Source organism: Dietzia aurantiaca (assembly GCF_021033825.1).
Lineage (GTDB): Bacteria > Actinomycetota > Actinomycetes > Mycobacteriales > Mycobacteriaceae > Dietzia > Dietzia aurantiaca.
Window position 1 is genome coordinate 341,294 of sequence record NZ_JAIFXZ010000001.1, and the last position, 56,724, is coordinate 398,017.

The following is a 56,724-nucleotide window of genomic DNA, read 5'->3' on the forward strand; positions in this document are numbered from 1 at the left end:
GCTTGGCGGCGGCCGGGGTCGACTTGGTCGCAGCCGGCTTGGCGGCGGTCGACTTCGCGGCAGCCTTCTTGGCCGGGGCCTTCTTGGCTGGCGCCTTCTTGGCCGGGGCCTTCTTGGCGGGCGCCTTCTTGGCCGGGGCGGTACGGGCCTCGACCTTGCCGGCACCGCTCTGGATCTCGTCCGAGGCGGCGTAGGCTGCGGCATCGACCCTGTCGGCGGCCTTGTCGGCGGCGTCACCGGCGGTCTCGGCGGCCTGACGGGCCGACTTGGAGACGCGGCCGGCGGCCTTCACGCCGATCGAGCGGGTCTGGCGGGCCACGGTGCCGAGGGCCTCTTCGCCGAGCTCGACCTGGTCCTCCACGGCGCCGGCGGCGCGGGAAACCTGCTCGTTGACGCGCGCGAGACCGGCCTCGAGCTGCGGGTTCTCCTCGCGGAGACGGGAGACGACGTCCTCACCGCGGGCGGCGAGACCGCCGTAGATACCCGCCGCGACCTGCACGTAGGCGTCCGCGACCTTGCGCAGCTCCTCCGGACGGAAGCGACTGACGAGCTCCTCGACCTCGGTCGGCAGCGTCTGGACGCGCTCGGGGACCTCGCTGACGCGGCTCTGCACCTCGTTGAAGCGCTCGGTGGCCCTGGCCTGGGCACCGGTGACACGCTCGGTGATCTGCGACTGGGCGTCGGTGACCTTGGCCTGGGCGTCGGCGACGGCCTCCTCGGCACGACGACGCAGGTCGGAGACCAGACCGGACACGGCCTGGATCGCCAGATCGTTGGCGCCGACATAGGCGTACACCGGGGTTCGCACGGCGGCGAAAGCCTGGCCGAGCGGACCGTCGAAGGCCGGGTCCTTCTCCACGGACTTGGCCGGGGCGGTCTTGGCGGTGCCGGACGTCTTCTTGGCGGCAGTGGTCTTCTTGGCGGGCTTCTTGTCGGTCATGTCGACTCCTTACAGGTTGTGGTCTCGTTCGGGTGTTCTCGTCTGCGGTGTTCTCGTGGCCCCGCGGGCCGCCGTGCGACGTTCCTCAGGGGACGTCGACGACCTGGTCGGCTGCGGTCGCGTTGTTCACTCGGAACGACTCGTAGATCTCCACGAGCACCTCCCTCTGGCGTTCGGTGAGGTCCGGGGCGGTGAGGATCGCGTCCCTCACCGGGCTCCCCTGCTTGAGTTCGAGGATCCCCGCCTGTGCGTACAGCACCTCGGCGGACAACCTCAGCCCTCGGGCGATCTGTCCCAGCACCTCGGCGGACGGCTTGCGCAGCCCACGTTCGATCTGACTCAGATACGGGTTGGAGACGCCGGCACGCTCTGCGAGCTGCCGGATGGACACCTGAGCGGCCTCCCGCTGTGCACGGATGAACGACCCGATGTCCTGCGAATCGGACGTGCGCTTTCCCCCCTCGCCCCTGGGGCCGGCACCGTCACGCGGCAACTCCCCCGTGGGCTTGGCGGACCTGCGGGCGAGGGCGCCGGAGACGGCGTCCTCCACCTGCCCGGAAGAGGATCCGATCGCCTTCTCGTGCTTACGACCACGCTGTGCGGCCATCGGATACACCCCCTTCATGCGCGTCGTCTGTCATCGACTGGAGCCAACGCTAACAACGAGTGCTAACTGCAGCAAGCGCTATGTGATCGGGGGAACCGTGTGCTTGCTCACATCAGGCCACCCCCGGCCCGCCCGGCCCCTGGGCCCCTGCAGCCGGCGACACCCCACGTCAGGGGCGGGATCGCGCGGCGACGAGCCGGTACGTACAGGTGGCGACAGCGAGAAGAACGAGGTCCGTGGAGCCGGGCGGGGGTGGGCCCGAAAGTGAAAAGCCGTATCTCTAGAAGAGGAGTTCGGTGGCGGTGTGGATCGCCAGCCCTGCCAGCGCTCCCACAACGGTGCCGTTGATACGGATGAACTGCAGGTCCTTACCGGCGAGCAGTTCGATCTTGTCGGAGGCCTCGTCGGCATCCCAGCGCTCGACCGTCTCGGAGATGATCGAGGTGACCTCGCCGGCGTAGTTCTCCGCCACGTAGCGGGCGGTGCGGGTCATGTAGTCGTCGAGACGGTCGCGCACCTTGACGTCGTTGACCAGCATGTCGGCGAGGCGGCCCAGCAGGTCGTCGATCTTGAGGCGCAGGGTGGAGTCGGCGTCCTCGGTGGCCTCGATGATCATCCGCTTGGCTGCCGCCCACGCGGATCCCGCGGCGCGGCGGACCTCGTCGCGGTTCATGACCTCCTGCTTGAAGGTCTCGAGCTTGGCCATGGTGGCCGGATCGTGCTGCAGGTCGCGGGCGAACTCCTCCACGAACCCGATCAGCGCCACCCGCACGGGGTGCTGCTTGTCGACCTTGATCTGCCAGGTCCACTCGCTCAGCTCGCGGTAGGCACGGTCCGAGAGCAGCTCGTTGACGAACTGGGGAGCCCACGTGGGGGCCTTCTCGCGCACCCAGCGGTCGATCGTCTCGGGGTGGGCCTCCACCCAGCCGTGCGCCCGGTCCGCCATGAGATCCATGAGCGGTAGGTGCCGCCCCTCATCGAGGAGTTCGGCGAGGATCCTGCCGGCGGGCGGGCCCCACTCCGGCTCCGCGATACGCGCGACGATCGTGCGCTCGATGATCGCCACCGCGTCCTCGTCACGCAGCACCGCCAGCACCGAACGGATGGCCTTGGCGGCCTGGTCGGAGGCCATGGCGCGGTGCTCGGGTTCCTGCAACCATTCGCCGGCCCGCTCGGGGATGTGGGCGCTGCGGACCTTCTCGCTCACCATCTCGGGATCGAGGAAGTTCTCGCCGACGAACTCTCCCAGCGAACTGCCGAGCTGATCCTTCTTCCGGCGGATCAGCGCGGTGTGCGGGATGGGGATGCGCAGCGGGTGGCGGAACAGCGCGGTGACGGCGAACCAGTCGGCCAACCCGCCGACCATTCCGGCCTCGGCGGCCGCGCGTACATAACCGACCCAGGGGTCGGCGCCGTTGTGCAGCGCGTACTCGGCGGCCAGATAGACGATGCCGGCCACGACGAGGAAGCCCGTCGCGACCATCTTCATCCGACGGAGGGCGGACCTCCGCTCGGCGTCAGCCGCCGGGTCACCCGCCTTGAAGGCGGACGGTCCGGCGGCGACGGACTGCTCGAGCGTCAGTGCGCGTCCTCGCGCCCGTACTTACGGAAGCCGACCATGCAGGTCCCGAGCCCGATGAGGAACACGACGGTGGTGGCCACGACCGCGGCGATCACCAGGCCGAGCCCGACGTCCATGTTGTCCTGGTAGTACCCGAACGCGGTGAGCGGCAGGCCCAGCATGACCATGCTCAGCAGGAGGATGGTCGATCCGAGGTAGATCTCGGTGGAGTACAGCGGGAAGGTGGGGGCGACGGTCGTCGCGTACTCCGGGTAGTACTCCTCGACGATGGCGGCACCAGTGTGCTCGAGGGTCTGACCGGCCATGATGTCGTCCTCTTTCGTCAACTACCGATCCCACGCACGTCAGGCGCGGGACTTGTATCAGTGATCCTATTAGAACCTCGGGCGTCCCGGGCAACCGCCCGCCGGATTCGCCTCGCGGCGGCCACCAGATTCCGCAGACTCGGCTCCAGTTGCCAGGTGTACCGGCTCTTCAGGCCCCCGTCGGGCACGGCCCACAGTCGCTCGAGCCCCACCGCGGCCACCCCCTCGAGGAGCCGCTCGTGCAGCAGGTCGATGTCCGGTACGAAGCCCGAGCGCGACTCGTAGACGCCCGGCGCCACCTGTCGTGTCAGGGTGTGGTCCTGCAGGGCGTCGAGCACCCAGTCGATAGACCGGGTCGCCACGATGTTGGTCACATCGGCGTCCAGCTCCTCGATCGCCTCGGTCATCACGCGCAACGACGAGTAGCTCAGGTGCGTGTGGATCTGCGTCTCCGGCTTCGCCCCGGCGGTCGCCAGCCGGAACGTGCCCACCGCCCAGTCGAGATAGGCACGCCGGTCCGCGCCGCGCCGCGGCAGCAACTCGCGGATCGCCGGCTCGTCCACCTGGATGATCGCCGTGCCCGCCGCCTCCAGGTCCGCTACCTCGTCACGGATCACCAACGCGAGCTGCGTCGCCACCTCTGGCAACGCGAGGTCGGTGCGGCAGAACGACCGGGCCAGCATCGTCACCGGGCCCGTCAGGACCCCCTTGACCGGACGCTCGGTGAGCGACTGTGCGTAGCCGGTCCACTCCACTGTCATCGGGGCCGGCCGGGCCACGTCCCCGTACAGCACGGGCGGGCGCACGCAACGCGACCCGTATGACTGCACCCACCCGTTCCGGGTCGCAGCGAACCCGTCGAGGAGCTCGGCGAAGTACTGCACCATGTCGTTGCGCTCGACCTCCCCGTGCACCAGCACGTCGAGTCCGATGTCCTCCTGCAGTCGGATCACCGAGGCGACCTCCTCGCGCAGGTACTCGCGGTAGCGCTCGAAATCGATGCGTCCCTCCGCCAGATCGCGCCGCGCCCGCCGGATCTGGACCGTCTGGGGAAACGAGCCCAACGTCGCTGTCGGGAGTGTCGGCAGCTGCAGCCGCTGCGCCTGCCGGGCCGCCCGCTCCGCATACGGGAGGCGGGCCTTGTCGTCGTCGTCGACCCCGGCGGTCCTCGCGCGCACATCCTCGCGGCGCGCGCTGGGCAGCACCGGGAGCGGACGCCAGCGTGGCGTGGGGCCGTCCTCGAGCGCGGCGGCGAGCGAGACCACCTCGGCGACCTTCTGGTCGGCGAAGGCCAGCGAATCGGCCAACTCGGCCGGCAGCTCCGACTCCGCGCGCACGTCGTACGGCACGTGCAGGAGCGTGCACGAGGCCGTCACCACCAGGTCGGTGAACACGGTCTTGAGCTCGCGCAGGTAGTCGAGCGTCGCGAACTTGTCCGTGCGCCACACGTTCTGGCCGTCGACCACCCCGGCGTAGAGGCGCTTGTCGCGCAGTCCGGGGATCGCCGCGAGTTCGGCGGTCGACCGCCGTCCGCGGACCAGGTCCAGCCCGATCGCCTCTACATCGGTTGAGGCCAGCGCCGGCAGCGCGTCCCCCAGGTCGCCGTAGGCGCCGGTCACCAGGATCCGCGGGCGCGTGAGCACCGCGGCGAGCCGGTCGTACGCGCGGCGCAGGCGGTCGATCTCGACGTCGGTGCGCTCCATCGTCATGCACGGCTCGTCGAACTGCACGCACGTCACGCCCGCGCCGGCCAGCACTCCCAGCAGCGCCTCGTACTGCTCCAGCAACCGGTCCAGCACGTCGAGCGGCTCGAACCCCACGGCGGCGCCCGGCTCGGCCTTGCTGAGCAGCAACAACGACACCGGCCCGGTCACCACGGGACGGATCTCGTACCCCAGCTCGCGCGCGTGGCCGATCTCCGCGAGCAACTCGTCGGGCCGCAGCCCGAGCGCGATGTCAGCGGAGACCTCGGGCTGGCGGTAGTGGTAGCCGGTGCCCTGCAGCGCGACGAGCTCGAGCGGCGGGACGTCGGCGCGACCGCGGGCGAGCGCGAACACCGTGTCGACCGGGGCCAGTCCGTCGATCAGGTCCCGGAACCGCGCCGGGATGGCGCCGAACAGCAGCGCGTCGTCGAGGACGTGGTCGTAGAAGGAGAAAGTGTTGCCGGGCAGTTGGGTGAGGCCGGCGTCGTGCAGGTCGTGCCAGGTGGTGTCGCGGATCCGGCGCCCCACGGCGAGCAGTTCGGAACGGGTGTCGTCACCGTGCCAGTACCGCTCGAGGGCGCGCTTGAGCTCCCGGCGACGACCGATGCGTGGGTAACCCGGGATGCTCGAGGCGCGGGTCGGCTCGAGGTGCCGGGAGGATGACGACGACGACACCAGCTCAGCGCGCCACGGCTGCGGTCACCCGCGAGGAGTCGTAGCGGTAGAAGCCGTGTCCGGCCTTCTTGCCGAGCCGGCCCGCCTCGACCATCCGAAGCAGCAGCGACGGCGGCGAGTACAGGGGCTCCTTGAACTCGGCGTACATCGAGTCGGCGATCGCCTTGACTGTGTCCAGGCCCACGTGGTCGGCCAGGGACAACGGGCCCATCGGGTGGGCGCAGCCCAGGACCATGGCGCGATCGATGTCCTCGGGCGTGGCGAACCCCGACTCGGCCATGCGGATGGCGGAGAGCAGGTAGGGCACGAGCAGCGCGTTGACCACGGCTCCGGAGCGGTCGGCGGAGTGGACGACCTGCTTACCCAGGACCTGCTGGGCGAACGCCTCGGCGCGGGCGCGGACAGCGTCCCCGGTCTCGAGGGTGCTCACCAGCTCGACGAGCGGGAGCACGGGCACCGGGTTGAAGAAGTGCATTCCGATCACCCGCTCGGGACGGGTGGTGCACGTCCCGAGCTTCATGATGGGGATGGAGGAGGTGTTGGAGGCCAGGACGGCCCGCGGGTCCGTGATGACGCGGTCGAGTTCGCGGAACACGGCGGTCTTGGCGGTCTCGTCCTCGACGACGGCCTCGATCACCAGCTGGCGGTCCTCGAAGTCACCGAGGTCGGTGGTGAGGCGCAGCCGCAGCGCGGCTCGGTCGCGTTCGCGCTCGGTGATCTTGCCCGACGAGACACCGCGGTCCAGCGAGTCCAGGATCCGGGCGCGGCCCTCCGCGGCCAGCTCCCTGGTCGACTCCCACACCAGGACGTCGACGTGCGCCCGGGCGCACACCTCGGCGATGCCGGCCCCCATGAGCCCGGCGCCCACCACCCCGACGCGGGTGATCCGCCCGTTGTCGGTGGTCGCGTCGCGGGGACTGCTCATCGGTTCTGCGTCCTTCTCGAGGGCGTGTGGCCGGCCTCCGGGCGTGCGGCGGAGAACGGATGGTGCGCTGACGCCACCGGGGGCCGTGGCCGCCTCGTCGAGACGGCCACGGCCCCCGGTGATATCTACATCATGGTGAGCGTCGACCTGCTGCGGTCGGGCGCTCGCCGACCCGTGCGGGTCGACCAGGGGTCAGTGGAACTGCCCCTCCTCGGTGGAGCCCTTCAGCGCCGCGGTGGACGTGTTGGGGTCGACCGTGGTGGCGATGCGGTCGAAGTAGCCGGCGCCGACCTCGCGCTGGTGCTTGACGGCGGTGAAGCCACGCTCCTCGGCGGCCTTGAACTCGCGCTGCTGCAGTTCGACGAACGAGGTCATCTGGTTGCGGGCGTAGCCGTAGGCCAGATCGAACATGCCGTAGTTGAGCGAGTGGAAGCCGGCCAGGGTGATGAACTGGAACTTGAAGCCCATCGCGCCGAGCTCCTTCTGGAACTTGGCGATGGTCTCGTCGTCCAGGTTCGCCTTCCAGTTGAAGGAGGGCGAGCAGTTGTAGGCCAGGAGCTGGTCCGGGTACTCGGACTTGACGGCCTCGGCGAACTGCTTGGCGTACTCGAGATCCGGGGTACCGGTCTCCATCCAGATGAGGTCGGCGAACGGCGCGTAGGCCTTGGCACGCGCGATGCAGGGCTCGATGCCGTTCTTGACGTTGTAGAAGCCCTCGGCGGTGCGCTCACCGGTGATGAAGGGACGGTCACGCTCGTCCACATCGGAGGTGATGAGCGTGGCGGCCTCGGCGTCGGTGCGCGCGATGATGACCGACGGGACGTTGGCGACGTCGGCCGCGAGACGGGCCGAGGTCAGGGTCCGGATGTGCTGGTTGGTCGGGATGAGCACCTTGCCACCGAGGTGGCCGCACTTCTTCTCCGACGCGAGCTGGTCCTCCCAGTGCACACCGGCGGCGCCGGCGGCGATCATGGCCTTCTGCAGCTCGTAGGCGTTCAGGGCGCCACCGAAGCCGGCCTCGGCGTCGGCCACGATCGGGGCGAGCCAGTTCTCGACCGAGGTGTCACCCTCGATGCGGGCGATCTCGTCGGCACGCAGCAGCGCGTTGTTGATGCGGCGGACGACGGTCGGGACCGAGTTGGCCGGGTACAGCGACTGGTCCGGGTACGTGTGGCCCGAGAGGTTGGCGTCGCCGGCGACCTGCCAGCCCGAGAGGTACACGGCCTCGAGGCCCGCACGGATCTGCTGCACGGCCTGGTTACCGGTCAGCGCGCCGAGGGAGTTGACGAAGTCCTTGTTGTTGACCTTGTCCCAGAGGATCTCCGCGCCGCGGCGGGCGAGGGTGTGCTCCTCGACGACGGTGCCCTGCAGATCGGCGACCTGCTGAGCGGTGTAGTTGCGGGTGATGCCCTTCCAGCGGGGGTTGGTGTCCCAGTCCTTCTGGATCTCTTCAGCGGTACGTGCCTTGCCGATGTTCGACATCGCGACTCTTTTCTGTCTCGGGGGCGGACTCGAGTTCGCATATCTGCGAGTTGCGAGGTCCTGTACGACACAAGAGTGCCACACCCGCCGCACCCCGTCTACCTGCGACTTGTGCAAATTCCGCGAGTTTCCTTGCCTCTGTTGCAAACTTTGCGAAGAATGTGGGGCGCACCACGAACTGGAAGGGGAAAGCCGATGACGGCCTCACATATGGGCGCGCGACTCCGCCGACTACGTGAGGAACACAACCTCACCCAGGCCGCATTCGCCGGGACGCTGGGCCTGTCGGCGAGCTATCTCAACCAGCTCGAGAAGGACGCGAGGCCGATCACCTCTCGTGTCCTGGCGCAGCTGTCGGAGGTGTACGGCGTCGATTCGACGTTCTTCGCCTCGGACGCGGACACGCGCCTGATCGCCGAGCTGACCGAGGCGCTCACCGACCCCCAGGTCTCCTCGGGCATCCCCGCCTCGGAGGTGATCGACCTCGTCCAGGCGCACCCCGCCCTGGCGCGGGCCTTCGCCGTCCTCAACCAGCGCTACCGCAACTCGGCCGATCTCCTCGCGGCCCTGACCGAGGCCCGGAACCTGCCCGCGGGCGAGCTGGACAACTCGGCGCTGGCGATGCCGCACGAGGAGGTGCGCGACTACTTCTACCAGCGGCAGAACTACATCGACTCCCTCGACACCGCGGCCGAGGAGCTCACCAACAGGATCCGCATGAACCGCGGCGATGTGCGTACCGAGCTCGAGAACCGGCTGTCGGAGACACACGGCGTGCGGGTGGTCCGTCGCGTCGATCTGCCGGACGGCCTGTGGCATCGGTATTCCGCCGAGGAGCGGCGCCTCGACCTGTCAGCGCATCTGACCGCCGGCCAGCAGGCATTCCGCGTGGCCTCGGAGCTGGCGTTCCTGGAGCACGGGGATCTGCTCGACCAGCTGGTCGCCGACGGCGCGTTCAGCTCCCCGGCCGCACACGCCATGGGCCTCCGCGGCCTGGCCAACTATTTCGCCGCCGCCGTCCTCATGCCGTACGAGCGCTTTCTCGATACGGCGGAGGACTTCCGCTACGACGTCGAGCGCCTCATGACCTTCCACGCCACCGGGTACGAGACGGTCTGCCACCGCCTGTCCACGCTCCAGCGGCCGGGGGCGTCGGGCGTGCCGTTCAGTTTCGTCCGCGTCGACCGCGCGGGGAACATGTCGAAGCGCCAATCCGCGTCCGGCGTGCACTTCACCACGTCGGGTGGCACGTGCCCGCTGTGGAACATCTACGAGACGTTCTCGTTCCCGGGCAAGATCATGCGGCAGGTCGCCGAGACCACCGACGGCCGCATGCACCTGTGGGTGTCGCGCACGGTCACCACCCGGCCGATGCGCTTCGGCCAGTCGCGCAAGACGTTCGCGATAGGCCTGGGCTGCGAAGCCCGCCACGCGCACCGCACCGTGTATTCGCAGGGTCTGGACCTGGACGACGCCGAGGCCGCCACCAAGATCGGCGCCGGCTGCCGGATGTGTGAGCGCCCGGCCTGCCCGCAGCGCGCCTTCCCGCCGCTCAACCGCACGCTGTCCGTGGACGCCCACCGCTCGGCGCTCTCGCCGTACCTCCTCGACGAACCCGGCTCCCCCGCCCCGGCGACTGCCCTACCCTTGCGGCCATGAGCCAGCCGAGCGACACCCCTGACACCAGCGCCGCCACGCCCCGCCCCACCGGCACGTCCGCCGCCGCTGGCACGACCCCGCGCATCCGCCCCGGCGGCTTCCGCGAACTCGGCCCGATCGGCTGGGCGGTCAACCGCCTGGGCGCGCGCGTCACGGGCAAGCGCGACGTCCACCTGTTCGCCACGCTTGGCCACGCGCGCCGCCTCTTCCCCGCCTGGCTCGCGTACTCGGGGATGATGATGCCGTTCGGGATCCTCGACCGCCGCACCACCGAACTGGTGATCCTGCGCATCGCGCATCTGCGGAGCAGCGCGTACGAGCGGGCTCACCACGAGCGGATCGGGGCGGGTGTCGGACTCGACGACGACGAGATCGCCCGTACCACCGAGGATCCGTCCACCGCCCCGTGGTCCGACCGCCTGCGGACCATGTTGATCGGCGTCGACGAGCTGGTGCGGACAAAGGACATCGCCGACGACACGTGGTCCCGTCTGTCCTCGCATCTCAATTCGTCGGAGCTGGTGGGGCTGGTGCAGTTGGTGGCGCAGTACGACGGGCTCGCCACCTCCCTGCACGTCCTGCGCATCCAGCCCGACGAGCCCCGCTGAGCTGCCGAGCCCGCTGGTTCAGCTGCCCGGAGAGGGTCCGCCGCCGCAGTCCACGCTCCGATATGGACTGTTTCCACAGCCTTCAGCCTCTCCACAGCAGACTGATCATCACGCCGCTATTCGGACGGTATCGTGCTCAGTGCCCGGCATCATCACGGCCATGACCAACAACACTCATGACGAACATCCCGTACTGTCTCTCGCTCGACTGACTCACGAGATCTCACACATTCCGCGACGCCGCCGTGAGCGGGACTTCGTCAAGGTCGTCGACGGGCTCTGGCTCCCATCCGGCGTCACCCGCGATCTCGAAACACTCTCGGTGGCGTATTCCCGCCTCTACCCAGGCGCCGTGTTGACCGGTTGGTCGGCAGCCGTCATCCAGGGAGTCGCCCCTCTGCGCCATGACACGGTACCGGAACTGTCCGTCGGGCCTCATGGCCGGGAACGACGAGGCCTTCGCATCAGGCGGTATTCGGTTCCGGAACAGGCGGTGATCACGCTACGTGGGGTCCGCGTGACCGCACACCGCTGGACAGCCTTCGATCTGGCGAGATTCAGCGATCACGTGCAGGGCGTGCAGGCGATTGAGGAGCTGTACCGTCATGGCTTGTCCCGGGCCGCTTTCGCCGAAACCGTGACGTACATGGCTGGCACCTGGGGCGTCGCCCGTGCCCGGAAGGTTCTCGAGGATGCGGATCCCCGCAGTGAGTCCCCGCGGGAAACCGAGACGCGCCTGTTCCTCAAAGAGGCAGGGTTCACTGATTTCGTTCCCCAGGTCGAGGTAGCCGAACTCGGCTATCGCCTCGACCTGGCGGACCCGGAACACAAGATCGCCGTCGAGTACGACGGCCCCCACCACGACGACCCGGTCCAACAGTCCAAGGACCGCCACCGACGAAACCGCCTGCAGGCCGCGGGGTGGATCATCATCGTGGTCGACCGCAGGATCTTCCGCCATCAGCAAGACGACGTTCTCGAGCAGGTCCGCGCGGCATACCTTCTTCGGAGAGCAGCGGCGGCATAGGTCGTTCGACGTGAGTTCGGCGCCCACTCGCCAAACCACGCACCCCGCAACCGCGCACCGCGCAACCGCGCAGCGCAACGGTCGCCGGATGCGCTGGCTCGGTCACAAGTGAGCGGACACCCAGCGCAAGCGAGGCTGCATGTACTGGCTCTGTGCCCAGCTCCGCCATGTGCGCTGGCTCTGTGTTCGCGGCCGTGAGGAGAAGCGTCCTCATCGAGACGCTCCGGACGCCGAATGAGCACGACAGCAGCGCAAATGCCCCTACTGGCGCTGGCTACTCGCCTTACGCTGGCTGGTTGGTCGAAGCCGCCAGCGCAAGCCCCCGGAATCCGTACAACGAGTCAGCGCAGGTCACAGAGCCAGCGCAAACCACGTCAGATGCGCTGGTCACGCGCACAAGCGTCGGATGGCGACAGCAACGCGCCCACAACGCAGGCTTCGCCCGCGCCGACTCCGGGAAGCAGCTGCCCTGGCCGCGGCCGCGCCGACTCCGGGTGCGCAAGCCTGCGGGGGCCGGGGCCGTGCCCGAGCCGGATTGAGCGAGCCGGCGGAGGCGCCGGGCCCGGGCAGGGTCGGGGCCGAGTCAGGGCAGCGGCGCCTGCTCGCCCGCCGGCTCGGCGTGGGACAGGCAGACGCGGGCCCGGTCATCCAGATCCAGGTCCACCGTCTCGCCAGCCAGCACCTGCACGGGGCTGCCCTGCACGGTGCATTCGAACGCGCCGCCCTCGAGGTTGGTGATCGAGATCTCGGTGTGCGTGACCCGGACCTTCACGAGCGTCCCGAGCACGGTCAACCGAAATGTCAGCGCGCCCCACTCGGCGGGCACCCGCGGGTCGAACGAGATGTCCCCGCCGTAGTCGCGCATCCCGCCGAATCCGCTCACCAGCGCGGACCACACGCCGCCGGTGGAGGCCACGTGGATGCCGTCGGCGGCGTTGCCGTGCACGTCCGCCAGGTCCACCACGAGCGCCTTGGAGAAATGCTCGAACGCCTCGTCGCAGTAGCCGATCTCCGCGGCGATGATCGACTGCACGACCGCCGACAGGGTCGAGTCACCGGTGGTCAACGGGTCGTAGTACTCGAAGTTCGCGCGTTTCTGTTCCTCGGTGAACTCGTCCCCGCGCAGGAACATCGCCAGCACCACGTCGGCCTGCTTGAGCACCTGGTGCCGGTAGATGACCAGCGGGTGGAAGTGCAGGAGAAGCGGCCGGCGCGGGTCCTCGAGATCCTGGTCCCACACCTCCTTGGCCAGGAAGTCCTGGTCCTGCGGATGCACCCCCAGCACCTCGTCGTACGCGATCACCATGTTGCGGGCGGCGCGCTTCCATTCGCTGATCTCGTCGTCGTCGAGCTTCAGGCGCTGACAGATCGCCTTCCACCGGCCGTCCCCCAGCTCGGCGATGCGCTTGCACGCGATCGTCGCGGCCAGCAGGTTGAACCGGGCCATGGCGTTGGTGAACAGGTTGTTGTCCACCACGGTGGTGTACTCGTCGGGCCCGGTGACGCCGTGGATGTGGAACATGCCGTCGCCGTCGAAGAACCCGAGTGAGACCCACATGCGGGCTGTCTCGACCAGCACGTCCACGCCCTCGCGGATCATGAAGTCCTGGTCCTCGGTCGCCCACAGGTACTTGACCATGGCGTGCGCGATGTCGGCGTTGATGTGGTACTGCGCGGTGCCGGCCTCGTAGTAGGCGGAGGCCTCCTCGCCGTTGATGGTGCGCCACGGGTAGAGCGCGCCCTTGACGGACAGGAACTTGGCCCGCGCTCGCGCCTTGTCCAGCATCGAGTAGCGGAAGCGCAGGGCGTTCCGCGCGAACTGGGGCATCGTGTACGTCAGGAACGGCAGGACGTAGGTCTCGGTGTCCCAGAAGTAGTGGCCGGAGTAGCCGCTGCCGGTGACGCCCTTGGCGGCGATGCCGTTGTACTCCGCGCGCGCGGAGGCCTGGGCCAGCTGGAAGAGGTTGAAGCGGATGGCCTGCTGGGTCTCGACCGGCCCGTCGACCTCGACGTCCGCGCGGGCCCAGAAGTGGTCGTACCAGTCGCGCTGGGTGCGGTGCAGGTCCTCGACGCCGCGGACGCGGGCCCGGGCCAGGGTGCGCGAGCAGCGGTCGGCCAGCTCCTGGGCGGGGACGATCTCGGAGGTGTGGTACGCGGCGAGTTTGGTGAGCGTGAGTGTGCGGCCCGGGGTGACGTGGGCGTGGTAGACGATCTTGGAGGAGTCGTCGCCGATCTCGTGGCTCATGGCCACGTCGTCCTCGGACTCGAGCTGGTGGTCCACGCCCACGGCGACCGTCATGCCCGAGTTGGCGCAGCGGTAGCCGTGCACCTGGTAGCCGCGCTGACCCTCCGTGAGCTGCGGCTCGAGCACGCGGTGGTCGAGGCCGTCGGCGCGGCGCGGGTCGAAGCTCTCCTCGGGATCGGCACGGGGCGAGCGGTACTCGTCCTCGCCGTCCTGCCGGTTGATCACCTGGGAGGAGATCACGACGGGCGCGGGCTCGTCGGGCAGTTCGATCTCATAGGTCATCACGGCGAGGTGCTTCTCGACCATCGATACCATGCGGCTGGTGCGGATGATCACCTTCTTGCCGGCGGGCGTGCGCCACACGAGCTCGCGGCGCATGATGCCGTCGCGGAAGTCGATGCTGCGTTCGTAGTGTTCGAGGTCGGACACGCCCACCCGCAGCGGCTCGTCGTCGACGTAGATGCGGATGGTCTTGGTGTCGGGGACCTGGACCATGGTCTGGCCCTCGCGGGCGAGCCCGTAGGCGTCCTCGGCGTGCTGGATGTGCCACGTCTCGTGGAAGCCGTTGACGAAGGTGCCGTGCTGGGCGGAATCGCGCCCCTCGTCGGGGTTACCGCGCATGCCCAGGTACCCGTTGGCCACGGCGAACTGCGTCTCGGAGACCCCCAGCGGGGACGCCTTGGGGTTGGTCTCGACCCACCGCCACGGGTCCGCGGGGTGGCTGGTCCGGTTGATCTCCGGCACCTCGAGGTGGCTGCGCAGGTTCACGCCGTAGGTGGTGCGGATGTTGCCGGGGACCGACTGCCCGACGGTGTCGTGGACAGGTCCGCGGGCGATGTGGGAGCGGGTCACGCGCGCGCCTCCGTGGGATCGGGGATGAGTTCGGCGAGGTCGACGACGACGACGTCGGCACCGGCATCCAGCAGGACCTGTTTCCCGGCCCCGCGGTCCACGCCGACCACACGGGCGAACCCGCCGGCGGCGCCGGCCTGCACACCGGAGACGGCGTCCTCGACCACCACGCAGCGGTCGGCCGGTACGCCCAGGAGCTCCGCACCCCGCAGGTACGTGTCGGGCCGGGGCTTGCCGGGGATGCCCTCGGCTGCGGCGACCTCGCCGTCGACGATGACCTCGAAGCGATCCCGCAGGCCCGCGGCGGTCAGGACGGCCACCGCGTTCTTGGAACTGGACACGACGCACTTGGCGATCCCGGCCGCATCCAGCGCGTCGAGGTAGGCCACCGACCCCGGGTAGGCCTCGATGCCCTCGTCCAGCAACTGGCGGAAGACCGCGTTCTTGCGCTCACCGAGACCGGTGACGGTGTCGGTGAGCGCGAGGTCGGCGGCGGCCTTGTCGTCGTCGTCCTTCTTCTCGTCGCCCATCGGCAGGGTGAGGTCCCGCGCGGCGAGCATCGACACGATGCCCTCGTCGCGCGGCTTGCCGTCGATGTATCGGAAGTAGTCCTCGTCCGAGTAGGGCTCGAGGCCGCGCTCGGCGAAGTAGCCGGTGAACATGCGATTCCAGGCCTGCATGTGCTTTTCGGCGGTCGGGGTGATCACGCCGTCGAGGTCGAGGAGCACTGCCTCGATACCGTCGTGGTCCATCTCGCTGTCCTGCTTCCGGGATCGGGGTCGGATTCGGGTGCGGTTCAGGTTCGGCTCGCCGGTCAGCCGGTGCCGCACCAAGGGTAGCCACACCCACCCGGTTTCACCGATAACCCGGCAACGCCGATCCCCCCTGATCGGGCGCGACGGCCGCCTCTCGCCGTGGCCCGGGCCGGGTGGGCCGCGGTCGCGGGGCACCTCGTAACCGGGGCGGGTCACCCGCCGACCGGGTCTCCGGTGGCACTATGTGAGCAACCCTGAATCAAAGGAGAGAGATGCGACTCCGCACCCGCACCCCCCGACGCGTTGCGATCGCCGGCCTCGCCTTGGTCACGGCGGCCGGCCTCGCGGCCTGTTCGTCCGACTCGGAGAGCGACGAGGACGCCGCCGGCGCCGACACCCCGTCGTCGGAGTCCACAGACGAGGGGTCAGCGCCCCAGACCCCGGTCGAGGGGCGCGTGCTGACGGAGGGCGAGGCGCCGGGCGGCGGTGTCGTGCAGGTGATCGACAAGCCCATGCTGCAGGAGTCGGTCGACAAGCTGGTCGCCGACCAGGGCCGGCAGCTCATGGAGGATCCGGCCTGTGACAAGGTCTCGCGACTGGAGACCGTCTCCAACCACGCCACCGGCGACGGTGTGACCACGATGGTGCGCTACAAGCAGTCGGAGGCGGACGAGACCGAGCACCGCTTCGGCATCGGCATGGTGGGCTGGCGGCTCGACGAGTTCCTGGACCGCTCGCTGTACGAGGCCTGCCACACCTCGCGGAGCGTGGCCAATCCAAATGTGGAGCTCGTCATGACGGTGCAGGATGCGCCGGTCGTCGAGGGCACCGAGGGCTTCCGCGTGATCAGCGACTTCATCACCACCCAGCCGGACGGCACGCAGCAGATCAGCCGGGCCATCGCGCTGCACGGGTTCGCCCGCGACACCACCGTGAGCGTCGAGTACGCGGCCCGCGGCGACGACCCGGCGGCGGACCCGGTGCTGCCGACCGCCGCGGGCGCGCTCGACGCGATCTACACGGCGCAGATGGACAAGATCGCCAACGCCGAGTAGTCACGGGCCGGACCGCCGCCGGCCCCACCCGACCATCGACGCAGCCGCCCGTCGACCCACCCGCCCAACGCGAAGAGCGTTCCGAACGCATTCCCCGAGTAGGGGGTGCGCGGAACGCTCTTCGCGTTGAACGGGGTGGCGGGCGGGGCCCGTCAGAGGTTGATCATGTGGCCGGCGATGCCGTGCACGGCTTCCTTCATGGCCTCGGACAGCGTCGGGTGCGTGTGCACGTTGCGGCCGATGTCCTCGGCGGTGAGGTCCCACATCTGCGCCAGGGTCAGCTCGGGTAGCAGCTCCGAGACGTCCGGGCCGATGAGGTGGGCGCCCAGCAGCTCGCCGTACGTGGAGTCCGCGATGACCTTGACGAAGCCGACCGCGTGGCCGAGCCCGTGGGCCTTGCCGTTCGCCGAGAACGGGAACTTGGCGACCTTCACGTCGTAGCCCTCGTCCTTGGCCTGCGCCTCGGTCAGCCCGAAGGAGGCGACCTGCGGCTGGCAGAAGGTGGCGCGCGGCATCATCCGGTAGTCGCCGAGGGTCTGGGTGTCCGCACCGGCCATGGTCTCGGCCGCCACGACGCCCTGCGCCTCCGCGACGTGCGCGAGCTGCAGCTTCGCGGTGACGTCGCCGATCGCGTAGATGCCGTCCACGTTGGTGCGCATGTGGTCGTCGATATCGATCGCGCCGCGGTCGGTGAGCTCGACCCCGGTGTTCTCGAGCCCGAAGCCCTCGACGCGGGGCGCGAAGCCGATGGCCATGAGGACCTTGTCGACGGTCAGGGTCTGGGTGTCCCCGCCGTCGTTCTTCTCGATCTGCACCTCGACCGAGTCGCCGTTGTCGGTGACCTTGGTGGTCTTGTGGCCGGTCAGGAGCTTCACGCCGAGCTTCTTGTAGTGCTTGACCATCTCCTTGGAGACGTCCTCGTCCTCGTTCGGCAGGACGCGGTCCATGAACTCGACGATCGTGACATCCACGTCGTAGTTGGCCATGACGTAGGCGAACTCCATGCCGATCGCCCCGGCGCCGACGATCACGATCGACTTGGGCAGCTCGCGGCTGAGGATCTGCTCCTCGTAGCTGACTACGTTCTCGCTGAGCTCGATCCCGGGCAGCGTCTTGACGACCGAACCGGAGGCGATGATGCAGTTGTCGAACGTGTACTTCGTGCCGTCGACCTCGACCGTCTTGGCGTCGACGAACGTGCCGTAGCCGTCGATCTCCGTGACCTTGTTCTTCTTCATGAGGAAGTGGACGCCCTTGACGATGCCGTCGGAGACCTTGCGGCTGCGATCGAACGCCGCACCGAAGTCGAAGGAGACGTCCCCGGAGATGCCGAACGTCTTGCCGTCCTTGAGAACGGTGTGCGCAAGCTCGGCATTGCGCAGCAGGGCCTTGGAGGGGATACAGCCCACGTTGAGGCACACGCCGCCCCAGTATTTCTCCTCGACCACGGCCACCTTGAGGCCGAGCTGCGAGGCACGGATGGCGGCGACGTAGCCACCGGGGCCCGCGCCGAGGACGATGAGATCGAAATGAGTGTCAGCCACGACACACAGGGTATGCGTATCCGGCGGGCGAGGCACCTCATGCGGCCGGGAAGACACCCGAAAGTGGAGACCTGCGGCGAGCGGAGGCTGCAGAAAATAGACTGACGCCGCCCGCTCCGAGGGAGGAGGGGCGGCGTCAGTGCCTCAGTGGCAGATCAGGACATGTTGCCCAGGATCGACTTGACGACGTTGGCGACCACGTCGCCGATGGTCTCCGCGATCTGGTCCGTGATGTTGTCGGCGGAGCTGCCGCTGCCCTCGCCGGCGGAGCCGCTGAAGATGTCGGTGATGGAACCCATTTGTGTGTCTCCGTTTATCGAATGCATTCCCGAGTGCAGTCGAGAATGGCCGGGTCAGGCGACCCACGCTCATCGAACAGGGTACTTAGCGATTGTCCAGGTAACAAGACCCTGAGCGAATTAGTTGTGGGGCTCACCCCTCCCCTTTCTCGCCGCTTCCCGCGGCCACGGCATCATCGAGATCATGAGCACCTCCACACCCTCTGATCCGTACCTCCACCTGGAGGACATCGACAGCGCCGCCTCCCTCGCCTGGGTCGCTGAGCGCAGTGATCGCACCCTGGCCGACCTGGCCGTCGGCGAGCACGCGGAGGCCTCCTACACCCGCGCGAAGGGGATCCTGGACGCCACGGACCGTATCGCGTGGCCGGTGTTGCGGGGCCGTTATGCGTACACGGTGTGGAAGGACCGCGAGCACCCCCGCGGGTTGTGGCGCCGGGTGCCGTGGTCGGTGTTGGAGCAGGGCGCGCCGGCGTCGGATCATCCGGCGTGGGAGACGCTTGTGGACGTGGATGCGCTCGCCCGCGAGGAGGACGTCAACTGGGTGTACGCGGGGACCGTCGTGCGCCGCCCCGAGAACGACCGGGCGTTGATCCGCCTGTCGCGGGGCGGAGCCGACGCGGTGGAGGTCCGCGAGTTCGATCTTCTCGAGCGTCGGTTCGTGCCGGCGTCGGAGGGTGGGTTCCATCTGCCGGAGGCCAAGTGCTCGGTGTCGTGGGTGGATCGGGACACGCTGGTGCTGGCGGCGCCGTTGGATCCGGCCGGGACCGACGCGACGAGCTCGGGGTACGCGCGGGTGGTGCGCCTGTGGCGCCGCGGTTCCGATCCGGCAGGGGCGCCGGTGATCTTCGAGGGGTACGACGACGACGTCGCCGTCGGCGCCGGATATGACATCGACACCGGGCGTCTCGTCGCGAGCCGCTCTCCCGATTTCCATACCTCCCAGGAGTGGTTCTGGCGCCCGGGTGGCCATCCGGAGACCGAGAAACCGTTGCCGATCCCGGTGCCCGAGGATTGCCGGGTGGGCTCGAGCGGGTCGTGGTTGACGCTGCGTCCGCGGACGGAGGTGGAGATCGCCGGCGACACGTATCCCGGCGGGTCGGTTCTGGTGGTGCCGTGGTCGGCGCTCGACGACGACCCGTCCCGGCTGCCCGAGCCGACGGTGTTGTTCTCCCCCACCCCGTCGACGACGGTCGAGGACGTGTCGTGGGGCCGCGGCCGGGTGGTATTGACGGTCCTCGAGGACACGGAGTCCCGGCTCGAGGCGTTCGCGATCCCCGATGCCGGCACCGACACCGGCACCGCCGGCAGATCAGACGCGCGCGGGCGGTCGACCGCAGCCGACGGGTGGCGGAGGTTGCCGGTCGAAGGACTGCCCGAGCACGTGTCGATCGACGTTCTCTCGCTCGACCGACATTCCGACCCGTCCGCCGACGGCGGGTCGCCCCACCCGGACGATGCGGTGCTGGCGGTGTCGGGACCGATCGTGCCGCCGTCGCTGGTGTTGCTGCGGGCCGACGGTTCCACCACGACGCTCGGCTCGACCCCCGACCGCTTCGACACCTCCGGCGTGGAGGTCACCCGGCACACGGCGGTCAGCGACGACGGGACCGAGGTTCCGTACACGGTCATGCGCGGCCCCGGCCCGGAGGGCCCGCGGCCGACGATCCTGTACGGCTACGGCGGGTTCACGGTGTCCATGCGCCCGTCCTATGCCGCGCTGAGGGGCGCGCTGTGGCTCGAGGAGGGCGGCGTCTACGTGGTGGCCGGCATCCGCGGTGGCGGCGAGTACGGGCCTGAGTGGCACCAGGCCGCCGTGCGGGAGAAGCGGCCCCGCGCCTACGAGGACTTCGCCGCCGTGGCCCGTGCTCTCGTGAACTCGGGCGTCACCACCCGCGAGCAGCTCGGAGCGACGGGCGGCTCCAACGGCGGCCTGCTCATGGGCGTCATGCTCACCCGCTACCCGGAGCTGTTCGCGGCGCTGGCGATCGCCGTGCCCCTGCTCGACATGAAGCGCTACCACCTGCTGTTGGCGGGCGCCTCATGGATGGCCGAGTACGGCGACCCCGACTCGGCCGACTGGGACGACTTCCTGGGCGCGTACTCGCCGTACCAGCACGTCCGGCCCGCCTCGGAGATCAGCTACCCGCCGGTGCTCATGACCACCTCGACCCGGGACGATCGCGTGCACCCGGGCCATGCCCGCAAGATGACGGCCGCGCTCGAGGCCGCCGGGCATCACGTGGAGTACTACGAGAACGTCGAGGGCGGCCACGCCGGCGCCGCGGACAACTCGCAGGAGGCCCGGAAGGCGGTCCTGACGTATGAGTTCTTCCGGCGCCGGTTGTCTTCGTCGTCGTGATCAGGGCGGCACGCGCCTCGCGGGCGCCCTCTACGCGGTGGTGACCTCGCGGTCGATCCAGGCCAGGACCCGCGCGACGATCTCGTCGGGGCGGCGCGCCCACGTATTGTGGCCGAGTGGCTGCGGCTCCGACTCGAGCGTCGTGCGCGCTGCGGGCAGCATGGCGAGCAGGTTGCGGGCGGCGCTTTCCGGGGCGAGGGGGTCGTCGGCGATCACGACCGCCAGCGCCGGGACGGTGACGCGGGCCAGGCCGTCGACGTAGTCCAGGTCGGCGCGAGCGGGCTGCATGACGCCGGTGGCGGCGAGGCGGGCCCAGTCGCGCACCCGGTCCGCCGGGACGCGGCCGGTGGCGCCGAAGAACTGGCCGGGCACGTGACCGGCCAGGCGGCCGACGATCGGCATGACGATCGACCCCAGGCGCAGCTTGCGGCCGAACTCGCGGGGATAGCCGCGGTGGAACGGGGACTGTGCGGCCACGGCGATCAGACCCACGACGCGGGGGTCCCGGCGGGCGAGGTGGTAGACGCCGATCTGGGCGCCCATGCTGTGGCCGAGGAGCACGACCGGGCGGGGACCGAGCTCGCGCTGCATGGCCTCCACCGCGAGCGGGACGTCCTCGCCCGCGCTCTCGTGGTAGCCGGCGGCGCCGCCGCTGCGGCCGATGCGGTGGGTGCTCTCGCCCTGACCGCGCAGTTCCGTGATGGCCACGTCCACGCCGGCGTCGGCGAGCGCCCGGGCGAGCGGGAGGTAGTACCGGGCGCCGACGGCGATGCCGGGCAGCACCAGGACGGCGGGGCGGTTCTCGTCTCGTCGGGCCGCGGGGACGAGCAGCAGCGGACTGGTACTGCCGTCGGAGTGCGACAGCTCGACCCGCCGCGGGTCTTCAGTCTTGGTCATGTGTACAGAATGCCGGACCGGCCCGGACGTGAAAGAACCCCGCCCCACCCGAAGCGGGTGGCACGGGGCCCTTCCGAGCTGCGCGGTGCGCTGCGGCGTCAGCCGATCAGATCTCGCCCCAGCGAGCGCCCATGGCGTTGGCCATCATGGGCCAGGACTGCGCGAGGTCGTCCTCCCAGTAGCCCCACGAGTGCGTGCCGTTGGGCGCGAAGTCGAAGTGGGCCGGGATCCCCAGCTCGCCGAAGCGGCGGGCGAGGTTCGCGGTGCAGTACTGGGTGGCCGCCTCGATGATGCCGCCGACGACGGCCTGGTTGGCCAGGGCGACGCCGTTGCCCTTGAGGCGCCAGTTCTCGAGGTTCTCGTGCGGCCCGGGCAGGCCGTTGCCGGTCGAGATGAACATGGCGGGCAGGGTGCCGTTGTCGCGCTGCTCCTCGAAGCGCCAGGCGCCCCAGACCGGATCGTTGTCGAACCAGCTGTTGCTACCCGCGACGGGCTCGCCCGGGAACGGGCCCCACATGTTGTTCAGGTCTGCCCCGCCGCGCATGCCGGTGACGATGTTGATGAACTCGTGGCCGATCGGCGTGGAGGTCTCGGCACAACCCGAGTACGAGCCGATGGCCTGGAACTTACCCGGGTGCTTCTGGGCGATGGTCAGGACCGAGGTGGCGGTCATGGAGATGGCGGCGAGGCCACGCTTGCGACCCTCGTAGTTGCCGCCGTACTTGCCCTCGAAGAGGTTAGGGAGCTCCTCGGCGAGGTAAGTCTCGAACTTCATGGGGTGGGTGTCGCTGGCGTAGCGGGTCTGGACGTTGGGGTCCGGCTTCTGCCAGTCGGTGTAGTACGAGAAGGCGCCACCGATCGGGGTGACGGTCCAGGCGTCCTTGTCACCCATGAACTGCTTGACATTGGACTGCGCCTGCCAGGTGGCCGAGTCCTCGCCGCCGCCGGCACCGTTCACGAGATACAGCACCGGAGCACCCGCGTTACCGTCGCGGGGCCCCTGGACGATGTTCGGCACTTCCTGCTGCATGGCGTCCGACCACACCGAGACGATCAGACGGCCGTCCGCCAGCTCGGTCTCGACGACCTTGTTGCCGGCCGTGGCCTTGGTGTAGTTGATGGTTCCACCCTGGGCCTGTGCCGTGCCCGTGGCGACGACGGGGACCATGGCGGCCGCGAGGGCCGCAGTCGCGACCTTCGTGCCGAACCGCTTGACTGAACGCATATTTTCGACGCCTTACTTCTCGATGTTCACAGACCCGTGCCGACTCTTAGCAAAGAGTTAACCCGTTTCCCATTGGTCACACAAGCCCCACAGGCCACTCCGACTGGATTCGGAGGACCTCACGGAACTGTAGTTCTTGCCCGCAGTGGTGACCACGAGGATCCCATAGCCGTGACGGCCGAGGAAAACCGTGGAGCCCTCTGCGCGGCTCACGTCATCAGTATCGACGAACGACGTGCGCTCGTTACATTTATTAGCAGATCCCCATACACCGCGTCGGGGTCGCAGGTCGGAGGCGCCGCGGCATGTCCATCAAATGCGGTGAGGGCGCCGGGATGATCCCGACGCCCTCACCCGCTGACCGAGTCAGCTCACTTCATGAAGCCGCCGGCGAGAGCCTCCTGGAAGCCCGTGCCCGTGAAGTAGTTCGCAGCCTTGACGAAGTTGTCGACGGTGCCGAGCAGGCCACTGAGAAGGCCGAACGCGCCCTCCTTGCCGACGATGCCCTCGACGGAACCAAGATCGATGCCCATGTTGTTCTCCTTGGGGAATGAGGCCCGGAGAGATCCGGGGCCGAAGTGTGAGATTGGGTGGGGTGACCACTACACGCCGCAGTCGGGGCGGGGCTCACGGATCAAGTCCGCGAGCGCGCAGGCGTCACTCGGTCGGAGCCTCGACACTGCCGAGCAGGTCGAGCATGCCCTCGACGCCGTCGCCACCCAGCGAGCCGGCGAAACCGGTGACACCGTCGAGGATGTTCTTGATGCCGCCGATGAGCGAGCTGATCGCACTGAAGTCAGGCATGTGTATCTCCCTTTATCGTTTCGCCCCGGTCCCCGGGGCCGCGTCAAGCCCCTGCTTTCGGGACCGTGGCCAGAATAGTCTGAGCGAATCCAGAGTCAATTGTGATCCCCGTCTCGCTCCTGGCTCGAGATAACAATACATTCTCCCGCGCAGAAATGTGACCTAAACCACCGCTTTAATCAAGTTCTCAGGCGCCGGTCTAGCTGCGGAGATGCACTGAGTGCAACGAAGTCAGGCAAGGCTAACCTTGCACGTAGCGGGGCGTGCGGACAGGCAGGTTCGCGCCGTTCATCGTTAGTCCCCCAACAATTCATGTTAAATGTTCCCTTAAGAAAGCACTTTGGGGGCCGTTTGGAACCGAGCGGCGCCCGACGCACTGCGCCCCCGTGTGCTGGAAAATAGACGGAGGCCACACCCCGGATCCCAGGATGTGGCCATGTCGCCAGCGTCAGATCACCGCGTGAACCCCCCAGCCAGTGCCTCCTCGAAGTCTCCGCCCGTGAAGTACTCGAGCCCGGAGAACAGGTCTCCGAACCCTCCAAGGAAGTCCGTGAGTATGCCGAGCGCGCCGCTGACGCCCGCCAGGGATCCGAATTCAAGGTTCATCGTGTATCGCTCCTGTGTCGTTGTGGTAACCCAGATCGGGTCGCGGTCGTCAGTTCGCGCTGATGCTGGACAGGGCGTCTACGAAGTCGCCGACTCCGCCCTCCCCTGCGAGCGAACCCGTGAAGAACGTCAAGGCTCCGAGAATGTCCGTCACTCCTCCGATGAAGTCTGACAGCTGACCGAAGTTCGGCATGGGGTCTCCGTTCACAGTGGGTTGATCAGCGCCGGTCCTGGGCGCCTGACCACGACGCTATCGACCCCGACCCACCACCTCCAGAGGCGCAACGAACATGTAACACCAGGTCATAGCCCTTTTACACAGGATCGTTCAGATGATGTTCCCGTGACAAAATGGCCTGTGGCCCCGTACCGGATTTCCGGTACGGGGCCACAGGGCTATCGCTCTGGCGAGCGCGCGTCAGGGCTGGATCAGAAGCCCATGCCGCCCATCTCGTCGCCACCCGGCATCGCCGGCGCGGCGGGCTCGGGCTTGTCGGCCACGACGGCCTCGGTGGTGAGGAACAGCGCGGCGATCGACGCGGCGTTCTGCAGCGCCGAGCGGGTCACCTTGACCGGGTCGTTGATGCCGGCCTCGAGGAGGTCCTGGTACTCGCCGGTGGCGGCGTTGAGGCCCTCGGAGCCCGGCAGGTTACGGACCTTCTCGGCCACGACGCCGGGCTCGAGGCCGGCGTTGAGGGCGATCTGCTTGAGCGGGGCGCTCAGCGCGAACTTGACGATGTTCGCGCCGGTGGCCTCCTCGGCCTGCAGCGACAGACCCTCGATCGCGGCCTCGGACTTCACCAGGGCGACGCCACCGCCGGCGACGATGCCCTCCTCGACGGCAGCCTTGGCGTTGCGAACGGCGTCCTCGATACGGTGCTTGCGCTCCTTGAGCTCGACCTCGGTCGCCGCGCCCGCCTTGATGACGGCCACGCCGCCGGCGAGCTTGGCGAGGCGCTCCTGCAGCTTCTCGCGGTCGTAATCCGAGTCGGAGTTCTCGATCTCGGCGCGGATCTGGTTGACCCGGCCCTCGATCTGGCCCTGGTCGCCCGCACCCTCGACGATGGTGGTCTCGTCCTTGGTCACGACGACCTTGCGGGCCTTGCCGAGCATGGAGATGTCGGCGGTCTCGAGCGAGAGGCCGACCTCCTCGGAGATGACCTGGCCACCGGTGAGGATGGCGATATCCTGCAGCATGGCCTTGCGGCGGTCACCGAAGCCCGGGGCCTTGACGGCGACGGACTTGAAGGTGCCACGGATCTTGTTGACGACCAGGGTCGACAGGGCCTCGCCCTCGACGTCCTCGGCGATGATCAGCAGCGACTTGTTCTCGCCGATGACCTTCTCCAGCAGCGGGAGCAGATCCTTGACGGTGGAGACCTTGCCCGAGACCAGCAGGACGTACGGATCCTCCATGACCGCCTCCTGGCGCTCCGGATCCGTCATGAAGTACTGCGAGATGTAGCCCTTGTCGAAGCGCATGCCCTCGGTGAGCTCGAGGTCCAGGCCGAAGGTCTGCGACTCCTCGACCGTGATCACGCCCTCCTTGCCGACCTTGTCCATGGCCTGGGCGATGAGCTCGCCGATGGCCGGGTCAGCGGCGGAGATGCCGGCGGTCGCGGCGATCTGCTCCTTGGTCTCGATCTCCTTGGCGGAGTCGATCAGGTGAGCGGTGACGGCCTCGACGGCCTTCTCGATGCCGCGCTTGATGCCCATGGGGTTGGCACCGGCGGCGACGTTGCGCAGGCCCTCGCGCACGAGCGCCTGGGCGAGAACGGTGGCGGTGGTGGTGCCGTCGCCAGCGACGTCGTCGGTCTTCTTGGCGACCTCCTTGACGAGCTCGGCACCGATCTTCTCGTAGGGGTCCTCGAGCTCGATCTCCTTGGCGATGGAGACACCGTCGTTGGTGATCGTGGGGGCGCCCCACTTCTTCTCCAGCACGACGTTACGGCCCTTGGGGCCGAGGGTGACCTTGACGGCGTCGGCGAGCTGATTGAGACCGCTCTCCAGGCCGCGCCGGGCCTCTTCGTCGAACGCGATCATCTTTGCCATGGGGTGAATCATCCTCCGGGTATGGGGTGACACGCGTGTGGTCACATCGGTGCCCGCGACGGACGGCGCGGACCGTGTCGGATCCGCCCCTCACCTTGCGACCTTCTCGTTCAGGTACTGCTGGCACTCAGGGTAACCGAGTGCCAATCGCTTTTCTAGCACTCGCCCCCATCGAGTGCAAAGGCTCCGGGCAGGTGTTCGCGACCGGCGAACGACCGCCACCGCGGCCGGCACTGCCCTACCATCGAGACGCCGTGACCCAGACCCCGATGGAGGGCCCGATGTCCACCGACCACACCCCCGCCCCCGAGACCGGGACGCCGCGCGGGCGATCGATCGAGATCGACGCCCCTCCGGCCCGGGTGTGGGAGCTCGTCTCCGAGGTCCGCAACGCTCCGCGGTGGAGCACCCAGGCGCGCAAGGTCCTGGCCACCTCCGGGCCGACGGCCCTCGGGACCCGCTCGTTCAACATCAACCGCCAGGGGCCGGTCTTCTGGCCCACCACCAGCCGCGTCGTCGACTTCCAGCCCGAGCGCCGCTTCGCCAACCGCACCGGCGGGCACGGCACGCAGTGGATCTTCGAGCTCGAGCCCACCCCGTCCGGCGGCACCCGCCTCACCGAGCGCAGCGAGTCTCCCGCCGCCCTCGTGGCCGCGGTGCGCAAGCTCACCAGCGCACTGCCCGGGGGCCGTGGCAGAACACGCGGCTCGTCGTCGTCATCATCATCAACGCCGTCGTCGCCGTCATCCTCCACCGGCTCCCTCCGTCGCATCAAGGCCCTGGCCGAACAGTCCTGACCCCGGCGCACACCGCCGGCCCACCTCCCCCGAATCACCAGGAAGGCACCACATGACCACCGCGAACACCCCTGCCGGCATCGAGAGTTCCATCGAGATCGACGCCCCGCCGGCGCGCGTCTGGGAGGTCATCTCCGACGTCCGCAACGCGCCCCAGTGGAGCAGCCAGGCCGTCAAGGTCATCACCCCGGGCGGACGCACCACCAAGGGGACCTGGGCACTGAACATCAACAAGCGCGGACCGGTGTTCTGGCCCACCACCAGCCGCGTAGTGGAGTTCGAGCCCGGTCGTAGGTTCGCCAACCGCATCTCCGAGAACACCACGATCTGGGTCTTCGAGCTCGAGCCCACCGCCAACGGCGGCACCCGGCTGACCGAGCGGCGTGAGGTCCCCGAGGGCCTGACGTTCATCTCGAAGTTCCTCACCGACAAGCTCTTCGGCGGGCAGCCGTCGTTCACCTCCGAGATGGGCGAGGGCGTCTCGCTCTCCCTCCAGCGCATCAAGACGCTCGTCGAACAGGGCTGAGAACCCGATGGTCCGGGCTGCTGCGGCCGCCGTCATCGCCGGCTCCCTGGTGGCGTCACTGACGAGCTGCGCCCTGCTCTCTCGCGAGTCCGACGGCTCGGACACGCCGGACCGTGAGCAGCCCGGACCGACCCTGGCCGACGGGCCGCCGCCGCCCGACTGGAAGGACGTCCGCAGCACGTCCGGACTGATCTACTCCGTGCCGCCGGAATGGGAGGTCGGCGACCCGTACGGCGACACCGGGTCCGGCCCGGACGCCGGTAGCGACTGGGGGTCGGGCTACGTCACCGTCGCCAACGCGATCGCGGACCCCGGCTACTGCCCGCTCGCGGGGATGAGCTTCCGGGTCCTGTCCGGCATCAGCCAGACGGCCCTGCCCGGCGACGCCCGCGAGCAGGCGGAGTCGGCGTCGCGCGCGATGGCCGATTCGATCGACCGGCGCTTCACCCAGGCCGGGGCCGAGGTGCCCGTGCCCGAGGCACGCAACATCGGGGTGTCCGGGGTGCCGGCGTGGTACGTCTCGCTCCGGGGCGAGGTCCGCCCGCCGCGCAACATCTGCACCCCGCCCACGATCCGGTTCGACACCATCGCGGTGTCCACCCGGACGCCGGACGGCGGGGACGCCTCGCTCGTCTTTGTGCTCATGGCCGACGAGGGCGAGCCCGGCACCGTGCCCGGCGAGACGATCGACGCCGTGGTGGCGTCCCTACGATTCGAGAACTCGGTCTAGGACCCCGCCCGGCCTGAAGGTCAGGCCGCGGTGGCCCCGCCGGCACCGCCGAAGAACGCGGGCCAGTCGATGTCGCAGCGCGCCCAGGCCCACCCCGCGTCGGCCGCGGAGCCCAGGTCGTGTGAGGTGAGGGTGCGCCGCCTGACCGGGACGTCGGGTCCGTCCGCTACGGAAACCTCGAGCACCCCGCCCACCCGCTCGTAGAGGAACCAACGCTCGGTGTCGCCCTCCAGCTCCAGCCGATCGCCGTCCACCTCGAGCGCCTCGAGCAGCTGCCCCAGCAGCTCGCGACTGACCCACGGCAGGGTGCCGAAGGGCCGACCGCGCACCGCGTGGTCGGTGATCGCCGCACCCACCATCGTGGGGCGCCGGTGCACATCGATCTCGATGCGGTCCCGCGGATCCGCGACCAGACCCAGCTCCGGCGCGGTCACCAGGAGCTGGCGGGGCGCCGCGTACCGCATGACCGCGTTCACGACGAGCGGCCGCGTGAGCACCTCGGGGCGGATGACGACGCCCACGCCCTCGAGGACCGGCCGGGCCGACAGCGCCCCGGTCTCGCCGATCGCATCCGCCGCCGGGAAGCGTGCACAGATCTCGTCGCGCAGCCCTTCCAGATCGGCCCGCACGTGATCGGGAAGCGCATCCACACTGTCGACGTCACGAAGCTCCGCCTCAGCGGGAGTGACCACAATCACATAGCTCATAGTTCACCACCATACGTCACTCTCCGTTCACTTTTCGTTCACCTGCCGTCGAGTGTCGGATGCCGCCACTATCCTGACCGCATGGCCGATTCCCCCGCGTTGCCCGATCCCCACCCCGACCTCGCCCCGTTGGCCGCCGCGGTCACCGCGCAGATGGACCGGGCGCGTGCCGACCTGTCCGCGCTCGTGGCACTGCCGTCAGTGCACGAGGCGGAGCCGGACGCGTGCGCCGAGGCCTGCGAGCTGGTCCGCGAGATGCTCGGCGAACTACCGGTGCCGGGGCTCGGCCCGGACGCGGTCGAGGTCGTCGAGACCTCGGACGGCTCCAGGGCCGTGTTCGCCCATCGCCCCGCGGCGCCCGGCCGCCCCACGGTGCTGCTGTACAGCCATTACGACGTGCAGCCCTCGGGCGATCCGGCGGCGTGGACCAGCTCGCCGTGGGAACTGACCGAGCGCGGCGGCCGCTGGTACGGCCGCGGGGCCGCCGACTGTAAGGGCAACCTGGTCGTGCACCTCACCGCGCTGCGGGCGCTCGCCACCGCGGGCTCGGGGGCGGAGGAGGACCGCGACGAGGCGCACACCCCCGGCCCCGCCGGCACCGGCCCGGATCCGCTCGACGGCCTGGGCATCCGCCTCGTGGTGGAGGGCTCCGAGGAGACCGGCGGTGGCGGGCTCGACGATCTGGTGGCCGAGCGGCCCGATCTCGTGGAGGCGGACGCCATCCTGATCGTCGACTCGGGCAACGTGGCGGCGGGCGTGCCGACGCTCACCACCAGTCTGCGCGGCATCGCGAACGTCGTTGTCGTCGTCGACACGATGGAGGCCGGGGTCCACTCCGGACAGTTCGGCGGCGCAGCACCCGACGCCCTCGCGGCGCTGGTCTCGATCCTTGCCTCGCTGCGCGATCCCGCCACCGGCGCCACCACCATCGACGGCCTGGACTTCACCGGCGGGTGGGACGGGCAGGCCTACCCGGAGGAGACGTTCCGGGGCGATGCCGGCGTGCTCGACGGGGTGGAGTTGTCGTCGGCGGCGCCCGTCGAGGACCTGGTGTGGTCGCGGCCCACGGCGACCGTCCTGGGGATCGACTGCCCGCCGGTCGAGGGGGCCATCGCCGCGGTCCAGCCCCGCGCCCGCGCCCTGGTGAACCTGCGCGTCCCGCCGGGCATGGACCCGGTCGAGGCGCAGCGCACGCTCGTCGAGCACATCGAGCGGCGGCGCCCGTGGAACGCGCGGGTCACGGTGGAGACCGAGGCCGTGGGGCACCCGTTCCGCTCGGTCGCGGCCGGGCGGACCGACCCGGTGCACGAGCTGCTCTCGGAATGCCTCGCGCAGGCGTACGGGGCGGGCGAGGTCGCCGAGATCGGTTCCGGCGGTTCGATCCCGCTGTGCACGGCGCTGCAGCAGGCGCACCCGGAGGCGAGCATCGCGCTGTTCGGCGTCGAGGACCCGGCCGCCGCTATCCACTCCCCCGACGAGAGCGTCGATCCGCGCGAGATCGAACGGATCGCGCTCGCCGAGGCGGCATTCCTCCAGCGCTACCGGTGAGCCCGCCTGTGCCGTCGGCGACCCGCACCCGCAAAACTGCAGGTGCGAACGCAGTAACGGTGTGATGAGATGTGGCGATAGTGACTAATGGGGCGGCAACGCCCGCTGCCGCCGACCGTCAGGAGCTGCCATGTCCGTCCCGAGTGCAGAGAACACCGGTGCCGATCAGCGCACCGCCGCGAGCCGCGTCCCGCTCATGCGTCGCGCCGGCCGCGCGCTGATCGCCACCGCCGCCGCCACCGCGCTGGCGGCCGGCCTCACACCGTCGATCGCGAACGCGCAGGAGGTCGGCACCCTCAGCCCGGAGTCGGTCGCCAACGACGCACTCGGGACGTTCTCCCCCGAGAGCCTGAGTCAGTTGCTGTACTTCGGCAACCTGCCCGGCTCCTCGGGCTCGTCGATGATGGGCATCGCCAACACACTCGGCTTCTCGCCCAACATGTTCGCCGGCCCGCCGCCGCCGTCGCCGCAGCCCAACCCGAACATCACCGAGACGAAGATCGTCGGTGAGCCTGTGGTGGACGGCCGCTACGAGCGGTGGCTCATCGACTCCGGGGACATGAAGCGCGGCATCACGGTCGAGGTCTACCGCGCCGCCAACCCGGGCGCGCCGTTCCTCTACCTGCTCGACGGCGTCGGCTCCGAGCTGCCCAGCGGTTTCATGCAGTGGGGCGCGAAGGAGCAGTTCGCGAACGAGAACGTCAACCTCGTCATCCCGACCGGCGGCCAGGGCTCCATGTGGTCGGACTGGAACCAGCAGGACCCCGTGCTAGGCATCAGCAAGTGGGAGAAGTTCATCACCGGCGACCTGCCGCGGCTGCTCGAGCCGCGCATCAGCACCAACAACAACCGCGCGATCGGCGGCATCTCCATGGGCGCGGGAGCGGCCGTGACCATGGCGACCCGCCATCCGGACCTCTACAAGGGCGTGTTCGGCGTCTCCGGCTGCTACTCCACCGACGCGCTGGGCCAGATCCTGACCCGCTTCACCGTCGAGAGCCGCGGCGCGACGCTGAACAACATGTGGGGTGAGCCCGGCAACGAGCAGTGGGTCGCCCACGACGCGATGATCAATGCCGAGAAGCTGCGCGGCAAGGCCATCTACATGTCCTCGGGCACCGGTGTGGCGAACCCGGGCGACTGGGCCGCGTACAACAACGACGCCGCCAACTTCGTCGCCGGAATGGCGCTCGAGCAGGCCACGGGCCAGTGCACCCACGCCGCCGACCGGCGCCTGGCCGACCTGGGCATCCCCGCGGACATCGACCACCTGCCCACCGGCATGCACAACTGGTCGTACTACTCCAAGCAGATCCCCGTCGCCTGGAACTCGATCAAGCACTCGGTGGGCGCGTGATCACCGCCCCGGTGCACTGACACCACGGGCCAAACGGCCCACCTCGTTCGCCCCTGACGGCGGCCCGCCCTGACCGGCGGGCCGCCGTTAGGCTTCTATGCGTGAACCCGCGCCCGGATCTGGACCTGACCCTGCGTCTGACGGCCTCGGCCGCCGACGCCCGCCGCGGAATCGTGCGGGCGCACCCGGAGGTGATTCTCGCTCTCGGCATGCGCGAGTGGGACGCCATCGAGATCGTCGGCGCGCGCACCACCGGCGCGGTCGTGGCGGCGGCCGCCGCCGGCTCGCCGAGCGGGGTGCTGGTCGTGGACGAGGTCGTGGCCGCGAACTGCGGACTCGGCGAGGACGCGCGCGTGACCGTGCGGGCCGCGCAGGTCACGGGCGCGCAGAGCATCGAGGTGCAGGGGCTGCCGCCGGCGGGCCGGGGCGTGGCCGAGCGGGTGCTGCGTTCGGCGTTGCTGGGCAAGGTGGTGCGCGTGGGCGATTCCGTCACGCTGCTCCCCCGCGACCTCGGCCCCGACTTCCCCACCGCCGACACCACCCGCACCCTGCGCAACTCCATGGGCGCGCAGTGGAGCACCGAGCTGCTCACCGTCACCGCGACCGTCCCGGACGGGGTCGTGTCGGTACAGCCCACCACCGCGGTGATCGAGGCGGGCGGCCCCGGTGCCGCGCCGGCCGTGGGAGCCCGGCCCGGTTCGACGACGACGACCCCCACCCCGCACTCGTCCACCGGCGGTGCGGCGCCAATGAACTCCCGGCCCTCGGGTTCTCCCGGTGGATCGGCTTCCGGCAGTGCGACATCACCCGGGGGCTCCTCCACACCCGGCGGCGGCTCGGAGGCCATCGCCGCCGTCGCCCGCGAGGACCTCGTGGGCGTCGCGGACCAGGCCGAGGTCCTCGCACAGTGGCTGTCACTCGCCCTGGATCGCGCCGAGCTGCTGCGCTCGCTCGGCACCTCACCTCACCTCGGGGTGCTGGTTGCGGGCCCGCCCGGGGTGGGCAAGGCGACAATGGTCCGATCGGTCACCGGCGACCGCCGTCTCGAGGTCATCGACGGCCCGTCCATCGGCGCGATTGACCCCGCCGCGCGTCTGGAGGCGGTCCGTGCCGCCGCCGAGAGGACGCGCGAGAACGGCGGAGTCCTGCTGGTCACGGACATCGACGCGCTCCTGCCCGCCGACACCGAGCCGGTGTCGACGCTGATCCTGGACCGGCTGCGGTCGGTCGTGGCACACCCGGGTTCCGTGCTGGTGGCCACCTGTGTCCGGCCCGAGGAGGCCGACGCCCGACTGCGCGAGCCCGAGATCTGCGACCGGGTCCTGGATCTGCCGCTGCCCGACGCCGCGGACCGCGCGGCGCTGCTCGAGGTGATGCTGCGGGACGTGCCCGCCGGCGAGCTCGACCTGACCGCCGTCGCCGAGCGGACCCCCGGCTACGTGGCCGGGGACCTGCGCGCCCTCACCCGGGAGGCGGCACTACGCGCGGCCGCCCGCGCCACGGAATCCTCCGCCACGGACCCTGATTCCGCACGGCTTGATTCCTCGGACTCCGCAGCCACCGCCCCGGTCGACGCACGGCTGGAGCAGGAGGACCTGATCGGCGCGGTCAGCGTGATCCGTCCGCTGTCCCGGTCGGGCACCGAGGAGCTGAGCCTGGGCTCGATCACCCTCGAGGACGTGGGCGACATGGAGGAGGTGCGGCAGGCACTCACCGAGACGGTGCTGTGGCCGCTGCAGCATCGAGAGTCGTTCCAGCGCCTCGGCGTCGAGCCGCCCAAGGGCGTGCTGCTGTACGGGCCTCCGGGCTGCGGTAAAACCTTCGTCGTCCGGGCACTGGCGGCGAGCGGGCGCCTGACGGTGCAGATGGTCAAGGGCGCCGAGCTCATGGACAAATGGGTGGGCTCGTCGGAGAAGGCGGTGCGCGACCTGTTCCGCAAGGCCCGCGACTCCGCCCCGTCGCTGGTGTTCCTCGACGAGATCGACGCGCTGGCCCCGCGCCGCGGCCAGACCGGCGACTCCGGGGTCGGCGACCGCGTGGTCGCGGCTCTGCTCACCGAGCTCGACGGCGCGGAGCCGCTCGACGACGTGGTGATCCTCGGCGCCACCAACCGCCCCGAGCTCATCGACCCCGCCCTGCTGCGGCCCGGGCGGCTCGAGCGCCTGGTGTTCGTGCCGCCGCCGGACGCCGAGGCCCGCGCCGACATCCTCCGCGCGGCAGGCCGGGACGTCCCGCTCGCGGAGGATGTGGACTTGGCCCGGGTGGCCGAGGAGCTCGACGGTTACTCCGCGGCCGACTGCGCCGCACTGCTGCGCGAGTCCGCGCTCACCGCGATGCGCCGCGACATCGACGCGGCCGAGGTCACCGCCGAGGACGTGGCCCGCGCACGGGACGCGGTCAAACCCTCACTCGACCCGGATCAGGTCGAGAACCTGCGGCAGTACGCCGACCGACGGGAGAGCTGACCCTACGGCGCGGCGTCGTGGCGGGGCGGGGCCTATCCGTGAGCCGGGGTCTGGTCGTGAGCTGTGCCGAGGCTGCGGAGGCGGCTAACGGTCCGAGTGGGGCCCGCCTCGCGACCCATCACCTGGCCTTGCCGTTCCGGCCCGGCCCGGCCGCGGCTAGAGTGCGGGCCATGCGGAATCTACTCGTAGTAACCGGACGTAACGGGGTCTGACAGACCGGCATCCCCGTTGCGTGGTTGCTCGTCCTCCGTCGGTCGCCGCACCGACGTCGAGAGACACGAGAGAACCATGAACGCCTCCGCACACCCGTTCCCCCGGACCACCGAGTTCATCGCCGCACCGACCGGTGCGCGAAATCCCTTCACCGAGCGATATCGTCGTCGTCTCCCTCGGGGGTTCGCCGACGAGGCGGTCGGCATGGACTGGCGGACGATGGTCGACACCTTCGCCCCCTCCTCCGACCACTTCCACCTGGCCGACTTCTCCCGCCGCCCGCTGGGGCGCGGGATCACCGCCTACGAGGCGATCCTGGCCACACGGGGCCCGGAGGACGAGCCCGGCCACTTCACCACCCGTCGCCTGACCACCTCCTCGTGCGGGGACCTCACGGCGATGTCCGAGATGTTGGGCCGCGTCGGTGCGCGGGTCGAGATCGAGAAGTTCCACCAGTACGAGGGCAACCATCACGAGGGCACCACCTTCGCAGGCAACGCGTCATGGTGCACCATCCTGCGCGCCACCTGCGGGCGCCGCGAGGCGTGGGCGATGGGCTTCGGCCAGAGTTCGTCGGAGGCGTCGATCGCGGCTCTGCTCAACGCGGCCACCAGGCTTCACCTGCGCGGACGACCAGCACGAAACGCTGTTCTGTAAAGTAGCCACAGAAACCACGCCCCGGTCGACCACCGGCTACCCGTCCCTGAAAGGCGGGTCCGTCCACATGTCGTCGTCCGATCGACGCAAGGAGAGGAGCCGCCGGTGATCGTGATTCTCGCGGCCCACGCCGTGGCCGCCCTGATCGCGATCCCCTTGGTGTTGCGGCTCGGACGCCGAGCGTTCCCGCTACTGGCCCTGGTGCCCGCCCTCAGCACGGTGTGGGTGGCGGCCAACCTGGACACTACTCCCACGGAGACCCTCCAATGGGCTCCCGCCATCCATCTCGCCCTCGACCTGCGGATGGACGCGCTATCAGCGTTGATGGCGCTCATCGCGCTCGGCGTCGGCGCGCTCGTGCTCTTCTACTGCACCTGGTATTTCGATGATTCCGAGCCCCGCCTGCACCTCTTCGCGGCGGAGATGGTGGCCTTCGCCGGTGTCATGTTCGGCCTCGTGGTGGCCGACAACCTGATCCTGCTCTACATCTTCTGGGAGATCACCTCCGTCCTGAGCTTCCTGCTGGTCGGCCACTACGCGGAGCGCGCGTCGTCCCGCCGGGCAGCCGCCCAGGCGCTGCTGGTCACCACGCTCGGTGGGCTGGCGATGCTCGTCGGCATGATCATCCTGGCCCAGGAGACCGGGTCATACCTGCTCAGCGACATCGTGGCCTCGCCGCCCTCCGGCGCACTCGTGCACTGGGCGTTGGGACTGGTGATCGTGGGCGCCACCAGCAAGTCCGCCATCGCGCCGCTGCATTTCTGGCTCCCGGGCGCCATGACCGCACCGACCCCGGTCAGTGCCTATCTGCACTCCGCGGCGATGGTCAAGGCCGGCGTCTTCCTGGTCGCCGCCATGAGCCCCGGCCTGTCGGGCTCGTCCACGTGGCAGTTGCCGCTCGTCGGCCTGGGCCTGGTCTCGCTGCTCATGGCGGGTTGGCGGGCGCTCCGCGAGAGCGACCTCAAACTGGTGCTGGCCTTCGGCACCGTCTCCCAGTTGGGCTTCCTACTGACCCTGGTGGGTATCGGCTCGCGCGACACCATGCTCGCCGGGCTGACGATGCTGCTGGCGCACTCGCTGTTCAAATCGGCGCTGTTCATGTCCGTCGGCGTGATCGACAAGACCACCGGGACCCGCGAGATCCGCGAACTGTCCGGGCTCGGCCGCAAGCGCCCCGCCCTCGCGGTGTTCTTCACCCTCGCCGCCGCGTCGATGGCGGGCCTGCCGCCGTTCCTCGGGTTCGTCGGCAAGGAGGCCGCGTTCGCCACCGTCCTCAGCGAGGGCCGGCTGCACGGTATGCCGTCTCTCGTCGTCACCGCCGGCCTCGTGGTGGGCTCCATCCTCACGTTCTCCTACACGGCCCGCCTGGTCATGGGCGCGTTCCGCACCAAGAGGATCTTCGACGGCAAGGCGAGCCCCGCGGTCGCCGAGTCGCGGCCGGCCGGCGTGTTCTTCCTTTCGGTGCCCGCGGTTCTCGCCACGGCCGGACTGGTGCTCGGCCTGTGGTCCGCCCCCGTCGAGTCGCTGCTCTCGCGCTTCGTCGACACGGCATTCCCGCCCGGCAGCCCCTGGGCCGCCGGGGAGACCTACCACCTGGGCCTGTGGCACGGCATCGGCATCCCGCTGGCGTTGACGTTCGTAGTCTACGTGCTGGGCATGATGCTCTACGTCGCCCAGCGGACCGTCGAGCGTCTGAGGTTCCAGTCTCCCGCCCTCGGTAACGCCGACCGCATCTACGACGCGGTCCTGCGCTTCTTCGACGTGCTCTCCCTGCGCCTGACCGGCTCCACCCAGCGCGGCTCGCTCCCGCTGACCCTCGGGATCATCCTGTTCACGCTCGTGATGTTCCCGCTGGTCTCGCTCCTCGTCGGCACCCGCGAGGGGCTACAGATGGAACTGTCGAGCAACCCGGTCGTGCTGATCGTCATGATCCCCATGACGATCGCGGCCATCGCGGCCACCCTGCTGCGCAATCGTCTAGCGGCCGTCATCGCGATGTCCGTGACCGGCTACGGCGTGGCCGTGGTCTTCGCGTTCCACGGCGCCCCGGACCTGGCGCTGACCCAGGTCCTCGTCGAGACCCTGATGATGGTCGCGTTCGTGCTGGTCCTGCGCACCATGCCCGCCGAAGTCCCGCTGTCCAACGGTTTCCGGCGCCTGCGCGCCTGGCTCGGCATCGGCGTGGGCCTGCTGGTGATCATCGTCGGCGCATACGCCATCAACGCCCGCCAGGACCCGGCCGTGTCCACCGTCTTCGCGGACATCGCCTACCGGATCGGCAACGGCTCCAACGCCGTCAACGTCACCCTCGTCGACATCCGCGCCTGGGACACCCTGGGTGAGATCACGGTGCTGCTGGTCGCCGCCACCGGCGTGGCCAGCCTCGTCTTCCGCAACCGGCGCTACGGTTCCGGCCCCCGCATCGCCGACGCCGACAAGACGCTCTCGGGTCGCCGGGGCATGGAGGCCGCCCGCATCGTCATCGAGGCGCCCGGCGCCTCCCCCGGCCGCTGGCTCGTGGGCGCCACTGTCCGCGACCCACGTGCCCGCTCGCTGGTCCTCGAGGTCACCACCCGGCTCATCTTCCCCACCATGATGGTGCTGAGCCTGTTCTTCTTCTTCGCCGGACACAACAATCCCGGCGGCGGCTTCGCGGGCGGACTCGTCGCCGGCCTCGCACTGGTGCTGCGCTACCTCGCGGGCGGCCGATACGAGCTCGGCGAGGCCATCCCGTTCGACGCCGGCCGCATCCTGGGCGCGGGCCTCCTGCTCGCCGCAGGCACCGCGGCGGCCTCGATGGCCTTCGGCGCGCCCCCGCTGTCCAGCGCCACGATCGAGTGGACCATGCCGGTGTTCGGCGACGTCAAGTTGGTCACGGCGCTGTTCTTCGACGCCGGCGTCTACCTCATCGTCGTGGGCCTGGTCCTGGACATCCTCCGCAGTCTCGGTGCCAGACTCGATCTCAACGAGGAGGACCTCGAGGAGCTGCGCGCCATCTACGTCGACGCCACTGATTCACCGTCCACCGCAGCCCTGCGCCGGGTCCCCGGGGTGGACTTCCCCGGGCCGCGGTCCGATCTGTCCGTCCGCCGCGCCGAGCGCTACGAGGCCGCGGAGAACCAGGGCGTCACGCCGGAGGGGATGCCATGACCGCCGACTTCGCACTCCTGCTCCTGGCCGGCATCCTCTGCGCCGCCGGGGTCTACCTGCTCCTGGAGCGGGCCATCATCAAGATCCTGCTGGGCATCATGATCATGTCCAACGGCGTCAACCTGCTGATCCTCGCCGCCGGCGGCGCCCCCGGCAACCCGCCGATCCGGGACCGCGGCTGGGGCGACAACACGATGGATTCCGATCCGTTGTCACACGCGATGATCCTCACCGCGATCGTCATCACCGCCGGCGTCGGCGCGTTCATTCTCGGGCTGGCCTACCGCTCGTACCAGTTCACCACCGTGGACGAGGTCGCGGACGACGCCGAGGACGCGAAGATCGCCAAGCGGTCGCCCATGGACGCCTCGTCCGCCCCGGACCGCGACGCCTCCGATGACCCGACCACCGGCATGCCCACCGAACTCGGTGAGCACGTCGACTACGACGACGAGGACCTCGAGGAGGCCGAAGCCGAATACGAGGCCGAGGCCCGCGCGGAGGCCCAGGCGCGGGCGGAGGCGGACGCCCGGGTGGAAGCACTGCGAAAGAAGCTCACCAAGGACGACGACGAGGAGGAGAACCGGTAATGTCCGCTGATCTCTTCGGTTACCTCATCCCGTCCGTATTCCTGCTCCCGCTGCTCGCCGCGGCACTGTGCCTGGTGGTCTCGCGCCGCCCGCACGTGCAGAACATCATCACGATCATCACGCTGTTCATCCTGCTGGTGATCTCCGGTCTGCTGCTGGTGCTGACCGATCAACACGGCATGCACGTCGTCCAGGTGGGCGGGTGGGACGCACCGGTCGGCATCTCGCTGGTCGCGGACCGCCTCAGCGCGCTGATGCTGTGTGTCGCGGCCGTGGTGCTGTTGACCGTCATCATCTACGCCGTCGGTCAGGGAGTCCGCGACGGCGACGGCGACCAGCCCACGTCGATCTTCCTGCCCACCTACCTCGCGCTGGCGGCGGGGCTGAACGGCGCGTTCATCGCCGGCGACCTGTTCAACCTGTTCGTCGGCTTCGAGATCCTGCTCGCTGCCTCATACGTGCTCCTCACCCTGGGGGCCAGCCAGGAGCGGGTCCGCGCCGGTGTCTCCTACACCGTCGTGTCGATGGTGTCGTCGATGGTCTTCCTGCTCGGCATCGGTCTGACGTACTCGGCCGCCGGCACCCTCAACCTGGCGCAGCTGGCCACCCGGATGGCGGACATCCCGGACGGGCTGCGGAACACCATCTTCGCCGTGTTCCTCGTGGCCTTCGGCATCAAGGCGGCCGTCTTCCCGCTGTCCACCTGGCTGCCGGACTCCTACCCCACCGCGCCCGCGCCCGTCACCGCAGTGTTCGCGGGGTTGCTCACCAAGGTCGGCGTGTACGCGATCATCCGCTTCCACACCCTGGTCTTCGCGGGCGGCAGCATGGACAACGTCCTGCTCGTCGCCGGGCTGTTGACGATGGTCGTGGGCATCCTCGGCGCGATCGCCCAGTCCGACATCAAACGGATATTGTCGTTCACCCTGGTCAGTCACATCGGCTACATGGTGTTCGGGGTGGCGCTGTCCACCGAGTCGGGGCTCAGCGCCGCGATCTACTACGTCGGCCACCACATCATCGTCCAGACCACGCTGTTCCTGGTCGTCGGTCTCATCGAGCGACAGGCGGGGTCGTCCTCGCTCCGCCGCCTCGGATCCATGGCCGTGCTCAGCCCGGTCCTGGCCGTCACGTTCCTCGTCCCGGCCTTCAACCTCGGCGGCATCCCCCCGTTCTCCGGGTTCATCGGCAAGCTCGCCGTGGTCCAGGCCGGCGCCGAGGTCGGCGGTCCGCTCAACTGGATCCTCATCGGCGGCGCCATGGCGACCAGCCTGCTCACCCTCTACGTCGTGGCCCGCGTCTGGTCCAAGGCGTTCTGGCGGCCCCGCGCGGACGCCCCTGAGGGTGCCCTGGCGCTCGCCAAGCCGCTCGCGCTGCTGCCGTCGGACGAGTACGTCGAGTTCGACGAGCGCGACGACGTGGGCAAGATGCCGATGAGCATGCTCGCCCCGACCGTGGCGCTGATCGTGGTCTCCCTCCTGATGACCGTGTTCGCCGGCCCGCTGCTGGCCGTGACGGACCGCGCCGCGGAGAGCCTGATGGAACGCGGCGAGTACGTCTACACCGTCCCGACGGACGAGACGCCCGGCCGGTACGTCGGCAACGTGACGGGGGTGCGCTGACATGACCAAGAAGGTGAAGATGGACGCGCGTGTGTTCGGCTCACGCGTCTTCATGACCCTGTGGCTGGCCTTCGCGTGGACGCTCCTGTGGGGCTCGTTCGAGCTCGGGACCATCGTGGCCGGGCTGGGCGTGGCCGTGATCATCATGACGGTCCTGCCGCTGCCCCGGGTCCCGGTCGAGGGCCTGTTGCGCCCGATCTCCACGGCGTGGCTGATCATCATGGTGGGCTACTACCTGGTCCGCTCCTCGGTGGTCGTCGCGTGGCAGTCGGTCCGACCGGCCGCACCGCCGGAACCGGCCGTGCTGCGGGCCCCGATGCGGCTGAAGTCCGACTTCACGCTCGCGCTCGCGGTGAACTCCCTCAACCTGATGCCCGGTGGCATCGTGGTCCGGGTGGACCCGGTGGCCCGGTACGTCTACATCCACGTCCTGGACGCCGGTACCGACAAGGCGGTCGAGTCCTTCTACCGCCAGACCGGGCACGTGGAGCGGCTGTTCCAGCGGGCGTTCGAACGGCCCGAGGACTGGCACCCGAACCCCGGGCACTACACCGCGCCCGCCGACAGCGGGCCGCAGAAGGCCGGCCCGAGGAACCCGGGCTCCGCCGCGGGCCAGGAGGTGTCCCGATGAGCTTCACCCTGGTCCTTTGGACCCTGACCGTCATCGCACTGACCGCCGCCCTGTTCGTCACGATGGTCCGGCTCGTCGGCGGCCCCAACACGCTCGACCGCATGATCTCGCTGGACATGCTGGCCGCAGTCGCCCAGGGAGGGCTCGGCGTCTACATCGCCTGGACCAAGGACACCACCGGCGCCGCCGCGCTCGTCGCCCTCGCGTTGGTCGCGTTCCTCGGTTCGGTGTCCGTGGCCCGCTTCCGCGTCAGCGACACCACCGGAGTGCCCGAGGAGCCCATGTCATGACCGACGACCCCCGCGAGATCATCTCCGCCCTGTTCGTGCTCGCCGGGGCCCTGCTGACGCTCGCCAGCGCCATCGGGCTCCTGCGGTTCCGCGACACCCTCAGTCGCATGCACCCGGCGGCCAAGCCCCAGGTGCTCGGCCTGGTCCTCATCCTCTTCGGCGCCGGGATCCGGATCTTCCCGAGTTCCGACCTCGGCATGCTCGTGCTCGCCGCCATCGTCGCCGTGTGTACCGCGCCGGTGATCGCCAACCGCGTGGGCAACGTCGCCTACCGGGAGAGCGTCGAGGACGGCACCATCACCCACGAGGCGCCGGTACTGGAGAAGTACACCAAGCGGGCGAGCGACCCCCGCTCCCGCCGCTAGCCGTTCAGCCCCGCCCCTAAAAACTCGAGCCCTGCCTCCACTCGGAGACGGGGCTCGATTCGGCGCTGGGCCGCAGCCCGCTGCCGGGCCGACGCCCGGCGCAGAAGAGATCAGTTACCGGCGACGCCGCCCGGCTGGCGCTCGGCCTCCGGGACCACCGGACCGTCGACGCCGTCGGCCTCGTCGACGCCGACCGGGTCACCATCGAGTCCAAGGCCCGGGTTGGTGGTGGGGGTCGGGGTGCCCTGAATCCACTCCTCCTCGGAGGCGTCGACGCCACCGGCCGACTCGGGGGCCGGCGACGTGGTGGTGGCCGTGGTGGGATCGAGCGTGTAGCTGGGAAGCGTGTACGGCGCGTCCGGATCGGCAGGCTGCTCGTTGGGCGGGCTGCACGCGGCCAGGCCCAGCGCGAGGGCGAGTGCGGGAGCCGCGACCAGGAGGCGGCGGGCGGTCTGTCGCGGGGCCATGGGGGCTCCTTCGATCTCGGGAGGCTGCAAGTCTCTACAGTGCACGGATCCCGCGCGGCGGAATCCGTCGACTCATCATATCCTCAGGCCTCCGCGCCCGAGGCCACGGGGGACGACAGGCCTCAGCGGTCGAGGTCCTGGGTGACGATCACGATCACGCCGGGAGCGTCTGCGGCCATGTCCGCGGGGCGCGGCTTGGCGGAGATGCCGAGCTGGCCCGCGATGGCCTGTGCGGCCTGCTGCTCGCCCGGGCCGGTCCCGTAGAAGGCGGTCGACTCCGCCACGACACCCCGGTTGGACGGCATGTTGGCCACGTCGCCCACCGCGAATCCGGATTCCCGCAGCTGCTCGCCGGTCCGCCCCGCAAGGCCGGTGACGGTGCTGTTGTTGTAGATCTGCACGGGCACCGCGGTCGCGGCCGGCGCGCCGGCGCCGGGGGCCTGCCCCTGCTGGCCGTTCTCCCCCGAGGCCGGGTCCGCCGGGGCTGCGGGTTCCTGGTCCGCACCCGGGGGCAGCGACTCGCCATCGCCCGGGGCGGCCTGGCCGTCCGCGCCCTGACCGGCGGCCCCCTGTCCTTCGGCACCCTGGTGGTTCTGGCCGGTCTGCTCGATCTGGGAGGTGCTCTCCTCGACGGCGCTGACGCCCTCGTCGTCGTCGCCACCGAACAGCTGCACCAATCCCACGCCGATCGCCAGAACTACCGCGGACAGCAGCACCATCGCGATGGCCCGGTACGGCGGGCCGCTCGGCTCGTCGGCGTAGGGGCCGTCACCCTGCGCGTTCGGGTCGGCGTCGTAGCCGGCGGCGTAGGCGCCGTCGTGCTCCGCGTCGTACTGCCGGTCGTCGTACTGCGGGTTCTCGGGCTGGGTGTTCACGCGCCCGAGTGTAGGTCAGTCGAGCCGCATTCCCAGGTTGCGGGCCGCGCGCGCCTTCTGCCTGCTGCTGCGCATACGGCGCAGCCTCTTGACGAGGAGCGGGTCGGTGGCCAGGGCCTCGGGCCGGTCGATCAGGTCGTTGAGGATCTGGAAGTAGCGGGTGCCCGACATGTCGAACTTCTGCCGGATGGCCTCCTCCTTGGAGCCGGCGAACTTCCACCACTGGCGCTCGAACTCGAGCATCGCCTGATCCCGATCCGACAGCACGGGGTCGGCCGCGTGCAGTTCGCTCATGTCCCGCCCGCTCTCAGCCTGCCCGTTCCCGACCTGCGCGTCGTGTGCCGTAGCGGCCGCTCGACCCATGTGCGTGCCTCCTCGGTTCGCGATGCGCCGGCACTGTGGCCGCGCCGACCCTGCGCTCGGATCACACCGTTGTGATTCCCCCGTAGTGAACCACACCGCTACGACACCCTGCCAGACGCGAAAGGGAGAACAGGCCAGGTGCGCACTAGAATCTGTGCCCATGGCAATCCGTCCCATCGTCATCCTCGGCGACCCCGCGCTTCACGCCCCGACCGAGCCCGTCACCGAGTCCCCCGAGCAGCTCGCCGCACTCGTGCAGGACATGTACGACACGATGGACGCCGCCAACGGGGTGGGCCTGGCCGCCAACCAGATCGGCGTGGGCCGGCGCGTGTTCGTCTTCGACTGTCCCGACCTGGACACCGAGGACGGGGGCAGCCTGTCCCGCGAGGAGGTCGAGGCGCGCGGCGGGTGGATCACGCGGCGCGGCTGCGTGGTGAACCCGGTGCTGGAGACCTCGGAGATCCCCGAGACCATGCCCGACCCCGAGGAGGACCTGGAGGGCTGCCTGTCCGTCCCCGGCGTGAACTTCCCGCGGGGGCGCGCCTGGTGGGCCCGCGTCACCGGCACCGATGAGCACGGCGAGCCGGTGTCGGTCGAGGGGTACGGCCTGTTCGCCCGCTGCCTGCAGCACGAGGTGGGCCACCTGGACGGCTTCCTGTACACCGACCACCTGATCGGCCGGAACAAAAAGGCCGCCAAGCGACACATCCGCGACGAGGGATGGGGTCTGCCGGGCCTCAGTTGGGACCCGTCCCGCGATCCGGACCCCTTCGCCGACGAGGACGGCGCCGACGACTACGACGACAACGCGGCCAGCCCACTTCATGGCTGAGCAGCCGCACGGTTCCCCGGACCCGGCTCACTCCGACCGGGGGCTATCAGGCCGATCGCGCTGGAACGCCGGTCGCGAGGTGGCCCTGGGCGAGCGGGTGACGGTACGCCGGCATCTCGCTCCCGGCGAGACCTCGCACCTGTACACCGACGTGATCGGCCACGTGGTGACGCTCGAGCCGGAACTGATCGTGCGCCGCGAGTCCGGCGAGGAGGTCCGGATCCCGCACGCCGATATCGCCGTGCTCAAGGTGCTGCCGCCACGGCCGGTGCGCGCCCGCGAGATCCGCGCGCACGAGTACGCGGGCGCGCTGGCCTGGCCGGGCACCGAGTACGAGCTCGTCGACGGCTGGTTCTGCCGGGCCGGCGACGACTGGTCATACCGCCGCGACTCCGCCGTGCCGGTGCTGCCGTGGGCCAGCTGCGCCCAACTCGACGGGGTCCGCGACTGGTACGCCGCGCGCGGACTGCCGCTGCGGATAGTGGACGTGGACCGGCTGGTCAGAACCGAACAGATGCTGCTCGATGGTCAGCCCGTCGACCCGGCCCGACTCCGGGCCGACCGCGAGCTGATGCTGTGCACCGCGGACAGCCGCGAGCTGCTGGGCATCGTGTACGCGGCGTTCCCCGCCGCCTCCCGGCCCGCCGTGACGCTGGCCGAGACCCCCGGCGACGACTGGCTGGAGCTCTACCACGCCACCGCCGACCTGGACCCCGAGCGCGTGCGGCCCGCGATGCTCGCCACCGCCGACGCCTCGGACGGCGACCCCGCCCCCGGCGGCCACACCGTCTTCGCCCGCCTCGAGGACGCTGGCGAGCTCGCCGCGATCGCCCGCGGCGCTGTGACCGCCGGGCCCGACGGGGCGCCCCGGATCGCCGTGTCCTGCGTCCAGACCGCCGCGGGCCATCGACGCCGGGGCCTGGCCGAGATAGTCACCGGCTCGCTCGTCGACTGGGGTCTGGGCCTCGGGGCGACCGAGTGTCACCTCCACGTCTTCGCGGACAACACCGCCGGACGGGGGTTGTGGACCAAACTCGGCCTGCAGCCGCACCATTCGCTGCGGCACGTCGTCGTCGCCCCCTCCTGACCCACTCCCGCGGGGCGACGGACACGGGGCCGTGTCCCGTCGTCGTCCCCGTGTGTTCACCCACGCACCACTCGCGGCGCGAGGACGGGTAATAGACTGGTGCACATGCGCTTGGCCACCTGGAACGTCAACTCCATTCGTGCTCGTCGTGACCGGGTGGTGTCCTGGCTGGAACGATCGGATGTCGACGTCCTGGCCATGCAGGAGACCAAGTGCAAGGACGAACAGTTCCCGCATGAGGCGTTCGAGGAGATTGGTTACCAGGTCGCCCACCACGGTCTGAGTCAGTGGAACGGCGTCGCCGTGGCCTCGCGCGTCGGTCTGGAGGACGCGCAGATCGGCTTCGACGGGATGCCCGGCTTCCACAAGGATCCCGAGGTCTCGCAGGATCCCGAGGCGCGCGCGATCTCCGCGGTTTGCGACGGCGTCCGCGTGTACAGCCTCTACGTGCCCAACGGCCGCGAGCTCGCCGACCCGCACTACACCTACAAGCTCGAGTGGCTGGCCCGGCTGCGCGATCACGCGGCCGCCGAGGTGGCCGCCGACTCGAGCGCGCAGATCGCGCTGGTCGGCGACTGGAACGTGGCACCGCAGAACGAGGACGTGTGGGACATGGAGGTCTTCGAGGGCAAGACCCACGTCTCCGATCCCGAGCGGCTGGCGTTCGCCGCGTTCGACGGCGCCGGCTTTCGCGAGGTCACCCGCGAATACACGCCCGGGCCCGGCGTCTACACGTACTGGGACTACACGGGGTTGAGCTTTCCCAAGCGCAAGGGCATGCGCATCGACTTCCAGCTGCACTCCCCCGCGCTCGCCGCGCGGGTGACCGGGGCGAGCATCGATCGCGAGGAGCGCAAGGGCAAGGGCGCCTCGGACCATGCGCCTGTCGTGGTGGACCTCGACTAGACCCTGCCGCTCCCGGGTCGTCTGAAACGCTCGACACCACCTCACGCCAGGAGATCGACCGCATGTCCACGTTCCAGCTGCGTCACTACATCGATCGGCTCCGCGCCGAGGGCTACACGGTTCGCGACGACCACGGCGAGGACCCTGACCTCATCGACATCAATGGCCGGGCCGTGGACACGTGGCGGGAGAACTACCCGTACGACGACCGGATGGACCGGAACCAGTACGAGGTCGAGAAGTACCTGCTGCAGATCGAGCTGCTCAAGTTCCAGCGGTGGCAGGCCGAGACCGGGCACCGGCAGATCATCGTGTTCGAGGGTCGCGACGCCGCCGGCAAGGGCGGCACGATCAAGCGGTTCACCGAGTACATCAATATCCGGCAGTCACGCACGGTGGCTCTGATCAAGCCCACCGAGACCGAGATGCACCAGTGGTACTTCCAGCGCTACGTCAGCCACCTGCCCAGCCGCGGTGAGCTCGTCCTCTTCGACCGGTCCTGGTACAACCGGGCCGGCGTCGAACGGGTGATGGGATTCTGCACCGACTCGCAGTACGAGACGTTCATGGAGCAGGCGCCGATGTTCGAGAAGATGCTGGTCGACTCGGGAATCGGGGTGACCAAGTTCTGGTTCTCCGTCACCCGCGAGGAGCAGAAGACCCGGTTCGCGATCCGCCAGCTCGACCCGGTGCGGCGCTGGAAACTCTCGCCTATGGACCTGGAGTCCCTCGACAAGTGGGACAAGTACACGGACGCCAAGGAGGAGATGTTCCGGCGCACGGACACCGACCACGCGCCGTGGATCACCATCAAGTCGAACGACAAGAAGCGGGCCCGCATCAATGCGATGCGCTACTTCCTCAACCAGTTCGACTATCCGGAGAAGGACCCGCAGGTGGTGTTCGCTCCGGACGGCAAGATCGTCCAGCGCGGCAAGGATGCCGTCGGGGACTGACTGAGCCTGCGAAGGAAGCGCCCCGCGCACAGGATCCGTCGGGGACTAGCGGAGCGAACGCCAGCGAGCGAAGCGATGTCCCCCGCGCACAGAACCCGTCGGGGCGAATTTGGTCGGCACTACGGCGATTCTTGACGTAGTCACTGCCAGGAATCGACCTGGATTTCGCAGTGGTGCAATCAAGCTGCGGACTACGGGCACACCGCCGACGCCGACGCTCGGGAATGTCTGCCGGCCGCGGGGCATTGCACCGGGTATGAGCCATGTGAATGATCGCGATGTCATCAAGCGTCTGCTGTCCGACAAGGGCCGCTGGGCAGTCGTCGGCCTGTCCACAAACACCGGTCGCACCGCCTACGGGATCGCCGGGTACGTCCGGGATCTCGGCCATCAGATCGTGCCCGTCCACCCCAAGGCCGAGACCGTCTACGGCCAGCAGGGATACCCGGATCTCGCGTCGGTCCCCGGCGAGATCGACGTGGTGGACGTGTTCGTGAACTCCCAGCTCGCCGGTGCGGTGGTGGACGACGCCATCGCCCGTGGTGCGAAGGCCGTCTGGCTGCAGCAGGGCGTGATCGACGAAGCCGCGGCGCAGCGTGCGAAGGATGCCGGCCTCGACGTCGTCATGGACACCTGCCCCGCGATCGAGGCTCCGCGACTGGGCCTGATCTGACGGCTGAGCCCGGAGGGTCACACCACGCGGAATCACGCCCCAGGCGCTTCGCGGCCCATCTGTAGACAAATGTCTACAAGTTCGGCGGAACGTGTATACGATCGCCGTCATGACGAGTACGAACGACGCTTCACCCTCCCCCTCAGGCGAGTTCGGGGCCCCAGCCGGATTCGCCGGCACCATCACGGAGGACCTCGGTTCCGCACAGCCGGCATGGCCCGCACGCCCGCGTCCTGACCGACGGGGACCCGGTGGGACACCGGACGTGATCGTCATGCTCGTGGACGACATGGGCTACTCGGACATCGGTGCGTTCGGCTCCGAGATCCCCACCCCGAACCTGGATGCCGCGGCCGCGGAGGGCGCCCGGCTGACCGACTTCCACGTCACCCCCACCTGCTCGCCCACCAGGGCCGCGCTGATGACCGGCTGCAACTCGCACGCGGTCGGGATGGGAGCGGTCGCGAACGTCGACACCGGCTTCCCCGGCTACGCCGCCGAACTGCCCGCGAACCAGCCGTCGATGGCGGAGGCCTTCCGCGACGCCGGCTACGCCACCATGGCGATCGGCAAGTGGCATCTGTGCCGCGAGCAGGACATGCACGCGGCCGGCGACCGCCATTCGTGGCCCCTGCAGCGCGGCTTCGACCAGTACTACGGCTTCCTCGAGGCCCAGGCCAACCTGCACGCGCCGTCCCAGCTGTACGAGGGCAACAGCCCGGTTCACGTCGAGGAGTACCCGGAGGGCTACTACCTCACCGACGACCTCACCGATCGCGCCGTGCAGATGATCGCCGAGACCCACGCCTCGGATCCCGGCAAGCCGCTGATGATGTACTACGCGCACGCGGCGGTCCACAGCCCGATGCACATCAAGGACGGCGCGGCCGACGACTTCCGGGGCCGTTACGACGCGGGCTGGGAGCAGATCCGCGCCGAGCGGCGGCAGCGCCAGGACGAGCTGGGCGTGGTGCCGGCCGCCGCCGGGACCGGACCGATGGATGAGGAGCTGGGGCCGGACGTCGTCGGGTGGGACTCACTGTCCGACGACGGTAAGCGGCTCGCTGCCCGCCACATGGAGAACTACGCGGCCATGGTCGTGAGCATCGACGAGTCGGTGGGCCGCATCCGCGAGATCCAGCGCCGCCTCGGCCGGCTGGAGAACACGATCTTCGTCTTCTTCTCCGACAACGGCGCGGCCACCGGGGGCTCCGGAGGCACGGTCGGCATGTTCAACTTCCTCTCAAACCTCGACCGCAGCCGCACCCTCACCACCGAGGAGCGCATCGCGGAGGAGATCGGCCGGATCGACGAGCTCGGCGGCCCCGCCTCCTGGCCGCACTACGCGTCCGCGTGGGCGACGGTCGCCAACACCCCGTTCCGCCGCCACAAGTTCAGCACGTACCGGGGCGGGCACCAGGTCTCGTGCGTGATGTCCTGGCCTGCCGGGCTCGGGCAACTGGGGGGAGAGAACGACGACGACGGCGCCATCCGCCACCAGTACGCCCACGTCACGGATGTCTTCCCGACCGTGGCTGAGCTGGCAGGGGTGGAGATTCCGAGGAGCCGGGCGGGCCTGGAAGCGCGGCCGCTGGACGGCTCCTCGATGGTGGCGGCGCTGAAGGACGCCAATGCGCCGAGCAGTCACGGCGATCAGTACTACGAGTGCCTGGGTGAGCGCGCGTACTACGCCGGGGAGTTCGAGCTGGTGGCCCGTCACGCCAAGGCGACTCCGTTCTCCGCGGACCGATGGGAGCTCTTCCGACCCGGGAGCGACCCGGTACAGCTCGAGGACCTGGCCGATCAGTATCCCGAGGTCGTCGCCGAGCTCGTGGATCGGTGGGAGGCAGCGGCCCGGGACAACATGGTGTACCCGATGTCCAACGGCAGTCCGCTGCACTTCTACCAGCGTGACCCGGCCGAGCAGCTGCTTGCGGTGGAGACCTCGATGGTCCCGGAGACCCCACCGCTCGAGCGGTTCCGGGCGAGTCAGCTCATCGACGGCCGCGGGTTCACCGTCGAGGTGGCGCTGGGTGCGGGCGGCTTCCGGCCGGGCGACGAGGGTGTCCTCTACGCCCATGGAGGCCAGGAGGCAGGCGTGGTCCTCTTCGTGAAAGACGGCGCCCTTCAGGTGGAGCAGAACGCCTGGGGCCGGGTCGTGACCTCGGAGCCCGCCGACATCCCGGCGGGCGCGACACGGATCGGAATGCGCGTCGACGCCCCGGGCGGCAGCAGGTGGATCGCCACCCTCGAGATCGACGGCTCCCCGGTCGCGGAGGGGATCGACCTGACCCAACTGTCGTGGCTGGTGCCGTTCAGCGGGATCTCGGCGGGCCGGATGCACCGCTCACCGGTGTCCGACCGCCTCTACCGTGAGCACGGCATGTTCCCGTACTCGGGCACGTGGGAGACCGTGACCATACGGCCGGGCGCGTTCTCGCCGGACGCACCGTCCCAGCTCCTCGACGTCATCCGGACGATGGGCGCGGCCACGCAATAGGGCGGCCGCGCAACAGGACGGGGCTGCCCCGGGTTCAGCACCCGGGGCAGCCCCGTCCTTCGTGGTCAGCCGGCGTATCGGGTCAGTGCCCGGTCGTCGCTGCTCAGTACCCGGCCGTCGCGGCCGCGCCGACCAGGATGAAGAGGAACACCACGTAGAGCACGATCAGCAGCGCCACCAGGGCCAGCGAGATCATCCCGAGTTTCTTGGCGGTCGCGCTGGCCGCCTCCGCCTCGGCGTGCCGTCCTGCCGCCCACAGCGGGTAGACCTGCAGCGCGCGGGTCATCGCGACGAACGACAGCGGCCAGAAGAACAGGATCGAGGCGACCGCCCAACCCACGTTCGACGGCGGACCGATCTGGGCCGCACCTGCGTTGCCGAACGACGGGTTCTGTGCGGCGTAGTCGGCCTGTGCGTAGCCCGACTGCCCGTAGCCCGACTGCCCGTAGCCCGACTGGCCGGGCGCCCCCTGCCCGTACGCGGACTGCGCGCTGTACCCGGACTGCGACGAGTAGTCGGTGTAGCCGTTGCCCTGGCCGGCGTTGTCACCCTGGGGCGGGTAGGTCATGTCGATCCTTCGTTCGTGGCGGTTCACTCGAACGCCCAGACTACGCCCGCCACCGGCGCCTCCGGCCCGCGCGTGTCAGTTGGCCGCGACGAGCAGCTGATACTCGGGGAACCGGACGAGGAAGCGCCGCACGTAGCTGCACACGGGACGGATCCTGGCCCCGTCGAGCCGCATCCGGGTGAGCACCAGGCTGACCAGCAGCCGGGCGATGCCCTGCTGCCCGAATCGCTCCTCGATGACAGTGTGGAGCAGGATGAAGACCTCGCCGTCCATCTCATAGCCGACGAGCCCCATGAACGTCTCGTCGTCCCACAGTTCGAACCGATCGCGATCCGAGTTGTGGACCAGCTTCAACGACGTTGCGGTGGACATCTCGACTCCTTCGGGCCGACGGTGCTACTTCCGGAGACCCTACTCCCCGCGCTACCCTCGGACGGCACAACTTCATAACCCATCCACACGGGAGCCCGCCTCGGAGCGCGGGCTGAGAGGACGACCGGCCGGGTCGTCGACCGTAGAACCTGTCCGGATCATGCCGGCGTAGGGAGTTCTGGAAGTCTCATGGTTGATCACGCATCTACTGACGCGCGCCCCTCTACCTCTGTCGAGGACGTGACGTGCGGCCCCATCTACGCGAGCCGCAAGACGTACCTGGGTGTAGAGGCACCGGGGTACGACGACGACAACGCCACCACCCCACCCCCGTTCACCGAGAACGACCCCGCTGGCTCGGGCGTCACCATGCAGGTGCCGACCCGCAGGATCGAGCTGACCGACGGCACCTCGTTCGACGTCTACGACACCTCGGGCCCGTATACCGGCTACGCCACCGCAGCGGACTGCCACGATCTCGCGGTGGGGCTGCCCCGCACCCGTGAGGAATGGCCACACCCGCGGCCGGTTCCCGCGTCGGTGTCGGCGTCGTCGGTGACGGCGTCGTCGTCGCACTCGTCACCGTCGCCCGCAGCCACGTCGTCGGGCGCTCCCGCACCTGCGTCGTCGACCCTGAGCCGCACCCAACTCGCGTGGGCGCGTGCCGGTCTGATCACTCCGGAGATGCGGTTCATCGCCGCACGTGAGGGCGTCGACGTGGAGCTCGTCCGCGAGGAGGTGGCCGCGGGCCGGGCCGTCATCCCCGCCAACCACCGCCACCCGGAGAGCGAGCCGATGATCATCGGCAAACGCTTCATGACCAAGATCAACGCCAACATCGGGAACTCGGCGGTGACCAGCTCGATCGCCGAGGAGGTCGAGAAGATGGTGTGGGCCACCCGCTGGGGCGCTGACACGATCATGGACCTGTCCACCGGCAAGGACATCCACGCCACCCGGGAGTGGATCCTGCGGAATTCGCCCGTGCCGGTGGGCACCGTGCCGATCTACCAGACGCTGGAGAAGGTGAACGGCGATCCGGCCGCGCTGACGTGGGAGCTGTACCGCGACACCGTGATCGAGCAGTGCGAGCAGGGTGTGGACTACATGACCGTCCACGCCGGGGTGCTGTTGCGGTATGTCCCGCTGGCGGCCAAGAGGGTCACGGGGATCGTCTCGCGGGGCGGGTCGATCATGGCGGCGTGGTGCCTGGCCCACCACCGGGAGTCGTTCCTCTACACCCACTTCGCCGAACTGTGCGAGATCCTGGCCCGCTACGACGTGACGTTCTCTCTCGGGGACGGGCTGCGGCCCGGGTCGATCGCGGACGCCAACGACGAGGCCCAGTTCGCCGAACTACGGACCCTCGGCGAGCTCACGCGGATCGCCAAGGCACACGGCGTGCAGGTGATGATCGAGGGGCCAGGCCACGTGCCGATGGACAAGATCGTGGAGAACGTGCGGCTCGAAGAGCAGTGGTGCGAGGAGGCACCGTTCTACACGCTCGGGCCGCTGGCCACCGACATCGCGCCGGGATACGACCACATCACCAGCGCGATCGGGGCCGCCCGGATCGCCGAGGCCGGCACCGCGATGCTCTGCTACGTCACGCCCAAGGAGCACCTCGGGCTGCCGAACCGCGACGACGTCAAGACCGGCGTGATCACCTACAAGATCGCCGCCCACTCGGCCGACCTGGCCAAGGGGCATCCGCGCGCACAGGAGCGTGATGACGAGCTGAGCCGCGCCCGGTTCGAGTTCCGGTGGAAGGATCAGTTCGCGCTGGCCCTCGACCCGGACACCGCTCGGGAGTTCCACGACGAGACCCTGCCGGCCGAACCCGCCAAGACCGCCCACTTCTGCTCGATGTGCGGCCCGAAGTTCTGCTCGATGCGCATCTCGCAGGACATCCGCGACTACGCCGCCGAGCACGGGCTGGAGACCGTGGAGGCGATCGAGGCGGGGATGGCGGAGAAGTCGGCCGAGTTCGCCGACGCCGGCGGGCGCGTCTACCTGCCCCTCAGCGGCGCCTGACCCGGCCCGGAACCGCCGGGACGTGCGCGCCGGGAATGCACACATCACCTGCACTTACGCGCCCGGAATGATCCATTCCGGGCGCGTAGGTGCACCGAAACCGAGCGTTCCGAGCGCGTAGGTCGTGCCTACCGGCCGGCGGCGGGGCGGCGGCAGAGGCTGGGCGGCGTGGCCGCGGGGCCGCGGGGCCGCGGGGCCGCGGGGCCGGGATCAGGCGTCGCGGCGCAAGGTGACGACCAACCCCACGACCCACAGGGCCACACACACCGCGGCGAACCAGGCGAACGCCGGCCACTGGCCCCAGGTGACGAACCCGCGCATGGCTTCGCCCTGCGTCCAGTAGTCACCATTGGAGAACGGCATCCAGGCGGCGATGTCCTGGCCGATCCTGGGGATCAGCGAGACCATGCCCTCGACCGCCAGGATCCACACGAGGAACAACGAGATCGTGCCGGCCGCGTTGCGCATCAGGTACGCCAGGCCCATCACCGCCACCGTGCCCAGCGCGGAATAGACCGGGAAGCGCCACAGCAGCGTCAGACCCTCCCCGGAGAACGGGGTCCACTCATCGTTGCCGGACAGCACGCCCGCCACGAGAAGCGAGACGATCACCGCGACGGCCACCACGATCATCGACAGCACGACGAACAGCACCGTCTTGGCCACCACGGCCGGCCACCGCGCGGGCGTGACCAGGAAGGTCGACCGGATCGTGTGGTAGCGGTACTCGCCGGTGACCGCGACGATCGCCGCGATCCACACCAGCAGCACCGTGAAGGCGCTGACGCCTGTGATCGCGAACAGCGGTGAACTCCCGCCACCCGGCGCGCCCGCGACCGGCTCGCCGCCCGAGGACTGCTCGAGCTGGCCCAGGAGAACGGCGATCCCCAGCGCGAGGACGATCCCGATCCCGTACAGCCAGTAGGCGCTCTTGGTGGTGGTGACCTTGATCCACTCGGACTTGAGAAGGTTCATCGGGCGGACTCCTGACCGTGGTACTCGACGTCCTGATCGGTGAGGGCCATGAAGGCCTCCTCCAGCGACGCCCGCTTCTCGTGTAGTTCGTGGATCGTGATCCCCAGACTGGCGGCGAGATCGCCCACCTGGCGGGCGCTCTGACCGTCGATCAGGAACACGCCCTGCTGCGCGTCGAAGTTGGCATCGATCCCCTCCTCGCGCGCCGCCGACGCGAACTCGTCGACGTGCGGCGTACGGAGAACGACCGCCGAGCTCGCCTGCGAGAGGAACTCCTCGACCGACGTCTGGGCGCGCAGCTGACCGCGGCCGATCACCACGAGATCCTGCGCGGTCTGCGCCATCTCCGACAGCAGATGCGAGGACACCAGCACCGTGCGGCCCTCCGCCGCGCGGGCGTGCATGAACCGGCGGATCCAGAGGATGCCCTCCGGGTCCAGTCCGTTGACGGGCTCGTCGAACATGAGGATCTCGGGATCGCCGAGCATGGCCGTGGCCAGGCCGAGGCGCTGGCGCATACCCAGCGAGTAACCGCCGACCTTGCGACCGGCGACGTCGGCCAGACCGACCAGGGTCAGCACCTCGTCGACCCGCGAGACGGGGATGTCCGCCGCCGCGGCGATCATCTTCAGATGTGAGCCGGCGGAACGGTTGGCGTGGGTCCAGGACGCGTCGAGCAGACAGCCCACCGTCCGCGCAGGAGCGTCCAACTCCCGGAACGGCACGCCGTTGACCAGCGCTTCTCCCGAAGTGGGAGTGTCAAGGCCGACGATCATGCGCATCGTCGTGGACTTTCCGGCCCCGTTCGGGCCGAGGAATCCGGTGACGACACCTGGTCGCACCGAGAAGGAGAGGTCGTCGACGGCGGTGGCCGCGCCGAAGCGTTTGGTGAGATTCCGTACCTCGATCATGGAGTCCAGTGTGCCTGCCCCGGCAGCGTGACAGGGAGCCGCCCTTCATCAACCGCCGTACATCAACAGGAGTTGGTCCATCACCGCGGCCACTCCCTCGGGCGCCGTGGGCTCGAGAGATGCGGGGGCCGAGTAGTTGACATTCAACGTCAGGTCGTCGTTTCGCAGGATGTACCTCGCCATGCCCGGCGAATCGTAGAAGATCTCGACTTCCTGGCCGTTGTCCAGGGTTGTGACCTCGTTCGCAGGGTCCGCAGGGGTCTCACCCTCGACCCAGTAATAGAGACTGGTCTCGCTGTACGGGCCCTCCTCCCAGGCGCACGTGGGCGAGGAACTGGCCCCTTGACCCCGAACAAGGTCGGCGGGATCCAGGGAGAGTTCGGCCAGGAACGACTCATCCAGCCCGCACGGATCGATGTCCTCGCTGTTCGGCGCCTCGCTCACGCTCTCGGTGACGGTCTCGCCGTTCTGCGTGTGCGTGACCTCCGAGACAACGCACCCGCTCGTCAGGAGGACAGCCAGTGACGCGGCCGCGACGAATCTCGTTCCGCGCACGCGGCGTCGCAACGATCCCGGAACAGGATTCATCACAATGTTCACGGGCCTTATTATGCTTCATTCTCGTAGCCGATCGGCGGGTTCTCGACGCGGGTCACGACGGGGGCCGTGAACAGATATCCGATGCGCACCGGGCCCGCGGCCCGGGTTGCGGAGCCTAAACTCTCAGCATGGACGACGACGCCACCTCGGACCCCGACCGGAACATCCCCGTGGTGCGGGCCTCGGATGCCGAGCGCCACGAGACCGCCCGGATCCTGCAGGAGGCCTTCTCCGAGGGTCGGCTCACCGTCGCCGAGTTCGACGAACGCACCACGCAGGCCTACCAAGCGCTATTCCGGACCGACCTCGCCGCGCTGACGGTCGACCTCTCGCCGGCCCGGCGGCAGTTCGACCCCCGACCGGCTCCGGAGTCCGACGTGCGCCCCGAGCCGCGCCATGACCGGGTGCCGGCGAACCGCGTGACCGGCCAGCCCGGCACCAGCGCGTCGGTGGCGGTGATGAGCGGATGCGAACGCTCCGCCGTGTGGACCATCGCCGACTCCCACACCGCGGTGGCGGTCATGGGCGGCATCTCGATCGACCTACGGGAGGCCGACCTGCAGTCTCGGGAGACCACCATCCGCGCGTTCGCCGTATGGGGCGGGATCGAGATCATCGTCCCCGACGACATCCACCTCGTGGTGGACGGGTTCGGCCTGATGGGCGGGTTCGCCGAGGACCGCAGCACCTGGAAGGAGGACCCGCGGCCGGTGCGGCAGGCCCCGCCCGGCGCGCCGACCGTCCG

General features: G+C 69.4%; 53 protein-coding genes (2 of these 53 only partly in view). 26 read left to right on the plus strand and 27 right to left on the minus strand.

Annotated elements, in window-relative coordinates:
* From K3888_RS01710 to aceA, 7 genes are all read right to left on the minus strand, one after another.
* A protein-coding gene (locus K3888_RS01710) for a hypothetical protein (RefSeq protein WP_230928484.1) crosses the window boundary here: on the minus strand, positions 1 to 940 show its 5' portion. The gene continues 146 nt to the left of window position 1, outside the view; only the first 940 of its 1,086 coding nucleotides appear in the window; its start codon is at positions 938 to 940; its stop codon lies off the left edge, out of view.
* A gap of 85 nt (positions 941 to 1,025) precedes the next feature.
* Positions 1,026 to 1,547 carry a helix-turn-helix domain-containing protein gene (locus K3888_RS01715; protein WP_230928485.1) on the minus strand — a complete coding sequence of 174 codons (522 nt, stop codon included), beginning with the start codon at positions 1,545 to 1,547 and terminating at the stop codon, positions 1,026 to 1,028.
* 280 nt (positions 1,548 to 1,827) lie between these two features.
* The gene (locus tag K3888_RS01720) at positions 1,828 to 3,036 is read right to left on the minus strand and encodes a DUF445 domain-containing protein (RefSeq protein ID WP_230928486.1); all 1,209 of its coding nucleotides are present in this window, start codon (positions 3,034 to 3,036) and stop codon (positions 1,828 to 1,830) included.
* An 89-nt stretch (positions 3,037 to 3,125) separates the two neighbouring features.
* Positions 3,126 to 3,434, minus strand: a complete 309-nt coding sequence (locus K3888_RS01725) for a hypothetical protein (protein WP_230928487.1) — start codon at positions 3,432 to 3,434, stop codon at positions 3,126 to 3,128.
* Between the two features lie 17 nt (positions 3,435 to 3,451).
* A complete protein-coding gene (gene metE / locus K3888_RS01730) occupies positions 3,452 to 5,812 on the minus strand; it encodes a 5-methyltetrahydropteroyltriglutamate--homocysteine S-methyltransferase (protein WP_230928488.1) in 2,361 nt (786 codons plus the stop codon).
* A 4-nt stretch (positions 5,813 to 5,816) separates the two neighbouring features.
* Positions 5,817 to 6,737, minus strand: a complete 921-nt coding sequence (locus tag K3888_RS01735; RefSeq protein WP_230928489.1) for a 3-hydroxybutyryl-CoA dehydrogenase — start codon at positions 6,735 to 6,737, stop codon at positions 5,817 to 5,819.
* A gap of 192 nt (positions 6,738 to 6,929) precedes the next feature.
* A complete protein-coding gene (gene aceA / locus K3888_RS01740; RefSeq protein ID WP_230928490.1) occupies positions 6,930 to 8,219 on the minus strand; it encodes an isocitrate lyase in 1,290 nt (429 codons plus the stop codon).
* 195 nt (positions 8,220 to 8,414) lie between these two features.
* On the opposite strand from aceA, the gene ramB reads away from it, so the two are divergent.
* The 3 genes from ramB to K3888_RS01755 all read left to right on the plus strand — a co-directional run bounded on the left by ramB (position 8,415) and on the right by K3888_RS01755 (position 11,513).
* The gene (ramB, locus tag K3888_RS01745) at positions 8,415 to 9,878 is read left to right on the plus strand and encodes an acetate metabolism transcriptional regulator RamB (protein ID WP_230928491.1); all 1,464 of its coding nucleotides are present in this window, start codon (positions 8,415 to 8,417) and stop codon (positions 9,876 to 9,878) included.
* On the plus strand, positions 9,875 to 10,486 hold the full coding sequence (locus K3888_RS01750) for a carboxymuconolactone decarboxylase family protein (protein ID WP_230928492.1): 612 nt from the start codon (positions 9,875 to 9,877) through the stop codon (positions 10,484 to 10,486). Before ramB ends, K3888_RS01750 begins: the two co-directional genes overlap by 4 nt.
* Positions 10,487 to 10,625: 139 nt before the next feature.
* Entirely contained in the window at positions 10,626 to 11,513 is an 888-nt protein-coding gene (locus K3888_RS01755) for an endonuclease domain-containing protein (RefSeq protein WP_230928493.1), read from the plus strand.
* A gap of 583 nt (positions 11,514 to 12,096) precedes the next feature.
* On the opposite strand, the gene K3888_RS01760 is transcribed toward K3888_RS01755, so the two are convergent.
* Both K3888_RS01760 and K3888_RS01765 read right to left on the minus strand, forming a co-directional pair.
* Positions 12,097 to 14,610, minus strand: coding sequence for a glycoside hydrolase family 65 protein (locus tag K3888_RS01760; RefSeq protein ID WP_230928494.1), 2,514 nt, complete (start codon positions 14,608 to 14,610; stop codon positions 12,097 to 12,099).
* Complete coding sequence (locus tag K3888_RS01765; protein WP_230928495.1) at positions 14,607 to 15,362, minus strand: HAD family hydrolase; 756 nt, start codon at positions 15,360 to 15,362, stop codon at positions 14,607 to 14,609. Before K3888_RS01765 ends, K3888_RS01760 begins: the two co-directional genes overlap by 4 nt.
* A 275-nt stretch (positions 15,363 to 15,637) precedes the next feature.
* Between K3888_RS01765 and K3888_RS01770 the strand changes: the two genes are divergently transcribed.
* Positions 15,638 to 16,420 carry a hypothetical protein gene (locus tag K3888_RS01770; RefSeq protein WP_230928496.1) on the plus strand — a complete coding sequence of 261 codons (783 nt, stop codon included), beginning with the start codon at positions 15,638 to 15,640 and terminating at the stop codon, positions 16,418 to 16,420.
* A gap of 152 nt (positions 16,421 to 16,572) precedes the next feature.
* Here the strand turns inward: K3888_RS01770 and lpdA are convergent, their stop codons facing one another.
* A complete protein-coding gene (gene lpdA, locus K3888_RS01775; RefSeq protein WP_230928497.1) occupies positions 16,573 to 17,964 on the minus strand; it encodes a dihydrolipoyl dehydrogenase in 1,392 nt (463 codons plus the stop codon).
* A gap of 155 nt (positions 17,965 to 18,119) precedes the next feature.
* Positions 18,120 to 18,263 carry a hypothetical protein gene (locus K3888_RS01780; protein WP_230928498.1) on the minus strand — a complete coding sequence of 48 codons (144 nt, stop codon included), beginning with the start codon at positions 18,261 to 18,263 and terminating at the stop codon, positions 18,120 to 18,122.
* Between the two features lie 184 nt (positions 18,264 to 18,447).
* Between K3888_RS01780 and K3888_RS01785 the strand changes: the two genes are divergently transcribed.
* Positions 18,448 to 20,625, plus strand: a complete 2,178-nt coding sequence (locus tag K3888_RS01785; protein WP_230928499.1) for a prolyl oligopeptidase family serine peptidase — start codon at positions 18,448 to 18,450, stop codon at positions 20,623 to 20,625.
* Between the two features lie 30 nt (positions 20,626 to 20,655).
* Here K3888_RS01785 and K3888_RS01790 read toward each other — a convergent pair whose 3' ends face one another.
* From K3888_RS01790 to groL, 7 genes are all read right to left on the minus strand, one after another.
* Complete coding sequence (locus K3888_RS01790) at positions 20,656 to 21,522, minus strand: alpha/beta fold hydrolase (protein WP_230928500.1); 867 nt, start codon at positions 21,520 to 21,522, stop codon at positions 20,656 to 20,658.
* A 106-nt stretch (positions 21,523 to 21,628) separates the two neighbouring features.
* Positions 21,629 to 22,747, minus strand: coding sequence for an alpha/beta hydrolase (locus K3888_RS01795; protein ID WP_230928501.1), 1,119 nt, complete (start codon positions 22,745 to 22,747; stop codon positions 21,629 to 21,631).
* Positions 22,748 to 23,118: 371 nt separating this feature from the next.
* The gene (locus K3888_RS01800) at positions 23,119 to 23,280 is read right to left on the minus strand and encodes a hypothetical protein (RefSeq protein ID WP_230928502.1); all 162 of its coding nucleotides are present in this window, start codon (positions 23,278 to 23,280) and stop codon (positions 23,119 to 23,121) included.
* A 124-nt stretch (positions 23,281 to 23,404) separates the two neighbouring features.
* A complete protein-coding gene (locus tag K3888_RS01805) occupies positions 23,405 to 23,551 on the minus strand; it encodes a hypothetical protein (protein WP_230928503.1) in 147 nt (48 codons plus the stop codon).
* 453 nt (positions 23,552 to 24,004) lie between these two features.
* A complete protein-coding gene (locus tag K3888_RS01810) occupies positions 24,005 to 24,157 on the minus strand; it encodes a hypothetical protein (protein WP_230928504.1) in 153 nt (50 codons plus the stop codon).
* Between the two features lie 49 nt (positions 24,158 to 24,206).
* Positions 24,207 to 24,350: a hypothetical protein gene (locus K3888_RS01815; RefSeq protein ID WP_230928505.1), complete on the minus strand. Its 144-nt coding sequence runs from the start codon at positions 24,348 to 24,350 to the stop codon at positions 24,207 to 24,209.
* Positions 24,351 to 24,586: 236 nt separating this feature from the next.
* Positions 24,587 to 26,209, minus strand: coding sequence for a chaperonin GroEL (gene groL / locus K3888_RS01820; RefSeq protein WP_230928506.1), 1,623 nt, complete (start codon positions 26,207 to 26,209; stop codon positions 24,587 to 24,589).
* Positions 26,210 to 26,463: 254 nt separating this feature from the next.
* Between groL and K3888_RS01825 the strand changes: the two genes are divergently transcribed.
* The 3 genes from K3888_RS01825 to K3888_RS01835 are packed head-to-tail and all read left to right on the plus strand — an operon-like array spanning position 26,464 to position 28,262.
* Positions 26,464 to 27,006: an SRPBCC family protein gene (locus K3888_RS01825; protein WP_230928507.1), complete on the plus strand. Its 543-nt coding sequence runs from the start codon at positions 26,464 to 26,466 to the stop codon at positions 27,004 to 27,006.
* Positions 27,007 to 27,058: 52 nt separating this feature from the next.
* The gene (locus K3888_RS01830) at positions 27,059 to 27,532 is read left to right on the plus strand and encodes an SRPBCC family protein (RefSeq protein ID WP_230928508.1); all 474 of its coding nucleotides are present in this window, start codon (positions 27,059 to 27,061) and stop codon (positions 27,530 to 27,532) included.
* Positions 27,533 to 27,539: 7 nt separating this feature from the next.
* The gene (locus K3888_RS01835; RefSeq protein WP_230928509.1) at positions 27,540 to 28,262 is read left to right on the plus strand and encodes a DUF8017 domain-containing protein; all 723 of its coding nucleotides are present in this window, start codon (positions 27,540 to 27,542) and stop codon (positions 28,260 to 28,262) included.
* A gap of 20 nt (positions 28,263 to 28,282) precedes the next feature.
* Here the strand turns inward: K3888_RS01835 and K3888_RS01840 are convergent, their stop codons facing one another.
* Positions 28,283 to 28,969, minus strand: coding sequence for a hypothetical protein (locus K3888_RS01840; protein WP_230928510.1), 687 nt, complete (start codon positions 28,967 to 28,969; stop codon positions 28,283 to 28,285).
* 81 nt (positions 28,970 to 29,050) lie between these two features.
* On the opposite strand from K3888_RS01840, the gene K3888_RS01845 reads away from it, so the two are divergent.
* The 10 genes from K3888_RS01845 (at position 29,051) to K3888_RS01890 (ending at position 41,857) form a co-directional block, all read left to right on the plus strand.
* Positions 29,051 to 30,517, plus strand: a complete 1,467-nt coding sequence (locus K3888_RS01845) for a M20/M25/M40 family metallo-hydrolase (protein WP_230928511.1) — start codon at positions 29,051 to 29,053, stop codon at positions 30,515 to 30,517.
* Between the two features lie 130 nt (positions 30,518 to 30,647).
* Positions 30,648 to 31,874 (plus strand): alpha/beta hydrolase, encoded by a 1,227-nt coding sequence (locus K3888_RS01850; RefSeq protein WP_230928512.1) that lies wholly within the window; start codon positions 30,648 to 30,650, stop codon positions 31,872 to 31,874.
* A 101-nt stretch (positions 31,875 to 31,975) separates the two neighbouring features.
* A complete protein-coding gene (locus tag K3888_RS01855; RefSeq protein ID WP_230928513.1) occupies positions 31,976 to 34,339 on the plus strand; it encodes an AAA family ATPase in 2,364 nt (787 codons plus the stop codon).
* Between the two features lie 288 nt (positions 34,340 to 34,627).
* A complete protein-coding gene (locus K3888_RS01860; protein ID WP_230928514.1) occupies positions 34,628 to 35,209 on the plus strand; it encodes a hypothetical protein in 582 nt (193 codons plus the stop codon).
* 105 nt (positions 35,210 to 35,314) lie between these two features.
* The gene (locus tag K3888_RS01865; RefSeq protein WP_230928515.1) at positions 35,315 to 38,359 is read left to right on the plus strand and encodes a Na+/H+ antiporter subunit A; all 3,045 of its coding nucleotides are present in this window, start codon (positions 35,315 to 35,317) and stop codon (positions 38,357 to 38,359) included.
* Positions 38,356 to 38,949 carry a Na(+)/H(+) antiporter subunit C gene (locus tag K3888_RS01870; RefSeq protein WP_230928516.1) on the plus strand — a complete coding sequence of 198 codons (594 nt, stop codon included), beginning with the start codon at positions 38,356 to 38,358 and terminating at the stop codon, positions 38,947 to 38,949. Before K3888_RS01865 ends, K3888_RS01870 begins: the two co-directional genes overlap by 4 nt.
* A complete protein-coding gene (locus K3888_RS01875; protein WP_230928517.1) occupies positions 38,949 to 40,571 on the plus strand; it encodes a Na+/H+ antiporter subunit D in 1,623 nt (540 codons plus the stop codon). The genes K3888_RS01870 and K3888_RS01875 overlap by 1 nt, the downstream gene beginning before the upstream one ends.
* A 1-nt stretch (position 40,572) precedes the next feature.
* Complete coding sequence (locus tag K3888_RS01880; protein WP_230928518.1) at positions 40,573 to 41,202, plus strand: Na+/H+ antiporter subunit E; 630 nt, start codon at positions 40,573 to 40,575, stop codon at positions 41,200 to 41,202.
* Positions 41,199 to 41,492, plus strand: coding sequence for a monovalent cation/H+ antiporter complex subunit F (locus K3888_RS01885; RefSeq protein WP_230928519.1), 294 nt, complete (start codon positions 41,199 to 41,201; stop codon positions 41,490 to 41,492). Before K3888_RS01880 ends, K3888_RS01885 begins: the two co-directional genes overlap by 4 nt.
* Positions 41,489 to 41,857: a cation:proton antiporter gene (locus K3888_RS01890; RefSeq protein WP_230928520.1), complete on the plus strand. Its 369-nt coding sequence runs from the start codon at positions 41,489 to 41,491 to the stop codon at positions 41,855 to 41,857. The genes K3888_RS01885 and K3888_RS01890 overlap by 4 nt, the downstream gene beginning before the upstream one ends.
* 110 nt (positions 41,858 to 41,967) lie before the next feature.
* Here K3888_RS01890 and K3888_RS01895 read toward each other — a convergent pair whose 3' ends face one another.
* From K3888_RS01895 to napA, 3 genes are all read right to left on the minus strand, one after another.
* Positions 41,968 to 42,324: a hypothetical protein gene (locus tag K3888_RS01895; protein ID WP_230928521.1), complete on the minus strand. Its 357-nt coding sequence runs from the start codon at positions 42,322 to 42,324 to the stop codon at positions 41,968 to 41,970.
* A gap of 122 nt (positions 42,325 to 42,446) precedes the next feature.
* Entirely contained in the window at positions 42,447 to 43,199 is a 753-nt protein-coding gene (locus K3888_RS01900; protein WP_230928522.1) for a LytR C-terminal domain-containing protein, read from the minus strand.
* Between the two features lie 15 nt (positions 43,200 to 43,214).
* Positions 43,215 to 43,562, minus strand: a complete 348-nt coding sequence (napA, locus tag K3888_RS01905; RefSeq protein ID WP_504766131.1) for a nucleoid-associated protein NapA — start codon at positions 43,560 to 43,562, stop codon at positions 43,215 to 43,217.
* 160 nt (positions 43,563 to 43,722) lie between these two features.
* Here napA and K3888_RS01910 point away from each other — a divergent pair, with 160 nt between their 5' ends.
* From K3888_RS01910 to K3888_RS01935, 6 genes are all read left to right on the plus strand, one after another.
* A complete protein-coding gene (locus K3888_RS01910; RefSeq protein ID WP_230928523.1) occupies positions 43,723 to 44,397 on the plus strand; it encodes a peptide deformylase in 675 nt (224 codons plus the stop codon).
* Positions 44,390 to 45,484, plus strand: a complete 1,095-nt coding sequence (locus tag K3888_RS01915; protein WP_230928524.1) for a GNAT family N-acetyltransferase — start codon at positions 44,390 to 44,392, stop codon at positions 45,482 to 45,484. Before K3888_RS01910 ends, K3888_RS01915 begins: the two co-directional genes overlap by 8 nt.
* 105 nt (positions 45,485 to 45,589) lie before the next feature.
* Entirely contained in the window at positions 45,590 to 46,390 is an 801-nt protein-coding gene (locus tag K3888_RS01920; RefSeq protein WP_230928525.1) for an exodeoxyribonuclease III, read from the plus strand.
* Between the two features lie 62 nt (positions 46,391 to 46,452).
* Entirely contained in the window at positions 46,453 to 47,346 is an 894-nt protein-coding gene (gene ppk2, locus K3888_RS01925) for a polyphosphate kinase 2 (protein ID WP_230928526.1), read from the plus strand.
* A gap of 256 nt (positions 47,347 to 47,602) precedes the next feature.
* Positions 47,603 to 48,019 (plus strand): CoA-binding protein, encoded by a 417-nt coding sequence (locus K3888_RS01930; RefSeq protein WP_230928527.1) that lies wholly within the window; start codon positions 47,603 to 47,605, stop codon positions 48,017 to 48,019.
* A gap of 109 nt (positions 48,020 to 48,128) precedes the next feature.
* Entirely contained in the window at positions 48,129 to 50,519 is a 2,391-nt protein-coding gene (locus K3888_RS01935; RefSeq protein WP_230928528.1) for an arylsulfatase, read from the plus strand.
* Between the two features lie 103 nt (positions 50,520 to 50,622).
* Here K3888_RS01935 and K3888_RS01940 read toward each other — a convergent pair whose 3' ends face one another.
* Positions 50,623 to 51,087: a CD225/dispanin family protein gene (locus K3888_RS01940; protein ID WP_230928529.1), complete on the minus strand. Its 465-nt coding sequence runs from the start codon at positions 51,085 to 51,087 to the stop codon at positions 50,623 to 50,625.
* A 75-nt stretch (positions 51,088 to 51,162) separates the two neighbouring features.
* Positions 51,163 to 51,459 (minus strand): GNAT family N-acetyltransferase, encoded by a 297-nt coding sequence (locus K3888_RS01945; RefSeq protein WP_230928530.1) that lies wholly within the window; start codon positions 51,457 to 51,459, stop codon positions 51,163 to 51,165.
* 369 nt (positions 51,460 to 51,828) lie between these two features.
* On the opposite strand from K3888_RS01945, the gene thiC reads away from it, so the two are divergent.
* The gene (gene thiC, locus K3888_RS01950) at positions 51,829 to 53,493 is read left to right on the plus strand and encodes a phosphomethylpyrimidine synthase ThiC (protein ID WP_230928672.1); all 1,665 of its coding nucleotides are present in this window, start codon (positions 51,829 to 51,831) and stop codon (positions 53,491 to 53,493) included.
* Between the two features lie 210 nt (positions 53,494 to 53,703).
* On the opposite strand, the gene K3888_RS01955 is transcribed toward thiC, so the two are convergent.
* Genes K3888_RS01955 through K3888_RS01965 form a run of 3 tightly spaced genes read right to left on the minus strand, consistent with a single transcriptional unit; the run spans position 53,704 to position 55,979 of the window.
* A complete protein-coding gene (locus K3888_RS01955) occupies positions 53,704 to 54,468 on the minus strand; it encodes an ABC transporter permease (protein WP_230928531.1) in 765 nt (254 codons plus the stop codon).
* Complete coding sequence (locus tag K3888_RS01960) at positions 54,465 to 55,379, minus strand: ABC transporter ATP-binding protein (protein WP_230928532.1); 915 nt, start codon at positions 55,377 to 55,379, stop codon at positions 54,465 to 54,467. The genes K3888_RS01955 and K3888_RS01960 overlap by 4 nt, the downstream gene beginning before the upstream one ends.
* 48 nt (positions 55,380 to 55,427) lie before the next feature.
* Positions 55,428 to 55,979, minus strand: a complete 552-nt coding sequence (locus K3888_RS01965) for a hypothetical protein (RefSeq protein ID WP_230928533.1) — start codon at positions 55,977 to 55,979, stop codon at positions 55,428 to 55,430.
* Between the two features lie 128 nt (positions 55,980 to 56,107).
* Here K3888_RS01965 and K3888_RS01970 point away from each other — a divergent pair, with 128 nt between their 5' ends.
* Positions 56,108 to 56,724, plus strand: the 5' portion of a protein-coding gene (locus tag K3888_RS01970; protein ID WP_230928534.1) for a DUF1707 SHOCT-like domain-containing protein. Its footprint extends 64 nt past the window's final position; only the first 617 of its 681 coding nucleotides appear in the window; the start codon lies at positions 56,108 to 56,110; its stop codon lies beyond the right edge, outside the window.

Coding starts and splice junctions, on each gene's coding strand:
- K3888_RS01960 (WP_230928532.1), bottom strand. CDS start 55,379: ATGATCGAGGTACGGAATCTCACCAAACGCTTCGGCGCGGCCACCGCC.
- K3888_RS01765 (WP_230928495.1), bottom strand. CDS start 15,362: ATGGACCACGACGGTATCGAGGCAGTGCTCCTCGACCTCGACGGCGTG.
- thiC (WP_230928672.1), top strand. CDS start 51,829: ATGCAGGTGCCGACCCGCAGGATCGAGCTGACCGACGGCACCTCGTTC.
- K3888_RS01840 (WP_230928510.1), bottom strand. CDS start 28,969: ATGAGCTATGTGATTGTGGTCACTCCCGCTGAGGCGGAGCTTCGTGAC.
- napA (WP_504766131.1), bottom strand. CDS start 43,562: ATGGGTCGAGCGGCCGCTACGGCACACGACGCGCAGGTCGGGAACGGG.
- K3888_RS01805 (WP_230928503.1), bottom strand. CDS start 23,551: ATGCCTGACTTCAGTGCGATCAGCTCGCTCATCGGCGGCATCAAGAAC.
- K3888_RS01910 (WP_230928523.1), top strand. CDS start 43,723: ATGGCAATCCGTCCCATCGTCATCCTCGGCGACCCCGCGCTTCACGCC.
- K3888_RS01845 (WP_230928511.1), top strand. CDS start 29,051: ATGGCCGATTCCCCCGCGTTGCCCGATCCCCACCCCGACCTCGCCCCG.
- K3888_RS01715 (WP_230928485.1), bottom strand. CDS start 1,547: ATGGCCGCACAGCGTGGTCGTAAGCACGAGAAGGCGATCGGATCCTCT.
- K3888_RS01850 (WP_230928512.1), top strand. CDS start 30,648: ATGTCCGTCCCGAGTGCAGAGAACACCGGTGCCGATCAGCGCACCGCC.
- K3888_RS01770 (WP_230928496.1), top strand. CDS start 15,638: ATGCGACTCCGCACCCGCACCCCCCGACGCGTTGCGATCGCCGGCCTC.
- K3888_RS01875 (WP_230928517.1), top strand. CDS start 38,949: ATGTCCGCTGATCTCTTCGGTTACCTCATCCCGTCCGTATTCCTGCTC.
- K3888_RS01885 (WP_230928519.1), top strand. CDS start 41,199: ATGAGCTTCACCCTGGTCCTTTGGACCCTGACCGTCATCGCACTGACC.
- K3888_RS01880 (WP_230928518.1), top strand. CDS start 40,573: ATGACCAAGAAGGTGAAGATGGACGCGCGTGTGTTCGGCTCACGCGTC.
- aceA (WP_230928490.1), bottom strand. CDS start 8,219: ATGTCGAACATCGGCAAGGCACGTACCGCTGAAGAGATCCAGAAGGAC.
- groL (WP_230928506.1), bottom strand. CDS start 26,209: ATGGCAAAGATGATCGCGTTCGACGAAGAGGCCCGGCGCGGCCTGGAG.
- K3888_RS01915 (WP_230928524.1), top strand. CDS start 44,390: ATGGCTGAGCAGCCGCACGGTTCCCCGGACCCGGCTCACTCCGACCGG.
- K3888_RS01920 (WP_230928525.1), top strand. CDS start 45,590: ATGCGCTTGGCCACCTGGAACGTCAACTCCATTCGTGCTCGTCGTGAC.
- K3888_RS01895 (WP_230928521.1), bottom strand. CDS start 42,324: ATGGCCCCGCGACAGACCGCCCGCCGCCTCCTGGTCGCGGCTCCCGCA.
- K3888_RS01830 (WP_230928508.1), top strand. CDS start 27,059: ATGACCACCGCGAACACCCCTGCCGGCATCGAGAGTTCCATCGAGATC.
- K3888_RS01750 (WP_230928492.1), top strand. CDS start 9,875: ATGAGCCAGCCGAGCGACACCCCTGACACCAGCGCCGCCACGCCCCGC.
- K3888_RS01815 (WP_230928505.1), bottom strand. CDS start 24,350: ATGCCGAACTTCGGTCAGCTGTCAGACTTCATCGGAGGAGTGACGGAC.
- K3888_RS01890 (WP_230928520.1), top strand. CDS start 41,489: ATGACCGACGACCCCCGCGAGATCATCTCCGCCCTGTTCGTGCTCGCC.
- ppk2 (WP_230928526.1), top strand. CDS start 46,453: ATGTCCACGTTCCAGCTGCGTCACTACATCGATCGGCTCCGCGCCGAG.
- K3888_RS01810 (WP_230928504.1), bottom strand. CDS start 24,157: ATGAACCTTGAATTCGGATCCCTGGCGGGCGTCAGCGGCGCGCTCGGC.
- K3888_RS01800 (WP_230928502.1), bottom strand. CDS start 23,280: ATGGGCATCGATCTTGGTTCCGTCGAGGGCATCGTCGGCAAGGAGGGC.
- K3888_RS01870 (WP_230928516.1), top strand. CDS start 38,356: ATGACCGCCGACTTCGCACTCCTGCTCCTGGCCGGCATCCTCTGCGCC.
- K3888_RS01835 (WP_230928509.1), top strand. CDS start 27,540: ATGGTCCGGGCTGCTGCGGCCGCCGTCATCGCCGGCTCCCTGGTGGCG.
- K3888_RS01720 (WP_230928486.1), bottom strand. CDS start 3,036: ATGAAGATGGTCGCGACGGGCTTCCTCGTCGTGGCCGGCATCGTCTAT.
- K3888_RS01725 (WP_230928487.1), bottom strand. CDS start 3,434: ATGGCCGGTCAGACCCTCGAGCACACTGGTGCCGCCATCGTCGAGGAG.
- K3888_RS01860 (WP_230928514.1), top strand. CDS start 34,628: ATGAACGCCTCCGCACACCCGTTCCCCCGGACCACCGAGTTCATCGCC.
- K3888_RS01735 (WP_230928489.1), bottom strand. CDS start 6,737: ATGAGCAGTCCCCGCGACGCGACCACCGACAACGGGCGGATCACCCGC.
- ramB (WP_230928491.1), top strand. CDS start 8,415: ATGACGGCCTCACATATGGGCGCGCGACTCCGCCGACTACGTGAGGAA.
- K3888_RS01930 (WP_230928527.1), top strand. CDS start 47,603: ATGAGCCATGTGAATGATCGCGATGTCATCAAGCGTCTGCTGTCCGAC.
- K3888_RS01785 (WP_230928499.1), top strand. CDS start 18,448: ATGAGCACCTCCACACCCTCTGATCCGTACCTCCACCTGGAGGACATC.
- K3888_RS01940 (WP_230928529.1), bottom strand. CDS start 51,087: ATGACCTACCCGCCCCAGGGTGACAACGCCGGCCAGGGCAACGGCTAC.
- K3888_RS01790 (WP_230928500.1), bottom strand. CDS start 21,522: ATGACCAAGACTGAAGACCCGCGGCGGGTCGAGCTGTCGCACTCCGAC.
- K3888_RS01935 (WP_230928528.1), top strand. CDS start 48,129: ATGACGAGTACGAACGACGCTTCACCCTCCCCCTCAGGCGAGTTCGGG.
- K3888_RS01945 (WP_230928530.1), bottom strand. CDS start 51,459: ATGTCCACCGCAACGTCGTTGAAGCTGGTCCACAACTCGGATCGCGAT.
- K3888_RS01955 (WP_230928531.1), bottom strand. CDS start 54,468: ATGAACCTTCTCAAGTCCGAGTGGATCAAGGTCACCACCACCAAGAGC.
- K3888_RS01780 (WP_230928498.1), bottom strand. CDS start 18,263: ATGGGTTCCATCACCGACATCTTCAGCGGCTCCGCCGGCGAGGGCAGC.
- K3888_RS01795 (WP_230928501.1), bottom strand. CDS start 22,747: ATGCGTTCAGTCAAGCGGTTCGGCACGAAGGTCGCGACTGCGGCCCTC.